This is a genomic window from Pseudomonas fluorescens (assembly GCF_002837185.1).
Classification (GTDB): domain Bacteria; phylum Pseudomonadota; class Gammaproteobacteria; order Pseudomonadales; family Pseudomonadaceae; genus Aquipseudomonas; species Aquipseudomonas fluorescens_AM.
In genome coordinates this window covers 1-57,671 of the sequence record NZ_KZ478012.1, presented here as the reverse complement: position 1 = coordinate 57,671, position 57,671 = coordinate 1, and the positions used below count along the sequence as shown (strand labels likewise).

At 59.6% G+C, this 57,671-nt stretch carries 50 protein-coding genes, 1 tRNA gene and 3 pseudogenes (1 of these 54 running past the window's edge); 21 read left to right on the top strand and 33 right to left on the bottom strand.

Features of this window, described 5'->3' with window-relative positions:
- From CIB54_RS21325 to tssB, 8 genes are all read right to left on the bottom strand, one after another.
- Positions 1-556, bottom strand: the start of a protein-coding gene (locus tag CIB54_RS21325; RefSeq protein ID WP_101220866.1) for a type VI secretion system Vgr family protein. It extends 1,823 nt beyond the left edge of the window; the window shows 556 of its 2,379 coding nt (coding positions 1-556); its start codon is at positions 554-556; its stop codon lies beyond the left edge, outside the window.
- 2 nt (positions 557-558) lie between these two features.
- Positions 559-3,228: a type VI secretion system ATPase TssH gene (tssH, locus tag CIB54_RS21320; protein ID WP_101220865.1), complete on the bottom strand. Its 2,670-nt coding sequence runs from the start codon at positions 3,226-3,228 to the stop codon at positions 559-561.
- A 155-nt stretch (positions 3,229-3,383) separates the two neighbouring features.
- Positions 3,384-3,875 carry an Hcp family type VI secretion system effector gene (locus CIB54_RS21315; RefSeq protein WP_065952232.1) on the bottom strand — a complete coding sequence of 164 codons (492 nt, stop codon included), beginning with the start codon at positions 3,873-3,875 and terminating at the stop codon, positions 3,384-3,386.
- A 23-nt stretch (positions 3,876-3,898) separates the two neighbouring features.
- Entirely contained in the window at positions 3,899-5,617 is a 1,719-nt protein-coding gene (locus tag CIB54_RS21310) for an OmpA family protein (RefSeq protein WP_101220864.1), read from the bottom strand.
- Between the two features lie 7 nt (positions 5,618-5,624).
- Positions 5,625-6,308: a type VI secretion system protein TssL, short form gene (tssL, locus tag CIB54_RS21305; protein ID WP_101220863.1), complete on the bottom strand. Its 684-nt coding sequence runs from the start codon at positions 6,306-6,308 to the stop codon at positions 5,625-5,627.
- Complete coding sequence (gene tssK / locus CIB54_RS21300) at positions 6,305-7,660, bottom strand: type VI secretion system baseplate subunit TssK (protein ID WP_101220862.1); 1,356 nt, start codon at positions 7,658-7,660, stop codon at positions 6,305-6,307. The genes tssL and tssK overlap by 4 nt, the downstream gene beginning before the upstream one ends.
- A gap of 23 nt (positions 7,661-7,683) precedes the next feature.
- Positions 7,684-9,222 carry a type VI secretion system contractile sheath large subunit gene (gene tssC, locus CIB54_RS21295; protein ID WP_101220861.1) on the bottom strand — a complete coding sequence of 513 codons (1,539 nt, stop codon included), beginning with the start codon at positions 9,220-9,222 and terminating at the stop codon, positions 7,684-7,686.
- A gap of 33 nt (positions 9,223-9,255) precedes the next feature.
- A complete protein-coding gene (tssB, locus tag CIB54_RS21290) occupies positions 9,256-9,759 on the bottom strand; it encodes a type VI secretion system contractile sheath small subunit (RefSeq protein WP_101220860.1) in 504 nt (167 codons plus the stop codon).
- 575 nt (positions 9,760-10,334) lie between these two features.
- On the opposite strand from tssB, the gene CIB54_RS21285 reads away from it, so the two are divergent.
- The gene (locus CIB54_RS21285) at positions 10,335-10,634 is read left to right on the top strand and encodes a hypothetical protein (RefSeq protein WP_232790586.1); all 300 of its coding nucleotides are present in this window, start codon (positions 10,335-10,337) and stop codon (positions 10,632-10,634) included.
- A 64-nt stretch (positions 10,635-10,698) separates the two neighbouring features.
- On the opposite strand, the gene CIB54_RS21280 is transcribed toward CIB54_RS21285, so the two are convergent.
- Positions 10,699-11,193: a DUF2165 family protein gene (locus CIB54_RS21280; protein ID WP_101220859.1), complete on the bottom strand. Its 495-nt coding sequence runs from the start codon at positions 11,191-11,193 to the stop codon at positions 10,699-10,701.
- 429 nt (positions 11,194-11,622) lie between these two features.
- Between CIB54_RS21280 and CIB54_RS21275 the strand changes: the two genes are divergently transcribed.
- Positions 11,623-11,814 carry a hypothetical protein gene (locus CIB54_RS21275; RefSeq protein WP_101220858.1) on the top strand — a complete coding sequence of 64 codons (192 nt, stop codon included), beginning with the start codon at positions 11,623-11,625 and terminating at the stop codon, positions 11,812-11,814.
- Between the two features lie 232 nt (positions 11,815-12,046).
- Positions 12,047-12,196, top strand: coding sequence for a hypothetical protein (locus CIB54_RS27400; RefSeq protein WP_157829749.1), 150 nt, complete (start codon positions 12,047-12,049; stop codon positions 12,194-12,196).
- A gap of 230 nt (positions 12,197-12,426) precedes the next feature.
- On the opposite strand, the gene CIB54_RS27860 is transcribed toward CIB54_RS27400, so the two are convergent.
- From CIB54_RS27860 to CIB54_RS21240, 6 genes are all read right to left on the bottom strand, one after another.
- Complete coding sequence (locus CIB54_RS27860) at positions 12,427-12,723, bottom strand: hypothetical protein (RefSeq protein ID WP_162515430.1); 297 nt, start codon at positions 12,721-12,723, stop codon at positions 12,427-12,429.
- A gap of 407 nt (positions 12,724-13,130) precedes the next feature.
- A tRNA-Gly gene (locus CIB54_RS21260) sits at positions 13,131-13,206 on the bottom strand.
- A 60-nt stretch (positions 13,207-13,266) separates the two neighbouring features.
- Positions 13,267-13,827, bottom strand: a complete 561-nt coding sequence (gene pgsA, locus CIB54_RS21255; RefSeq protein WP_034119069.1) for a CDP-diacylglycerol--glycerol-3-phosphate 3-phosphatidyltransferase — start codon at positions 13,825-13,827, stop codon at positions 13,267-13,269.
- A 32-nt stretch (positions 13,828-13,859) separates the two neighbouring features.
- A complete protein-coding gene (gene uvrC / locus CIB54_RS21250) occupies positions 13,860-15,683 on the bottom strand; it encodes an excinuclease ABC subunit UvrC (protein WP_065952242.1) in 1,824 nt (607 codons plus the stop codon).
- Between the two features lies 1 nt (position 15,684).
- The gene (gene uvrY / locus CIB54_RS21245; RefSeq protein ID WP_017530522.1) at positions 15,685-16,326 is read right to left on the bottom strand and encodes a response regulator transcription factor GacA; all 642 of its coding nucleotides are present in this window, start codon (positions 16,324-16,326) and stop codon (positions 15,685-15,687) included.
- 154 nt (positions 16,327-16,480) lie between these two features.
- A complete protein-coding gene (locus CIB54_RS21240; protein ID WP_101220855.1) occupies positions 16,481-16,846 on the bottom strand; it encodes a helix-turn-helix domain-containing protein in 366 nt (121 codons plus the stop codon).
- A gap of 120 nt (positions 16,847-16,966) precedes the next feature.
- Between CIB54_RS21240 and CIB54_RS27710 the strand changes: the two are divergent.
- Positions 16,967-17,205: pseudogene (locus CIB54_RS27710) on the top strand (DNA-binding protein).
- On the opposite strand, the gene CIB54_RS21230 reads toward CIB54_RS27710, so the two are convergent.
- Positions 17,202-17,633: a GNAT family N-acetyltransferase gene (locus tag CIB54_RS21230; protein WP_101220854.1), complete on the bottom strand. Its 432-nt coding sequence runs from the start codon at positions 17,631-17,633 to the stop codon at positions 17,202-17,204. The pseudogene CIB54_RS27710 and the gene CIB54_RS21230 overlap by 4 nt on opposite strands.
- A 659-nt stretch (positions 17,634-18,292) precedes the next feature.
- On the opposite strand from CIB54_RS21230, the gene CIB54_RS21225 reads away from it, so the two are divergent.
- Positions 18,293-19,369 (top strand): 3-deoxy-7-phosphoheptulonate synthase, encoded by a 1,077-nt coding sequence (locus CIB54_RS21225; protein ID WP_065952244.1) that lies wholly within the window; start codon positions 18,293-18,295, stop codon positions 19,367-19,369.
- Between the two features lie 104 nt (positions 19,370-19,473).
- On the opposite strand, the gene CIB54_RS21220 is transcribed toward CIB54_RS21225, so the two are convergent.
- The 8 genes from CIB54_RS21220 to CIB54_RS21185 all read right to left on the bottom strand — a co-directional run bounded on the left by CIB54_RS21220 (position 19,474) and on the right by CIB54_RS21185 (position 30,856).
- Positions 19,474-19,896 (bottom strand): ANTAR domain-containing protein, encoded by a 423-nt coding sequence (locus CIB54_RS21220; protein WP_101220853.1) that lies wholly within the window; start codon positions 19,894-19,896, stop codon positions 19,474-19,476.
- Positions 19,897-20,030: 134 nt separating this feature from the next.
- Positions 20,031-23,645 (bottom strand): transporter substrate-binding domain-containing protein, encoded by a 3,615-nt coding sequence (locus CIB54_RS21215; RefSeq protein WP_198557211.1) that lies wholly within the window; start codon positions 23,643-23,645, stop codon positions 20,031-20,033.
- Between the two features lie 5 nt (positions 23,646-23,650).
- On the bottom strand, positions 23,651-24,277 hold the full coding sequence (locus CIB54_RS21210; RefSeq protein ID WP_065952246.1) for a response regulator transcription factor: 627 nt from the start codon (positions 24,275-24,277) through the stop codon (positions 23,651-23,653).
- Between the two features lie 304 nt (positions 24,278-24,581).
- Entirely contained in the window at positions 24,582-25,298 is a 717-nt protein-coding gene (locus CIB54_RS21205) for an MgtC/SapB family protein (RefSeq protein ID WP_065888250.1), read from the bottom strand.
- 39 nt (positions 25,299-25,337) lie between these two features.
- Positions 25,338-28,043 (bottom strand): magnesium-translocating P-type ATPase, encoded by a 2,706-nt coding sequence (gene mgtA / locus CIB54_RS21200; RefSeq protein ID WP_101220852.1) that lies wholly within the window; start codon positions 28,041-28,043, stop codon positions 25,338-25,340.
- Positions 28,044-28,621: 578 nt separating this feature from the next.
- Positions 28,622-29,059 (bottom strand): T6SS immunity protein Tdi1 domain-containing protein, encoded by a 438-nt coding sequence (locus CIB54_RS21195; RefSeq protein ID WP_065952248.1) that lies wholly within the window; start codon positions 29,057-29,059, stop codon positions 28,622-28,624.
- A gap of 24 nt (positions 29,060-29,083) precedes the next feature.
- A complete protein-coding gene (locus tag CIB54_RS21190; RefSeq protein ID WP_065952249.1) occupies positions 29,084-29,428 on the bottom strand; it encodes an FKBP-type peptidyl-prolyl cis-trans isomerase in 345 nt (114 codons plus the stop codon).
- Between the two features lie 249 nt (positions 29,429-29,677).
- Positions 29,678-30,856, bottom strand: a complete 1,179-nt coding sequence (locus CIB54_RS21185) for a cytochrome P450 (RefSeq protein ID WP_101220851.1) — start codon at positions 30,854-30,856, stop codon at positions 29,678-29,680.
- A gap of 73 nt (positions 30,857-30,929) precedes the next feature.
- On the opposite strand from CIB54_RS21185, the gene CIB54_RS21180 reads away from it, so the two are divergent.
- On the top strand, positions 30,930-31,655 hold the full coding sequence (locus CIB54_RS21180; protein ID WP_101220850.1) for an ArsR/SmtB family transcription factor: 726 nt from the start codon (positions 30,930-30,932) through the stop codon (positions 31,653-31,655).
- Between the two features lie 12 nt (positions 31,656-31,667).
- On the opposite strand, the gene CIB54_RS21175 is transcribed toward CIB54_RS21180, so the two are convergent.
- The 4 genes and pseudogenes from CIB54_RS21175 to CIB54_RS21160 form a co-directional block, all read right to left on the bottom strand.
- Complete coding sequence (locus CIB54_RS21175) at positions 31,668-32,267, bottom strand: GNAT family N-acetyltransferase (protein WP_101220849.1); 600 nt, start codon at positions 32,265-32,267, stop codon at positions 31,668-31,670.
- Between the two features lie 11 nt (positions 32,268-32,278).
- Positions 32,279-32,410 (bottom strand): annotated as a pseudogene (locus CIB54_RS21170) (FKBP-type peptidyl-prolyl cis-trans isomerase); the annotation flags it as partial.
- Between the two features lie 490 nt (positions 32,411-32,900).
- The gene (locus tag CIB54_RS21165; RefSeq protein WP_065952253.1) at positions 32,901-33,521 is read right to left on the bottom strand and encodes a transglycosylase SLT domain-containing protein; all 621 of its coding nucleotides are present in this window, start codon (positions 33,519-33,521) and stop codon (positions 32,901-32,903) included.
- Positions 33,522-33,601: 80 nt separating this feature from the next.
- Complete coding sequence (locus tag CIB54_RS21160) at positions 33,602-34,570, bottom strand: hypothetical protein (protein WP_101220848.1); 969 nt, start codon at positions 34,568-34,570, stop codon at positions 33,602-33,604.
- A 196-nt stretch (positions 34,571-34,766) separates the two neighbouring features.
- Here CIB54_RS21160 and CIB54_RS21155 point away from each other — a divergent pair, with 196 nt between their 5' ends.
- Together CIB54_RS21155 and CIB54_RS21150 are read left to right on the top strand one after the other, a co-directional pair.
- Positions 34,767-36,263 carry a PAS domain S-box protein gene (locus CIB54_RS21155; RefSeq protein WP_065952255.1) on the top strand — a complete coding sequence of 499 codons (1,497 nt, stop codon included), beginning with the start codon at positions 34,767-34,769 and terminating at the stop codon, positions 36,261-36,263.
- Positions 36,264-36,365: 102 nt separating this feature from the next.
- Complete coding sequence (locus CIB54_RS21150; RefSeq protein WP_065952256.1) at positions 36,366-36,638, top strand: DUF1652 domain-containing protein; 273 nt, start codon at positions 36,366-36,368, stop codon at positions 36,636-36,638.
- Here the strand turns inward: CIB54_RS21150 and CIB54_RS21145 are convergent.
- Together CIB54_RS21145 and CIB54_RS21140 are read right to left on the bottom strand one after the other, a co-directional pair.
- On the bottom strand, positions 36,601-37,794 hold the full coding sequence (locus tag CIB54_RS21145; RefSeq protein WP_101220847.1) for an MFS transporter: 1,194 nt from the start codon (positions 37,792-37,794) through the stop codon (positions 36,601-36,603). The genes CIB54_RS21150 and CIB54_RS21145 overlap by 38 nt on opposite strands.
- Positions 37,795-37,882: 88 nt before the next feature.
- Positions 37,883-38,191 (bottom strand): RcnB family protein, encoded by a 309-nt coding sequence (locus tag CIB54_RS21140; RefSeq protein ID WP_101220846.1) that lies wholly within the window; start codon positions 38,189-38,191, stop codon positions 37,883-37,885.
- A 181-nt stretch (positions 38,192-38,372) separates the two neighbouring features.
- Here CIB54_RS21140 and CIB54_RS21135 point away from each other — a divergent pair, with 181 nt between their 5' ends.
- From CIB54_RS21135 to CIB54_RS21125, 3 genes are all read left to right on the top strand, one after another.
- Positions 38,373-38,930 (top strand): helix-turn-helix domain-containing protein, encoded by a 558-nt coding sequence (locus tag CIB54_RS21135; RefSeq protein WP_065952259.1) that lies wholly within the window; start codon positions 38,373-38,375, stop codon positions 38,928-38,930.
- An 11-nt stretch (positions 38,931-38,941) separates the two neighbouring features.
- Complete coding sequence (locus CIB54_RS21130; protein WP_065952260.1) at positions 38,942-40,288, top strand: glutamine synthetase family protein; 1,347 nt, start codon at positions 38,942-38,944, stop codon at positions 40,286-40,288.
- 179 nt (positions 40,289-40,467) lie between these two features.
- Complete coding sequence (locus CIB54_RS21125; RefSeq protein ID WP_101220845.1) at positions 40,468-42,327, top strand: DUF3857 domain-containing transglutaminase family protein; 1,860 nt, start codon at positions 40,468-40,470, stop codon at positions 42,325-42,327.
- 137 nt (positions 42,328-42,464) lie between these two features.
- On the opposite strand, the gene CIB54_RS21120 is transcribed toward CIB54_RS21125, so the two are convergent.
- Complete coding sequence (locus CIB54_RS21120; RefSeq protein WP_101220844.1) at positions 42,465-43,355, bottom strand: LysR family transcriptional regulator; 891 nt, start codon at positions 43,353-43,355, stop codon at positions 42,465-42,467.
- 129 nt (positions 43,356-43,484) lie between these two features.
- On the opposite strand from CIB54_RS21120, the gene CIB54_RS21115 reads away from it, so the two are divergent.
- The 6 genes from CIB54_RS21115 (at position 43,485) to CIB54_RS21085 (ending at position 51,331) form a co-directional block, all read left to right on the top strand.
- A complete protein-coding gene (locus CIB54_RS21115; protein WP_101220843.1) occupies positions 43,485-45,131 on the top strand; it encodes a GMC family oxidoreductase in 1,647 nt (548 codons plus the stop codon).
- A 65-nt stretch (positions 45,132-45,196) separates the two neighbouring features.
- Positions 45,197-46,819 (top strand): MFS transporter, encoded by a 1,623-nt coding sequence (locus tag CIB54_RS21110; protein WP_101220842.1) that lies wholly within the window; start codon positions 45,197-45,199, stop codon positions 46,817-46,819.
- Between the two features lie 276 nt (positions 46,820-47,095).
- Positions 47,096-49,045, top strand: a complete 1,950-nt coding sequence (locus CIB54_RS21105; protein WP_101220870.1) for a DNA topoisomerase III — start codon at positions 47,096-47,098, stop codon at positions 49,043-49,045.
- Between the two features lie 131 nt (positions 49,046-49,176).
- Positions 49,177-49,617, top strand: a complete 441-nt coding sequence (locus CIB54_RS21100; protein WP_065952265.1) for a CBS domain-containing protein — start codon at positions 49,177-49,179, stop codon at positions 49,615-49,617.
- An 8-nt stretch (positions 49,618-49,625) separates the two neighbouring features.
- Entirely contained in the window at positions 49,626-50,468 is an 843-nt protein-coding gene (locus tag CIB54_RS21095) for an NAD-dependent protein deacetylase (RefSeq protein ID WP_101220841.1), read from the top strand.
- Positions 50,469-51,001: 533 nt separating this feature from the next.
- Positions 51,002-51,331 carry a hypothetical protein gene (locus CIB54_RS21085; protein ID WP_065884399.1) on the top strand — a complete coding sequence of 110 codons (330 nt, stop codon included), beginning with the start codon at positions 51,002-51,004 and terminating at the stop codon, positions 51,329-51,331.
- Between the two features lie 61 nt (positions 51,332-51,392).
- On the opposite strand, the gene CIB54_RS21080 is transcribed toward CIB54_RS21085, so the two are convergent.
- Positions 51,393-52,295, bottom strand: coding sequence for a LysR family transcriptional regulator (locus CIB54_RS21080; RefSeq protein WP_101220839.1), 903 nt, complete (start codon positions 52,293-52,295; stop codon positions 51,393-51,395).
- Positions 52,296-52,483: 188 nt separating this feature from the next.
- Between CIB54_RS21080 and CIB54_RS21075 the strand changes: the two genes are divergently transcribed.
- From CIB54_RS21075 to CIB54_RS21065, 3 genes are read left to right on the top strand one after another with little or no spacing between them, the layout of a single operon-like run.
- A complete protein-coding gene (locus tag CIB54_RS21075; RefSeq protein ID WP_065952268.1) occupies positions 52,484-53,182 on the top strand; it encodes a CoA transferase subunit A in 699 nt (232 codons plus the stop codon).
- A 31-nt stretch (positions 53,183-53,213) separates the two neighbouring features.
- Positions 53,214-53,873, top strand: a complete 660-nt coding sequence (locus CIB54_RS21070) for a CoA transferase subunit B (RefSeq protein ID WP_058425580.1) — start codon at positions 53,214-53,216, stop codon at positions 53,871-53,873.
- Positions 53,874-53,884: 11 nt separating this feature from the next.
- Entirely contained in the window at positions 53,885-55,066 is a 1,182-nt protein-coding gene (locus CIB54_RS21065; protein ID WP_101220838.1) for an acetyl-CoA C-acetyltransferase, read from the top strand.
- 107 nt (positions 55,067-55,173) lie between these two features.
- Here CIB54_RS21065 and CIB54_RS21060 read toward each other — a convergent pair whose 3' ends face one another.
- Positions 55,174-56,247 (bottom strand): DUF1615 domain-containing protein, encoded by a 1,074-nt coding sequence (locus CIB54_RS21060; protein WP_101220837.1) that lies wholly within the window; start codon positions 56,245-56,247, stop codon positions 55,174-55,176.
- Positions 56,248-56,482: 235 nt separating this feature from the next.
- Here CIB54_RS21060 and CIB54_RS21055 point away from each other — a divergent pair.
- A pseudogene (locus CIB54_RS21055) lies at positions 56,483-57,671 on the top strand (type IV secretion protein Rhs); the annotation flags it as partial.

Below are 57,671 nucleotides of genomic sequence, written 5' to 3'. Positions count from 1 at the left end.
CCACCTCGGCGAGCAGCCGGGCGATAAAGTCCAGGTCGCTCTCGCCGTATTGCATGACCTGGTCGCGTTTGGGGTAGTCGCGTTTGACGCTGAACAGAAAGTCCTGGCCTTCCAAACCGTGGCGGCCGCGCAGAATGCTTTCGACGATTTCCGGCACTGATTGGTGCTGGTAGATACGGAACTGCCGGCCACGACCGAGCAGGGCCAAGCGCGGCTGCAAGGTGATCTCATAAGTAGCCTGGTCGTTGGAGCCGGACTGGCGCTTGAAACCGGTGACCACGCCATGCAGGGTGCGCAACGGTTCGACCTGTGGTGCGCCGACACCTACAACCGGCAGTTTTTGCGGCGCGGCGTGCAGGCTGAAACTGGCGTCCTGGCCGAGCAGCGCTTCCGCAGCCAGATCACGTTCGGTGCTGGTGAACTCCACGCGATAGGTGAAGGGTTGGCTCAGGTTTTCTTGGCCTTCAAAGGCCAGGACATCGAGCCGGGCCTCAACGTTGCGCACACTCAGGCTGTGCCGACTGTGGTCGAAGAAATTTTGCAATCCGCTGGACATGCTCACATCTCCAGGGCGACGGGCTGCGCCGTGTCTTGAACATCGGTGAAGTGCAGGCTGATGCCTTCATCGTCGCAGTAGCCGAGGCGCACGCCGTGGGTGCGTCGCTGCGCCGCGCGGCGCTCCAACAGCTGTTGACTGAGTACGGGCAGGATTTGCTCGTTGAGCAGGCTGTCGATATTGCGTGCACCGGAATCGGGCAGCAGGCAGGCGGCAACCAGCGCGTCAGTCAGGGCGTCTTCAATCTGGCACTCCAGGCCGTAATGGCGCTCCAGGCGCTTGGCGACCTGGGCCAGTTTGATCGCCACGATGCGCTTGAGTGCATCGGCTTGCAGTGGGCGATAGATCAGGGTTTGAAAGCGTGCCAGCAACGCAGGTTGGAAGTGTTCACGCAGGATGGGACGCAGCAATTCATGCAGCACGCTGTCCGGTGCATCCGGTTGTTCCTGCACACAGGTTTGCAGCAGGTCACTGCCGAGGTTGGAGGTCATGAGAATGACGGTGTTGCGAAAGTCGATCTCGCGCCCTTCACCATCGCGCATAAAGCCGCGATCAAAGACTTGGTAGAACAGATTCAGTACGTCGCGATGGGCCTTTTCCACCTCGTCGAGCAGCACGACGCTGTAAGGCCGTTGGCGCACGGCTTCAGTGAGCACACCGCCCTGGCCGTAACCGACGTAGCCGGGTGGCGAGCCTTTGAGTTGGCTGACGGTGTGGGCTTCCTGGTACTCGGAAAAGTTGAGGGTGATCAGCGATTTTTCGCCACCGAACAGGCTGTCGGCCAGGGCCAGGGCGGTTTCGGTCTTGCCCACGCCGCTGGTGCCGACCAACAGGAACACGCCCAGCGGCGCCTTGTCATCGGTGAGGCCTGTCTTGGCCGCCCGCAGGCGCTGGGCCATGGCGCTCAGGGCCGCCGCCTGCCCGATGACACGCTCGCCTAGCTGCTGCTCCAGCATCAGCAGATTGGCCTGTTCGTCCTTGAGCAAGCTGCCCAGTGGCACCCCGGTCCAATCGGCAATGACTTCGGCCACGCTACGCGCGTCGACATCCAGCGACAGCAGGGGTTGATTGCCCTGGACATCGCTCAACTGCCGTTGCAATTGCGCGCAGGTTTCCCGCTGCAGCGGCTGCGTTTGACGCGCATCAACCAGTTGCTGGGTCAGGTCAAGTTCTTGCCGATACTGCTGCTCCAGAGCGATGTATTGGCGTTGCAGCTCGGCGTGTTGTGCGGCGATCACCGCCAGGCGCTCATCGGCACCATACCCGCCAAGACGCTGATCCTGTTCCAGGGCTTGGCCCTCCAACTGCAGGGCCACTTGCTGGGCACTCAGGCGGATCAACGCCTGCGGTTCGCAGTCCAGGCTCATACGCACGCGGGCGCTGGCGGTGTCCAGCAGGTCGACGGCTTTGTCCGGCAGTTGGCGACCGGTCAGGTAGCGCCGCGACAGGCTGACCGCAGCCTGCACGGCCGCATCCTGAATGTGCACGCCATGGTGGGCGGCGTAGCGCCCTTTGAGGCCGCGCAACATCAGGCCGGCGTTGGCATCGTCCGGCTCATCGACCTTGACCATCTGGAAGCGCCTTTCCAAGGCCGCGTCGCGCTCGAAATACTGCTTGTACTCGCTCCAGGTGGTCGCAGCGATGGTGCGCAACTCACCTCGGGCCAAGGCGGGCTTGAGCAGGTTGGCTGCGTCGGCACCGCCAGCCTGGTTGCCGGCACCGATCAGGGTGTGGGCTTCGTCAATGAACAACAGCACCGGTTGCTCGGACTGTTGCACGGCGTCGATCACGTTTTTCAGACGTTGTTCAAACTCGCCTTTGACACCTGCGCCCGCTTGCAATAACCCCAGGTCAAGGGTGCGCACACTGACCGATTTGAGACTGTCCGGCACCGTGCCGTGGGCGATGCTCAACGCCAGGCCTTCAACCAATGCCGTTTTGCCAACGCCCGGCTCGCCCACCAGGAGTGGATTATTCTTGCGGCGACGACTGAGAATATCAACGACCTGGCGAATTTCGTCGTCACGGCCGAACACCGGGTCGATCTGCCCTTGCGCTGCCTTGGCAGTGAGGTCATGGGTGAACCTGTCCAGCACCGCCTGCAACGCCTCAACTTTTTTCGTTGCGCTGGGTGGGAGTATGACGGGCTCACCTGAAGACGTTGCGGGGCTGTCCGACGCGGCTGAAGCCTGCACCTCGGGCCGCTCCTCGGACGATTGATCCAACAGCACCAAAAGGCGCTGCAACTGAGCCTCACTGAGGCTGAGCAAAGGCCAGGCGGCTTCACACACCAGCAAGCTGGGTGTCTCCATCAACGCGCTCAGCAGGTGGACAGAGCGCAGGCTGTCGTTGTTGTCGTCCAGCGAGGCCCGCAACCAGGCGTTCTTGATCAATTGCTGCAACGGCTCCGACAGCTGCGGCTTGCTCTGTACGCTTCGTGGCAGACGGTCGATATGCTCCAGCAACCCGTACCACAGCGTCTCCATATTCCACTCGTAACGACGCGCAATCACGGCCAGGTCACCGTCTCCCTGCCCCAGCAACTTGAGCAGCCAGTGTTCAATGGTGATCTGTGCATGCGCACGGTTTTGGCACAGCGAGGCCGCTGCACTCAATGCCTGGGCGCAGTAAGGGTTGAGGCGGCGAAGCAAGCGAGTGGAATTGGGTGCCATACGGTTACATCCTTGTTCGGTGATCTGGGTGTGTCGTCGATAAAACCAGCCAGGGTTCTGCAACTCGATGTGTTTGGCTGAACGCCCGCGAGCGGACGCTCAACCCAGCACACCGGCAGCCAGCAGGCGAAAGCACGCCTGCGGCTCCGTGCTTATCACGCGCTTTGGCGTTCGTTCCACGAATCGGAGTGGATGATGTTGCCGTCCTTGTAGGTCCAGGTGACCTTCTCGTAACGCAACTCGACCTGCTCCAGGTGGTTGTGCTTCTCTTTGGCTGGGTCTTTGACGTCGTGCATTTTCGGCGCGACTTTCACCACCTTGACGTTTTCCAGTTTGGTGATGAAATACTCGACTTCCTCCCCGGCGTCGTCGATGCGATACCACTTGAACTCAGCACTCTTGAGGGTTTGCCCGGTGGTCACCGCCTTGTAAAGGTAAGGGCTGGACGAATCGATTTCCTTGGAAAACAGAAACGGGGTGTGTACGCGCGTCCCGGTCAACTTGCCGGTGTTGTTGTCGGTGGGGATGTACAGGCTGTGGTCCTGGGCAACCACTTCGATGCTGCCTTCGCGCTTTTGCACGTCCACCGAACCTTTGATGCTTGCGCCGCCGTCGTCTTGCAGCCAGAGGTAAACGGGAATTGCCATGTGAAGCTCCTTTTCTTGGAAATTTAACTGTCGCGGGATGCGACAGGGGGTTGCCTGTCCGGCTCCGCGGTAGAGAGCACACACGCCCCTGCCTCCGGTACCAGACGGATATCTACGCGGCGATTGGCTGCACGCCCCGCTTCGGTGTCGTTACTGGCGACCGGCTGGCTGGCGCCGAAGCCCTGCACCGCAAAACAGCTGTCGGGCATGCCGCCCATCCGCTGCATCCAGGCATGCACGGCGGCGGCGCGGGCGTGAGATAGCCGAAGGTTGTTATGCGAGTCGCCGGTAGCGTCGGTATGCCCGGCGATCACGATCAGCCAGCCTGGCTGCGCCTTGATGCCGACCAGCGCATTGATCAGGACTTTGGTCGAATCCGGCTTGAGCTGGGCACTGCCGGTCGCGAATAGCGACAGGCTGTCCAGCCGTACGGGGTTGGCAATTTGCGTGGGCGGTGTGGCCGACGGCGGCTCAACATGCGCGGCCAGCACTGCCAGCAGCGGCGCGCGCAGGCGTTCGCCGCGGTACAGGCCCAGGCCGAATGCCAGGGGGACGCCGTGCCGGTAGTAGGCGTCCAGGCGCTGGGCGTCCTGGCGAAGAACGGTCACGGCGTCGTCACGCCAAAGAAACTCGCGCTGGCTACGTTGAGTCGGCTGAGGGACGGCCGCGTAACGCCGCAGGTCGTCACTGACCTGGCGTACCAACAAGGTGTTCTGCCACGCTGAGCTTGCGAGTGCCACGGCACCGGCAAGGGCGAATAGCCACAGTGCCGCGACGCTTGCCCGCTGCACAGGAGCGCGCAGCGGGCCGAGCGGGAGCAGGTTGAGTAGAGGATCCGGGAAAGGCAAAACCGCATCCTTCGATGCCGATCGGCTGTCAGCCAGCGCTACTCTGCTGCGCAACCATTGCTGCCACAGATTGCCCTCCACGGCGCTGGGCAAAGCCGGTACCAGCCTGACCGCACAAACCGACGCCACCCCTGGAGCACGGCGAGTGGCAAGGTACGGCAGCACCGCGTCGTGCAACCAGGCAACGACATTGTTCAGTTGTACACCTGCGTGCATCCGCGCCGACTGTACGGACGAGTCTGCGGTGTGCTGCTGCCACTCATCCAAGCTGACACACGCACCCGCATCCCGCACAAGAACGTCAGACTGGCCATTGACCCAACTGAACCAAGGATCCTCGCCCTGCAAGGTTTGCACGTAGCTCACCAGCAATAACGGCAGGGCAATGCCGCGTTTACGTACCAGGGTCAATTGGTGGCTGAGGGCCCGCACCTGGCCGGCGAGTACAGCACCATCACTATGCGCACCGGGGTTAACGGTGAACATAACACTGAGTTGCGCGCGCCAGCTTGGACGTAGCGCCAAGAGTCCATCGGTGACGGCTACCAGTTGTTCCAGACTGGGAACACGGATATAGCAACCTTGTTCGGTTACGCGCAGGGCCATCTGTTCGGCGGGAGCCCCGCTGAACAGTCCATCCAGGCCATCACCGCAGACCAGCACGACAGGATGACGAAATGCTGCCGCAGGCAGGACCCTGTTATCGGCCAATGAAACCAATCCACGGTATTGAAGTGCACGATGCCCCAACAGCATCCAAGCCCACACAACGAAACCCACGGTAATCATCACACCCGACGCCCGCGCCCACATGCCGAGTGGAATAATGGCCAGCAACACGAAGGTCAGAGCGCCCGCCCACAGGCAAAGAACTCGATGCAGGTTCACGGTCATCTCGCCTTCACCCCTGATCCGGCAAGAGCGAGGCAACAGCGTCGCTCAGCAGATGATCCAATCCCCACCAAATGGCCGTAAGTGTCATCCCCACGGCCACTACATGGACCAGAGGTGAGCGCAGCCAAGCCAGGCCTGCGATCAGCTCACTGCCGTTCGCCTGCGTCATCAGGCTTTGACTGACCCGAAGTGGCGTAATCCGTGCACTGAGGTCAACCAGTAACTGTTCCCGCTCTGGATCACTCAGATCACGGTAGCGCCCACGAAACCCCAACATGAGTACGCGTTGAAAGGCCGTCAGCACATGCCGATCGGGCGCAGGCTCGCGCAAGACGTCGCGCATGTCTTCATACAGAAACTCGCCCGCCTGATTGCGATTGAAAAACTTGGTCTGCAACGGTTCGCTGGCCCAAAAGGCGTGCGCGTCATCTTTGGCGCAAGTGAGTACGGTTTCATCGAGCAACGCGCACTGCGCATGGCTGATGTGATCGATGCTGCGCTGGCTCAGGCCCGCCACTTTCAACTGCTGCCGAACGTGTTCAACCTGCTTAACACACAGCTGAGACAGGTCCTGGCTGCGCGGCACGGAGGCGCCCTGGCGCAACTCAACCACCAGCAGGTAGCTGTCCTGCAACAGCGCATCAATATCCACGGCCATTGCGGTACGTTCCTTGGAGGCAGTCAGGTTCATGAGCGCAGCACCGCAAACAGTTCAAGCTTCACATCGGCCAAGGTGCTTGGCACATAGAACGCGCATACCCCTTCGTCCAGCACCGCCTGCCCTTTGGAATGATCGAGGTCCAGCGCGAAATACTGGTTTTCCAGACGCAACGGAATCGCAGCCGGCACATGGCTGAGGGATTGCAGTGGAACGCCGTCGAGTGCGGCGTTGACCAGGTAATTGACCTCGTCGGGCGTGCCGATCTTGCACAGGCGTGGAAACTGGTCCTGCAACTGCGCGGCGGGCAATCGGCAACGCACCGACAGATAGAAATCAGCACCCTCACGCTCGCGCAGGCGAGGGTCGTTCAATGTGACCTGCCAACGATTGGCACCATGCTCTTCCAGTTCCAAGGCAAGCACCCGCGACGGCAGGCTGGCTTCCAGCAGCAGCGAAATGGTGTGCATCAGTGGTGGGAACACCGCCTCCAAAGACTCGTGCCGGTAGGCTGGAATCTTGTCGAGATCGTGCTCCAATGAGAACGTGAGCAGACTGCCGGCCAGCTTTATCAGCTGCTGATAGACCTGCTCGGGGGGTCGTGCGGGAAACGCCTGAAGGTCCGCCAAGACAGGCTGGTAGGTATTCAAGGCATTGAGCAACCAGAACAGCGACACATCGGCCACGGCAAAATCGGCCATACGTTGATTGCTTTCGCGGCGCATGCCCATCAGCCGTTGCCGCTTGGCCGACAGTTGCGTCAACAGGTTGTCCAACTGGTTCAACAACCCGGCATGGGCAGCGAAGCTCAGCAGCGGCGGCACATAGGCCGGGTCGAGGCTCCAGGCGCCCTGCCCGTCACGCACCAGTCGCGCGATCGGGCAGGTCATGTAATCGGCATTGTCATCGCGCTGCAGACGCAGGCTCAGTGCATGTTCCATCACACCGATTGTCTGAACTTCATCCGCATAGGTGTCTTGTACCTCGCGCCACGACTGGCGAAAGCGCAGCGGTCGATCAACTCTGCCGCCCTCAAACAGGCAGTTGTTGCCATTGGCCTGCTCCAGCGGCAAGGCCAAGTGCAACAACGCGTGCTGATCGTCGTCAGCCAGTAGCTGTGCCAGCTCCAAGGCCGGAGGCAGGTGGTCTGCCTGCTCAGTGTCGATCCAGGTGCCATCCGGCATTCGCGCACGCAGTTGGGTCGCCTTGAGCTTACCCAGCCGCAAAGCCTGCGGGTCAAACTCAACGACCTGGACCCCCCAAGGATGAACCAAGGTCAGACGGGAGAGCTGCTCGTTGGCCCAAGCCTCCCAGCGCGCCTGCTGCTGGAATTGCTGCGGGCACAGCAGCGCCCCGGCAGCCCATAGAGGGCGATCGATCTTCATGGCATCGTTTCCCTACGACTGAGTCAGGCTTTGGCCTTGGGCATCTGCGAAACCAACGACAGGTTCACGTCCATACCCTCGACCTGGAAGTGCGGCACGGCGTACAACTTGACTCGGAAGAATCCCGGGTTGTCCTCGATATCTTCCACTGTGACCTTCGCATCCCGTAGAGGGTGTGAGGCCTGCAAGTCATCGCCGGGGTCAGTCATCTCTGTTACCAGCCCACCGATCCATTTGTTCAGTTCAAGCTCCAGCAAACGACGGTCCTTGGTCGTGCCGATATTTTCGCGCTGGATCAATTTCAGATAATGGGCGATGCGTGAGAGCAGGAAAATGTAGGGCAGGCGGGCGTTGATTCGACTGTTGGCCGTGGCGTCGGCCGTATCGTAAAGCGCAGGCTTTTGCGCAGAGTTGGCCGAGAAGAAGCACGCATAGTCACGATTCTTGTAGTACGAAAGCGGAATAAAACCGAGATTGGCAAATTCAAACTCACGCGTTTCCGGGATCATCACTTCAGAAGGGATCTTGACCTGGCTGCCGGTGCCCAAGTCGTACAAGTGGATTGGCAACTCAGTGACGGCACCGCCGGACTGTGGCCCACGAATCTGTACGCACCAGCCATTGCTGATGAAACTTTTGACCATGTTGGCGGCAAACGCAAACGACGCATTGGTCCACAGGTACTTGTCGTGATCCGGCCCCTTGACGCTTTCAATGTAATTGAAACTGCGCACGGGAGCGGTATCAGGCCCATAGGGCAGTCGCCCCAGAACGCGCGGCATGGTCAGCCCGATGTAACGTGCATCATCGCTGTCGCGGAAAGCCTTCCACTTGATGTATTCGGCACGGTCAAAGTAGTTGCCGATGTCCTTGATCGCGGCGACCTCTTCCATCGACGCCTTGCCAAAGAAGGCCGGGCCCACGGAACCCACGAACGGCATATGCGCGGCAGCGGCGACCTTTGAGATGTTACGCAGCAGGGAAATGTCCTGCGGGCTGCGGTCAAATTCGTAGCTGGAAATGGCCGCGGCAATCGGCTCGCCACCCGGAGTATCGTATTCCTGAGTATAGGTATGCAGATACAAGCCACTCTGGGCGACTTCCGGGGCATCCTCGAAATCCTGCACCAAGTGATCCTTGCTGACGTCCAATAGCTCTATACGAACATTTTGACGGAAATCCGTTTGATCAATCAGCGATTTAACGCCGCGCCAAGTTGACTCGACGCGCTGAAAGTCCGGGTGATGCATGACGGCATCAAGTTGCCGACTGATTTGCATGTCCAACGAAGCGATATGCACATCCAGTAGAACCTTATCCAAACGTTCGACTTTTTGTGAAGATTGCTTGAGCAACTGTAAGAATACACTGACGGCGGCCGTTACTCGCTCATCGACCGACACCTCAGACAGCGCCTCGGAGCGCTGAAAAACTTCAATACCCCCCAACGTGGTGACGGGGCTCAAGTTGATTTTATTAAACAGATCACCATAAACGCCAGCAGACGCTTCAGACAATACTGTGGCGCCGCGCGATTGCACGCTAGAGTTCTCTACGGACATAATTTAACTTCCCTTTAAAACAACCGATATGAATTAACGTTCGTCTTTGGGTGCCAAAGCAGCCAACTCAACGCGCAGCTCCTCGCTGAGTGCGTCATCCTTGAGGATCCGCTCCAGCTCATGACGAAAAGTCACGTTGTCCAATAGGTTCGACTTAAGATCACGCAACAGGTTACGCATGGCCAGCAAGGCGCGCAGCTGTGGGATCTGACGGGCCACCTGCTCGGGTTCGAAGTCCTTTATGCTCTGAAACTTCAGCTCGACAGAGGTGTCGGACGCGTCATCAGCCAACGTATTATCAACGGCGAACTTGAGACTAGGTGAGAACTCGCCCAAGACGCTGTCAAAGTTATTTTTATTGATGTCTATCTTGCCTCGCTCAGAGAGCGGGCGCTGCTCCTTGCCATTGCTGTAGTCGCCCATCACCATCAGCTTGAGCGGTAATTCAACTTTCTTCTGAGCACCACCGGTATGCAGATCAAGTTTGATATTAACTCGTGCCTTGGGCACCTCATTCTGAAAACTGTTTGTAGCCATAACCCCTTCCTCCAGACACTTTTTCAACAGCTGATGCTGGTGCGAAAACTTAGACTGGAACCCATACCTTTAGCTGGCGAGCACGAGCGCCACCAACTGCAGCACATAATTCCCTTTCAGAGGTCATAAGCGCTTACAAGTGTTGCGCCTAGTTCCTTCATTTCAAGAATGAAGTATTTCAAGGATTTATTACTAGCCCCCACATAGCCGAAGAGAACTTTCGACAGAAAAACAAGGCAAATTCCTACATACCTTCTTGTCGCACCAAGCTTAAGCGAGGTCAAAAACAGCACTGTCCTCCCCATTTGAAGGTAATGAGCACTAGCTGCGCACTCGGAAGGCACGGCCCCTAACGATCCGGAACGATTCCTCAATCTGCGCGCTGTAGCCGATTTCTGTCATCCCCACGAACACTCTGCCGTGGGTTCCATCTCGATTCTTTCCGAGTGATTGTGGGGCCAACCACAGGCTCCTAGACTCGGCCGCCGTAGGGCAAATCTCTGTTCCCTCATGATTCTTTATAGGCGGCACGTCGCACACCACCCTGTCGCCGCCACTCGCAAGGAGCCACACCCGTGACCAGAACCTCAACCGCCCTTTTACTGCTTGCAATGACCAGCCTGCTGGCAGGCTGCGCCACGAATCCCAACGTTCTGCAGATACACAAAGTCACCGCCGAAACGATCGGCCTGGCCTCCACGGATGAACTGACCATGGGTCCGGTAACCAAGGGCAAGGAAGACTTCCTGGGCGGCGCTGAACTGACATTCAAAGCCACGACGGCGAAGGGACGCGTATTCAACTGCTCGACATTCATGACGCCGGGCATCCTGCTTGAGCCACCAACGTATTCGCGACTGACGTGTACGAAGTAAGCCCGCCATCCGGTGCGGGCAATGCGCGCACCGGCTATCCGCACCGATACAGGCATGAAGGGTTTCAATCGCAATCCGCATCCGGCTGGTTGAGAAACACCAGCACGCCCAAAATGGCTGCATAGAATTTGAATGCTGCGTTCTGACCATTCCACTCCTGGGATTGCCACATCAAAAACCACTCGCCGCCAATCACCATAAAGCCGAAGAACCACACCAACAGGCCCGTGGTTAGGCCCGCAACGGCGAAGGCCTTGGCATGGTTGAATTGCTGAGCGCAGTTGCGCCGGACGCGCCACAACATCAGCCCGCCAACAGCCAGCAACAGGGCCGTCAGCGCCTCGCCTGCAATGATCGCCCAATAGGCACCGTGCCATAACCACGGGGCGTTGATCGCGCGCGACATGGCAGCGTTGCCAGGGAAGGTGGTGTCCATGCTCAGTACGTGCCGGACGAAGTTGAAATTTGAGGCGTAGTCCGTGAGGTTATTGAACGCTGCCAGCGCGGCGAAGACCGCCAACATCGCGACCAGGACCAACTTTGCATAACGCGTGACCATGCTGATTCCCTGAAAATGCCTGAGACGCTCAGCACGTTACACCTGCATCGGCCCGCAGCATCCGCCAGGTGTCTATTGATGATGTAGGAATCCGCTGAATCGACTGTGGACGAAATAGGTGGGGAGCGAGAGACAGCTCAAGGCAGGCGATGCCTTTGTCAGCGTGCTCGATGTTTTGACAAGCCCACTCCCTCCCACCGGCAACCTGATGATTGATGCCAGTTGGCAGATTCTTCACTCAATCGTGCCTCTATTCAGTCGCTCTTGAAGGATCGCTCCTACACCTTTGCCAAGCACTTCCGACGGCCCCTTCTGAAAAACCCAATAGTCACGAAAAATGACGAGCCCATTTCCCCGATAAACGTTATGTATTTAGCTGTTATGGGCAAGCCGCCCATGCCTCCATTCACCTCATGAAGGGCTAGGATCATGCTAAATACTTCGTTTATTTCCTCACTGCGTAGCGCCGTCGGCACATCCCTGCGCGCCCGCCAACTCAACCGAGAGGAAGAGCGCCTGATCCGCTACTACCGTTTATTGTCGGAGCAGGATCGTGAAGCGGTGCGCTGTCTGATGTTTGCGGTCAAGGAAGCCAGCCGGTCCGAATACCCCAAGCAGTAGTAGGTGACCTATGTGACCGCGATCTCGTCGCTGAAACAGTTTGCCCTGCTAGAGCACGAAGCCCCATCGCCGTGGAGGATCCGCGTATCCCCATGCCCACCTTCGTCCTCCTCAAGCCACGATTCCCTTCGGCGGCCTGACGTTCTCCCGCTGCACAGACGGGCTGATCCGACAGGATCTGCTCGACTCGCTGCCCTACGTGCGCCGGCACATCTGCGGCGATTGGGGCAATGTGCGCTCAGAGCATCGACGCAACAACGAAGCGGCTTTGGAACTCGGCGGCTACCTGCTGTCGTACTGCGCCATCAGTGAGGACTTTACCCTCTGTATCTCCACTGAAGCGGACCGGAACCTTACTGCGGTGTTCCTGCTGGATGAGTAACGACCACCGGCCATAAACCGGCGTGTGCCTGAAGCGGCTTGACGGACCTCCACTACCAAGCATTCGACCACACTGCCCGCATGTTCGCTGGCGTCGTCGGCAACGTCCCAGACGGTCAAAGCCTTCAAGACCGCGGTGCGTCAACCGCGCATTGGCCGCGTCATACCTTCATCCCAGGGGCGCCTACCCTTGCGGTTGGGGAGCCCCGCTGTTGCAAGGAGACCACCCTGTCATTGTTCTTCAAAGGCAGCGATCTGAAGCCGGCGCTGGCAGAGACTATCGCCAATCAATGTCCCATCATTCTGGTCAAGGACCCAGGCGTCTACTGGCTCGCCGAGCGGGGCGATCTTGCCCTCGGCCAATAATGCGCGCAGATGCACGCTGAAATATTCCGCGCTGACGGCCCGAAGCGTCATCGATCGCCGCCCTGTAGTCGCTTCATTTCCTTGCTGATTGGCCATCCCACATCTGGATGGCTTCAGGATGCGCATCGGGTCCGATTCATGTCTGGTGGCGGTGTGGTTCAACGACAACTCTTCCAGGCGCTGTGCTGGGGATATCACCGAGCGCACGATGCAAAAGCACTCCGCAGCTGCACGCGGTCACATGGCTGGATTGACGTGGGGTTCCTGGTGATGGGTGCGGCTTACTTTATTTGCGGTGTAATACCGACGTTATTTACCCGTAGGCCGGGCATGCCGAATGGTGAATTCGGAGATAGGCAGGGTGGGCTGCGCACCCGATGCTCGTCTGGCGACCCGAGAGGATCCAGCAACAATACGAATTTGAGTCTTTCCGGAAAAAGTACTCAAAAAGGTACTCAAACGTAGCGGATCTCTTTGGAGTCCAGTGGTTATGCGCAGAAACGAAAAAAGACGCCTAAGCGTCTATTTCGTGGATCACAGGGTCGAGTGGACATCTGCGGATCAAATTTTGGAGCGGGAAACGAGACTCGAACTCGCGACCCCGACCTTGGCAAGGTCGTGCTCTACCAACTGAGCTATTCCCGCTTGGTGATGCGCATTCTATAGAATCCTCGGCAGCCGTCAACCCCTTGATTCAAAAAAGTTTTATTTCTTTTCAACGGTGGTGCGCAGGTGAGGCCAGGCGGCGCGCAGGTATTGGAGCATGGACCAGAGTGTCAGGCCCGCAGCGATGAGCAGCAAGGCGTAGCCGGTCAGGACCCAGAACGAGAAATCCGACGGGTTGGCCAGCAGTATGACCAGCGCAAGCATTTGCGCAGCGGTTTTCCATTTGCCCATGTTGGAGACGGCGACATGGGCGCGGGCGCCGATTTCGGCCATCCATTCGCGCAGGGCCGAGACGACGATTTCGCGGCCGATGATGACGGCGGCCGGCAGGGTCAGCCACAGGTTGCCGTGCTCCTGCACCAACAACACCAGGGCCACGGCGACCATGAGTTTGTCGGCCACAGGGTCGAGGAACGCGCCGAAGGGCGTGCTCTGTTCCAGGCGGCGGGCCAGGTAGCCGTCGAGCCAGTCGGTGGCGGCTGCAAAGGCGAATACCGAACTGGACGCGACGTAGCTCCATTCATAGGGCAAATAGAACAACAAAATGAAGATCGGGATAAGCAGGACGCGTAGAACGGTGATCAGATTAGGGATATTCATCGGCACAACTGGCTACGAGGTGAGAAGGCATTCTATTCGCTGTGCAGATTGGCATAAATCAATTCAGCGAGCTTTTTACTGATACCGGGTGCTTTGGCTATTTCGTCAATGCTGGCACGGGAGAGCTCCTGCAAGCCACCAAAATGTTTAAGCAAGTCGCGACGGCGCGTCGGGCCGACCCCCGCAACGCCTTCCAGGGTTGAGGTTCGGCGGGTTTTGCCGCGACGCGCCCGGTGACCGGTAATCGCGAAGCGGTGGGCTTCATCGCGGATCTGTTGAATCAGGTGCAGTGCCGGGGAGTCGCCCTTCAAGGTGAACTCATGGGCGGCATCATTCAAGTACAACGTCTCGAAACCGGCCTTGCGCGTGGCGCCCTTGGCCACGCCAAGCAGGATCAGGTCGGGCACGGCCAGTTCGTTGAGGACGTCGCGGGCCATGGATAACTGGCCCTTGCCACCGTCCACCAAGAGGATATCGGGCAACTTGCCCTCCCCGTCCTTCAACTTGCTGAAGCGCCGCGTGAGCGCCTGATGCATGGCGGCATAGTCATCGCCGGCGGTGACGCCTTCGATGTTGTAGCGCCGGTAGTCAGCCTTGATCGGGCCTTCAGGGCCGAACACCACGCAAGAGGCCACGGTGGCCTCACCGCTGGAGTGGCTGATGTCGTAACACTCCAGGCGCTGCGGTGGCTCGTCCAGGTTGAGCACCTCGGCCAGGGATTCGAAGCGTGCGGCAACGTGCTGTCGATTGGCCAGGCGTGCGCCCAGGGCCTGTTCGGCGTTGGTCACGGCCAGTTGCTGCCAACGGGCCCGGGTGCCGCGAACGCGGTGGCTGATGTCCAGCTCGCGACCGCGCAGTTCGTGGATCGCCTCGATCAGGGTGGGGAAATCTTCGTGGACCACGTTGACGATAAGCTCCGACGGCAGGTCGCGCTCGGGACTGCTCACATAGTATTGGCCGAGGAATGCCGCCATGACCTCGGAGACGTCTTCGTCGATCCCGGTCTGCGGGAAAAAATTCTTGCTGCCCAGCACTCGGCCGCCACGCACGCTGATCAAGTGCACACAGGCACCTCCCGGGTTCACGAACGCCGCGATCACGTCGACGTCGCCGGTGCCGCCTTCCATGCTTTGCTGGTCCTGGACGCGGCGCAGCAAGGAGATCTGATCGCGCAGCTCGGCGGCCTTCTCGAAATCCAGGGTACTGGCGGCCAGCTCCATGGCCCCGGACAGCTCATCGGTGAGCGCGTTACTGCGCCCTTCGAGGAACATCACCGAGTGACGCACGTCCTCGGCGTACTCGGCAGGCTCAACCAGCCCCACGCAGGGCGCCTTGCAGCGCTTGATCTGGTACTGCAGGCATGGCCGTGTACGGTTTTTGTAAAAGCTGTCCTCGCATTGGCGCACAAAAAACGTCTTCTGCAGCAGGCTCAGGCTCTCACGAATGGCACCCGCGCTGGGGTAAGGCCCGAAATACTTGCCCTTCTGCTTCTTCGCGCCACGGTGAATGCTCAGCCGCGGGAAGTCGCCGTCCGATAAAAACACGTAGGGATAGGATTTATCGTCACGCAGCAGGATGTTATACGGAGGCCGCCATTCCTTGATCAACGTCTGTTCAAGCAGCAGCGCTTCGGTTTCATTGGCGGTGATGGTGGTTTCGACCTGGGCGATGCGCGCGACCAGGGCGGCGGTTTTCGGCGCGAGACCGGTCTTGCGAAAGTAACTCGCCAGACGGTTTTTCAGGTTCTTGGCCTTGCCCACGTACAGCAGGCGCGCCTCGCTGTCGAACATGCGGTACACGCCAGGGCGGCCACTGCAGGTCGAGAGGAAGGCACTTGGATCAAACGGTGTGGTCATGTCAGGCGCTGGCGTCCACCATGCCGTGACGCACCGCGAGCAGGGTCAATTCAACATCACTGCTGATGGCGAGTTTCTCGAAGATGCGATAGCGGTAGGTGTTAACGGTCTTGGGCGACAAGCACAGTTTGTCGGAAATCGACTGCACCTTCTGGCAACCGACGATCATCAAGGCAATCTGAATTTCCCGCTCCGATAGCGCGTCGAACGGCGAATCGCTGGTGGGCTGGAAGGACTTGATCGCCAACTGCTGGGCAATCTGCGGGCTGATGTAGCGCTGCCCGGCAAATACCAGGCGAATGGCTTGCACCATCTCTGCAAGGCCGGCGCCTTTGGTGAGGTAACCGGCCGCCCCCGCCTGCAAGAGGCGTGTAGGGAACGGGTCTTCCTCGCACACGGTCACCACCACAACCTTGATATCCGGATGGCTGCGCAATAATTTGGTCGTGGCGCCAAGACCGCCGATACCCGGCATCTTGACGTCCATCAGCACCACATCGGGTTTCAACTCCCGGGCCTTGATCAGAGACTCCTCGCCCGACTCGGCCTGGCCGACTACTTGCAGGCCATCGATGTCAGCCAGCATTCGTGTAATGCCTGTACGAACGAGATCATGGTCATCGACTACTAGCACCCTAATCAAGCAGACACCTCGCGATATGGTCTTTATAGGTTGCTGAACACCTTAGCAAAAAACCGGGTCGCAGACCTAGCCGCTGGCATCATATATATATGGAGCTTGACCGCTCGGCACGCGCCCACTGGCGGTGGGACGGCCGTATTTGCTGGTTGAAAGGTCAGGAATCCTGCGGATGCGGCTTGATTTTTCCATTCCGGGAAAGGGAATACTCGGCCAAGGTCGACGTCAGGCGGCGGATTGCATCCTGATCCTCCTTGAACATCGCCCGGTAATCAATCAGGACTTTTTCTTCAAGCTGGCTCAGGTTTTCCAGCTGAATCGGTGTGGCAGTCCCGGTCAACACGTACAGGATATCCACGCCTCTCTGTGCCACACGAGACAAGTAGTCAGCCTTGGGCGCACGCCCACCACTCTCGCATTTACCCTGTGCGTTGGCTTCAACCCCTCCGATTTCACCAAAAAATTTTTGCGACAGGCCCAGTCGCTCTCTCTCTTGCCTTAAACGCGAACCGATTCCACTCATTTGGACGTATGATCCTGTTTGGCACACCTCAAGAGGTGACACACTCATCTCTTCGCCAGGCAAACTTGAACGATTTGAACTATGCCCGGAATCCATACTGCTGCACAAGCCAAGGCCTGACTGGAACATCCAGGAAAGTCAGTTGAGGGGCCGCCCGTGAACACGGCGTCGATCCGGCAACCACCGATCAAGTGCTCGCTGGGCGCAAAAAGGGATGGCGTGGGTAGACCGGCAAGGTAGCGATCCTTTTGGGCATGAAAGAGGCAATCATCCTTGCTGAGGCTGATGGCCAGCACACCGATCAGGAAGTCGGCTGCTGGACCAGTATGCGCTTATCAGGCTCCAGCGCAGGCTTTTAGCTTGAGCGACAGACGCGCTCCATTCGCCAGAAGCTGTCTTCTTCACCGACAACGCTGAATCCCATGCGCTCATAAAGCTTTTTGGCCGGATTGGTCTTGAATACGGTCAAACGCAACAGCCCCGGCGTGCGGGCCTTCAAAGCCATCTGTTGCAGCACCCAGCTACCGGCGCCGAGCCCACGGTGCTGCTCGAGCATATGCAATTCGCGGATATAGAGCGCGTTGCTGTCACAGCTCAGGCTGATGAACCCCAGCACCCGGTCATCCTGGCAAATGATCCAGTTTTCCCGACCGGCCCAGGCCGTGTCGAAGCCATCGTTGGACCACAGCAACTGGTTTTGCTCGTAATAGCGGTTCATCGCCTGGTGAGTCAGGTTTCGTGCAAAGGGCAGGTCCCGGTCCGTAGCAGCGCGCAGGTGGAAGGTCATTTACAGCGCCACCGCAGCGCAGTCGAGGTCAAGGTAGTCATGGTCGGGTTCCGGCAATCAGTGTTGGATGTCGTCAGCATATCGACACTTGCCCCATAGCCGTAAGTCCCGCTGCGCGATAGAAATTACTGATTGAATCCGCCCGCCCAGCTCTAGTAAGCTGCCCGACATCATTTGGAGACCTACCATGTTGCCACTCACCCACACCCAGGTTTGCCCTGCCGCCAGCGCCTCGCGCTCGGTGTCGGCTACCCGTGTGAACGGTTCGAGTGCACTGGTCAGCTTTTATTTTGGGTATTGGTTTAGCCACTGGCGCGCCTGATACCTGAAATCGGCGCCCACTACTCAAGGGGTCGCCTGCCAGAGAAATCTAACCCCCGGTCGGCTCCCCGACCGGGGGTTTTGTTTTTCCAGGCCCTGATAATTTGCTCAACCAAACACACTTGAAGGAATCACGACATGAACTACGCCACCTATTACCGCTACGACACTTGCGCTGCATGGCGATTTAGCCAGCTCCGTTCGGGACAGCCTGCCGCCTCCGATCGGTCACCTCTTGGTGGCAAGCCAACACACGTAGCCGATACGGCCAATTGTCGAACACCCCAGTAGGCCAAGCGTGCGGGAATTGCCCGCCGCTTGCCCAGGAAACCTTGAATATGAACGCCTCTGTCGCAGCTTTACCCGCCTCTACGCTGAACAGCGCCAATGAAGCCCTGACCCAGCGCCTGCCCAGCGCCCATGAGCTCAAGCATCAACTGCCCCTCAGTCCGTTCCTCAATGAACAGGTGCATGCCCATCGTCAAGCCGTGCGCGCCATCCTCGATGGCCAGGACTCACGCTTGCTGGTGATTGTCGGCCCGTGCTCGATACACGACCCGCAGTCGGCCATGGAGTACGCGCGCAACCTGAAGAAGCTGGCGCTTGAAGTCAGCGACCAGATGCTGCTGGTTATCCGCGCCTACGTCGAAAAACCCCGCACCACCATTGGCTGGAAGGGCCTGGCTTACGACCCGCACCTCGACGGCAGCGACGACATGGCCGCAGGCCTGGCCCTGTCCCGGGAACTGATGCGCGAAATGCTGCGCCTGGGCCTGCCGGTCGCCACCGAGCTGTTGCAACCCATGGCCGCCGGCTACTTCGACGACCTGCTCAGCTGGGTCGCGATTGGCGCGCGCACCACCGAATCGCAGATCCACCGCGAAATGGCCAGCGGCCTGGGCATGCCCGTGGGTTTCAAAAACGGGACTGACGGCGGCGTCGCGATTGCCTGTGACGCGATGCGCTCGGCCTCGCACCCGCACCGCCACTTCGGCGTCGACAGCCAGGGGCACCCGGCGATCATCCAGACGCCGGGCAACCCGGACACCCACCTGGTGCTGCGCGGCGGTCACCGTGGGCCGAACTACGATGCGCAGAGTGTGTCCCAGGTGAAACACGACCTGGCCAAGTCCAGGGTCGCTGCGCGCATCATGGTCGATTGCAGCCATGCCAACAGCGGCAAGGACCCGCTGCGCCAGCCGGCGGTGTTCAACGAGGTGCTGGAGCAGCGCTTGCAGGGCGACACGTCGTTGATCGGCATGATGCTCGAAAGCCACCTCTTCGAAGGATGCCAGCCTCTGGGGCCGTCAATGAAATACGGCGTGTCGGTGACGGATGGTTGCCTGGGCTGGGCGGGCACCGAACAGTTGCTACGCAATGCCGCGGTACGCCTTCGTGAACATGGCGACGGTTGACTGGCAACCTTCAAACTGTGGGAGGAGGCTCGGCACACCGGTATCGTGTGCGACGCCCCCACAGTTTTATTGACCGGCCCTGATAACGCTGCACAAGCGCCGGATCAGACCCCGACCACCGATTGGCGCGACAGCGCCCTTAACCAGGGCAAAACCCGCAAGCCGGTCATGGCGTGGGGCGGGTCGATGATTTCCATGAAATGTTCGAGATCGACGTTGTCCGGCAGGCCCGGCAGGCGTACCGATACGGTCGGCATGGCGTCGGCGGGTACGCTCAGGTCCAGGTTGTCATATACCAGCACATGGCGTGCCTGAGGGTTGGACCCGCTTGCATGGGCCGCCAGTACCGCATTGATGATCAGCACATCGAAGGGTTCGGCCGGAATGGCGGTAAGGATCTGGACTTCTTCAAAGGTCTGCACCGGCACAATTCGGTGATACCCCAACTGGTTGAGCATTTTTTCGATGTACAACCGTTGCAAGTGCAAGTCATCGGCGATGAGGATAGTCAGTGCTTTGTTTGGCATGGCAAACCCCTGGGCAGGCAGCGCTCGTCATTGAGCGTCGCCCATTTTCCAGACAAATGCCGAACACAAAATCAGGCATATTCCCCCTTCATGTAGGACTTCTCCCAAAAGCTCCCAATGGCCATTAATCGGCATCACGGCTGATTGCAATAAAGGCTCAGCCCTCCATGCAAAGCGCCGATCGCTTCCTCTACCGCATCGGTCGTCGCCGCCAGGGCGTTGCGGTCTTGCCTTTCACAAACGGCCTCCAGCGCTTCACAGCGAGCGATCAGAACCTGTGCCTTGACCATTCGTGCACCACCCTTGGCGCGATGTGCGAGGTCGTGCAACTTGGCGAAGTCAGCCTTGCGCTGCATCGCCGGCAATAGCGCCCGGTCCGCCTCCAGGCTGTCGAGCAAGGGCATCAGCAGCTCTGCGAGCGCGTGGTGGTCCTCCCCTGTCAACGCGATCAGGGTACTCAAATCAAACGTCGCTGCCTCAGGGCTGGGGGCATAAGTGGAGCGTGACGCCAACGCCACGCGCAAATCGTCAATCCCGGTGGGTTTGAACAGGCAACCATCCATACCGGCTTGCCGGCAGCGCTCGGCCTCCTCGGGCTGGGCATTGGCGGTGAAGCCCAGGAGCAGGCACGGCGCCAGACCTGATTCACGCTCCAGTACGCGGATGTCCCGCGCCAACTGGTAGCCGTTCTTGAACGGCATATTGCAATCGGTAATGACGCCATCGAACTGCCCCGCGCGCCAGTACTCAAGCCCTTGAATGCCGTCTTCGGCCGTGGTGATGCGGTGGCCCAGGAAACTCAACTGCCGAGCCAGCAGCAAACGGTTGGCCGGGTAGTCGTCCACCACCAGAATATTCAAGGCATGAGGCGGCGTGACTGGAGCGCTCGTCGCCGTCCCTTCCTGCGGCACTACAGCGGTCATGACCAGGGCCAGTGTCACATCCAGCCGGGTGCCCTGCCCCAGTACACTGCTCAAGTGCAACCGCCCGCCCATCATTTCGCACAGGTTACGGCTGATCACCAGCCCCAGGCCGGAGCCGCTACGCGCCGATTGCTCACCATTGCTGCCCTGGATAAAGGGGCTGAACAGACGCAACTGGTCCTGTGCACTGATGCCAATGCCGGTGTCCTGCACCCACAATTGCAGTTTCAGGTGCTCCCCTTCGAACGCCCCATGAGCACCGAGCGTGACCTGGCCGTCGTGGGTAAACTTGATGGCATTGCTCAGCAGATTCGATACCACTTGCTTGAAACGCAGTGGGTCAACCAGAACCACGCGATCGATCGATGGATCAAGTTCAACTTGCAGCGCCAACCCCTTGGCCCGCGCCAAACCTTCGAACACGCGTGCCACCGACGTCAGTAATTCGTGCAGATTGGCCGATTCCAGGACCAACGACAGATGACCGGATTCGATCCGTGCGATATCCAGAATATCGCCGATCAACTCCAGCATGCCGCGCGAAGCTTCAGAAGCCACCTCCAGGGCATCCCGGTCCGCCAAGCCCTGTTCGGCGTTCTTCAGGGCCAGCTCAATCATGCCGATCACGGCATTCATTGGCGTGCGGATCTCGTGGCTCATGGTCGCCAGAAAGGTAGTCTTCGCCCGGTTGGCGGCGTCGGCATCGTCCTTGGCTTCCTGCAACTGACCCAACAACTGTTGGCGCTCGCTGACATCTACCCACCCGGCAATCATGCCCACCACTTTCTCGTCACCGTCGCGGTACGGCAACATCCATTGGTAGATGGTCAAGGCCTCGCCACTGGGCAACTTGAGTATACGGTCATGAATCTGTGGCTCACCTTCGGCCATCAAGCGCAGGTAATCCTGATGGAACGACTGGGCCTGTGGCAGGTTGCCGGCGTCGGTTTCAACCACGGTTTTACCAATCACGTCTTCAAGCTTGTAGCCAAATACGTCCAGATAAGCGTTATTGCATGCCATCAAACGCCCTTGGCGGTCACGCACATAAATCGGGTGGGGGGTGCCGTCGATCAATACGCTCATAAAGCGCATCTGGTCGCTCAAGGCGCGTTCGGCCTGGACGCGCTTGCGAATCAGACTGCGCAGATAGATGGCCCAGCTCAGCGTGACGATCAATAACAGCGCGGCCAGCCCGAACCCCTGAATGATCACGTTGCGGTGACGCAGCCAATAACTGTCTTCGATAATCACCTCGCTGCGCCACTGGGCGATCATCTCGTCCATTTCCTGCGGGGTGATGCTCAGCAGCGCCTTGTCGAGGATCGAATAAAGCTCCAGCTGACTGCGGTTGACCCCGAACGTTATACGCGCCGGTTCCGAGCCGACCGTGCTGGTGATGCGTAACCGATCGCGGTAATACCGGGCGATCATATAGCGCGCGCTGATCAGTGAATTGACTGCCGCCTCCGCTTCGCCTCTGGCCACCATCGCCATCGCTTGCTCCGCGCTGTCGACATCGATGAACACGACGCCGGGGAAGTCCCGCGAGATGGTATCGCGCAATCCGTTGCCGCTGATCATCGCCAGGCGCTTACCCACCATATCTTCCAATGCGACAGGACTGTGTTCATCCCCTCGGGTTACCAGCACCAGGGCATTGGTCAGGTAGGGCCGGGTAAACCGCACTTTTTCGGCGCGTTCGACGCTGGGGGTCACGACTGCCAGCATATCCACCGCGCCCGTGCTGACCTGATCGATCTGACCCGGTATCGAGTTGCCCGGCACCGCATCGAATTTCAAGCCGGTGCGCAGGCTGATACGTGACAGCACCTCGGCGCTCAGCCCCTCGAACTGCCCCTGATCATCGAAGACTGACAGCGGCAGCAGTTTGTCGAGCACCGCTACCTTGACCCGAGGATGCTTGAGGACCCAGCGTTGTTCACTGGCGCTCAGGTGCAACCGGCCAGCGCCGACAATACCGAGGTTGCCGCCACTCCAACGGCGTAATATTTCCATCTGCTCACCGGCGGGAATCGCCTCCAGCGCCGCATTGATGATCGGCTGCAGCCGCGTATTCTGCCGGGTGAACGCAAAAGCGAACGGGTTGACTTCGAGGGTGGAGAAATCCGCCATGCGCACGATATTGAGTTGGTTTCGGTTGATCAGGTAATTAGTACTGATGGCATCGCCCAGATACACATCGGCGCGACCAAAAGCCACTGCGCCGATCGCCTCGAAGGCCGAAGAAAACAATTCCACTCGGGCATGGGGGTAGAAAGCCCGTACCACCTCGGGCTGCAGATAGTGATAAAGCATCGCCACGCGCTTGCCCGCCAAATCATCGCTCAGCGCCTGGCTATCATTGGAACGGGTCACCAGAGTGGGTTGGTCATTGGCGTAGGAGCGAGACAAGATCAGTTGCGGGTCGGCCGCCTCGTAACCATTGGCCGAACCGAGGAAGTCCACGTCGCCTCGCTTGAGGGCTTCGATCACTTCATCGCGAGTTTCGTAGCACCGAACCTCAATGGGGATATTCAGGGCCTGGCTGATCAGCGCAGCAAAATCGGCGGTAATCCCTTCGAGCTCTTCACGGTTATTGGTCAGGTCGAAGGGTGCGTAATCGGGAGCGGACACCCCCATCAGCAATCTGCGCCGTTCGCGCAACCAGCGCCAGTCGGTCTCTGGCAGCGTGACGACGGGAGGGTCAATACGAGAATGACCCAACAGTCGTAACACGTTTGGCTCATCAAGGGCCATCGCGACCATGGGCAACAAGCCCACCCAGAGGATCATAGCGAACCGCTTGAGCGCGATGGCAGTCATTTCAATCAGATCAGATGATTGCGCTGGGCAAATTTGGACAGGTGCACCACTGAGGACATCCGTAACTTCTCCTTGAGACGTGTTTTGTAAGTGCTGATTGTCTTGTGGCTCAACAGCATGTCTTCAGCAATTTCCTTATTGCCCAGCCCCAGGGCCAGCTTCTGCAAGACGGTCAATTCACGGTCCGACAGGCACTCGATCATCTGGCGCTCGGTTTCCTGCAGGTCGTCACGGCGTACCGAGCTGGTGGGCAGGCTCGGGAAACAGCTGTAGCCCGACTGGATCGCTCGGATGGCCTTTTGCAGTTCATCCAGCTCGCCGGTCTTTGCCACGAACCCCATGGCCCCGGCGCGCATGCAACGGGTAGAAAAAAACACCGCCAGGTAGGAGGTCAGCACCAGGACCCGGCACGGCAGGCCCAGGGCCTTGACCCGGCTGATAACCTCCAGCCCGCCCAGCTTGGGCATCGCCAGGTCAAGGATGATCAGCTCGGGACGTTGCTCCCGCGCCAATTGCATTGCATCTGCACCGTCACCCGCCTGATAAATCTCATCGAATCCTTCCTCTTTCAGCAGATATTTGACCGTCGCACGTATAAAAGGATGGTCATCCACGATTAATGCTTTGCTCATACTCACCCCTAGGCGGTCACAGTACCCTTACATATCAAATGGGACCGAGGTACCTGTGAGAAATGACAGTTCCGACAAACGGTACTGCACCCTCCTCAGGACGATAACCACTCGTAGCCTGGTCCCTTCCATTGAAACATCACGAGCAATCACGGCTGGACCCCAACGAGCGACCAGCTGTAAGCGCCCAACCTTAACAATGCAATGACGTTTTGATTGAAGGGATAGTCCTGACTACTTGTAGGATTTTTCCTCACGAAAAGCCTAGTCGATGCTGGCTCGCAGGGCCGTTCATGCACACGGATCAGTCGGTGGTACTGGGGCTCCAGAATGCCTGCACCACCAGGCTGGAGGTGGAAATACGCGCCACCAACGCGTCCAACTCGTCACCGTCGACCGACGTCGCGGCGAGGGTGGCCTCGATTTCGACTTCTTCGCTGCCGAAGGGTCGTACATCCACATCGCTGGCCGGGTAGTTGCATCGCGCCAACTCAGCCTCCAGTAACACCATGACCGCCTGTTGCTGGCTACGCCGTGCGATGACATACAGAATGTTGGTCACCTCGGCCGAGACTACGTCCAACGGCTGACGGTTGATGTTATTGACGATCGGGCGCAGCAACGTATTGGCCGCCAGGACGAACAGCGTTCCCAGCAATGCCTCCAGGATCAGGTCGGCCCCCGCACAGGCGCCGACTGCAGCCGATGCCCACAGGGTCGCGGCCGTGTTGAGCCCGCGCACATTGCCCTCCTCGCGCATGATCACACCGGCCCCCAGAAAACCGATACCCGACACCACGTACGCGACCACGCGCACCGCGCCTTCGGCACCGCCCAGCCGATTGGCCATGTCGACAAAAATCGCCGCGCCGACCGCCACCAGCACGTTAGTACGCAAACCGGCGGTGCGTTGGCGATATTGGCGTTCGAAGCCGATCAGACCGCCGAGAATAAACGCGGCGGTGAGGCTGACAACGGTGTCGACCAGGGAGTCGAGGTTGATGTTGTTGATGGCCTGCATAAAAAAATCTCCATGACTGCTGCGGCAACTGAAACCCTGTTACTGCCAGCCAAATTTGCGGATGTAGTAGCCCTTCACCGCCTGGGTCAGTGCCATGTACGCCAGCAGAATCACGGGCAGGAACACAAAGTACAGCGACGGCAGCGCCTGCAGTTTGAAGTAATGCGCCAGTGGCCCCATCGGCAGAAAGATCCCGACGGCCATGATCACGCCCGTCATCACCATCAGTGGCATCGCCGCACGGCTTTGCAGGAACGGGATTTTCGGGGTGCGGATCATGTGCACGATCAACGTCTGGGTGAGCAACCCCACCACGAACCAGCCCGACTGGAACAGGGTCTGGTGGTCCGGGGTGTTGGCATCGAACACATACCACATGAGTGCGAACGTGGTGATGTCAAAGATCGAGCTGATCGGCCCGAAGAACAGCATGAAGCGGCCCACATCCGCCGGCTGCCAGCGTTGTGGCTTGGCGAGCATGTCTTCGTCGACATTGTCGAATGGAATCGCGATCTGCGAGATGTCATACAGCAGGTTCTGCACCAGCAGGTGCATCGGCAGCATCGGCAGGAACGGAATAAACGCACTGGCCACCAGCACCGAGAACACATTGCCGAAGTTGGAACTGGCGGTCATCTTGATGTACTTGAGCATGTTGGCGAAGGTGCGGCGACCTTCCAGCACGCCCTCTTCCAGGACCATCAGGCTCTTTTCCAGCAGGATGATGTCGGCGGCCTCCTTGGCGATGTCCACCGCGCTGTCCACCGAAATGCCGATATCCGCGGTACGCAGCGCCGGCGCGTCGTTGATGCCGTCACCCATGAAACCCACCACATGCCCGTTGGCCTTGAGCAGACGCACGATGCGTTCCTTGTGGCTGGGCGTGAGCCTGGCGAATACGTTGGTGGTTTCCACCGCCTGCGCCAGCTCGGCATCGGTCATGTCTTCGATATCGTTGCCCATCAGCAGCCCTTGTTGCTCCAGGCCCACTTCACGGCAGATCTTCGCTGTGACCAGTTCGTTGTCGCCGGTCAGCACTTTCACCGCCACGCCATGCGCCTTCAAAGCCTTGAGGGCGGGCGCGGTGCTTTCCTTGGGCGGGTCGAGAAACGCCACATAGCCGATCAGCGTCAGGTTGTTTTCATCCGCCAGAGTGTAGGTGTCACGCCCGGCCGGCATCGGCTGCGCCGCGACGGCCACCACGCGTAGGCCTTCTTCGTTGAAGGCCGCGGTGACCTGGCGAATGCGCGCCAGCAGCTCTGGCGTCAGTGCTTCATTGACGTCGCCATGGCGCACGCTGGTGCACACCGACAAAATCTCTTCCACCGCGCCCTTGCAGATCAACAGGTGCGGCTGGCCCTGCTCAGCCACCACCACCGACATGCGACGACGGTTGAAATCGAATGGAATCTCGTCAACCTTCTCAAACGCGGTACCGACTTTCAATTCACGATGGATCTCGACATGCTCGAGCACGGCCACATCCAGCAGGTTTTTCAATCCGGTCTGGTAATAGCTGTTGAGGTAGGCCATTTCCAGCACGTCGTCAGACTCCCGGCCCCACACATCCACGTGGCGCGCCAGGAAAATCCTGTCCTGGGTGAGCGTGCCGGTCTTGTCGGTGCACAACACATCCATGGCGCCGAAGTTCTGGATCGCGTCCAGGCGCTTGACGATGACCTTCTTGCGCGACAGGAACACCGCGCCCTTGGCCAACGTCGAGGTAACGATCATCGGCAGCATTTCGGGGGTAAGGCCCACGGCAATCGACAGCGCGAACAGTAACGCTTCGGTCCAGTCACCCTTGGTGAATCCATTGATAAACAACACCAGCGGTGCCATCACGAACATGAAGCGGATCAGCAGCCAGCTGACCTTGTTGACCCCATGCTGGAACGAGGTAGTGGCGCGGTCGGTTGCCGTGACGCGTTGCGCCAACGCACCGAAGTAGGTGGCGTTGCCCGTGGCAAGAATCACCGCTGTGGCGGCGCCGGACACCACATTGGTGCCCATGAACAGGATGTTTTCCAGGTCGAGCGGGTTGCGGGTATGGGCATCCTGCTGCTGGGCGAACTTCTCCACCGGCATGGATTCACCGGTCATCGCCGCCTGGCTGACGAACAGGTCCTTGGCACTGAGTACGCGGCAATCGGCGGGAATCATGTCGCCGGCCGACAACACGATCAGATCGCCCGGCACCAATTGCCTGATCGGCAGTTCAAGGCGCTTGGCCGCGTCCCGGCGCAGCACCGTGGCCGTATTGCTGACCATCGCCTTCAACGCATCGGCGGCCTTGTTCGACTTGGCCTCCTGCCAGAAGCGCAACAGAGTCGACAGCACCACCATGGAGAAAATCACCGTGGCCGCCTTCATGTCCTCGGTCAGCCAGGAGATCACCGCCAGCAAGGTGAGCAGCAGATTGAACGGGTTTTTATAGCAGTGCCACAGGTGCACCCACCAAGGCAGCGGCTGCTCGTGCTCGACCTCATTGAGCCCGTATTGCCCGCGCAGCGCGTCGGCCTCCTGGGTGTTCAGACCCTCGGCGTGGCTGCCCAGCCTGCCCAGCAGTTGCACGGCACTGGCGTTGGCCGCAGCCACCAGGGTGTGCGCCAGGCTGGGCGGCACTTCGCGGCTGACACTGGCGTCGGTCACGGTGTCCAGCATCGCCAGGCGGCGGAAATGCCGGGCGATATGCCGGGTCCGCAGGAAGCCGGCGAAGAACTCTTTAAGCAGCGTGAGGTTCATGGTGTAACTCCTGCGCGAGGAAACCCCGTCGTGCAGGCACTGCCCATCCGCGCTGCACCCATCAAACAGGCACAGCCGAACCTGGCCCGCCCGCCGTAAAAGACAGGCGCGTCCGTAGCCTCCCGAGTCAACTCAGGTGCTGGTCAGCGTCGATGAGAGAGGATCAGGCAGACGCCAGGACTGGCCACTGCCGGGATGCCGCTTCTCGCTTTTGTGGCGAGATAACGGCATCTGAAACATGCGCGTTACCTTGCCAAGTATGTGCCGGTTACCGAAACCGGCCGACGACTGTCACTCGAACAAGTACCCACTGAGGGTCTCCGCTATTGATGAAAACGCGCGAAGCTTACGCCGCGATGTTGGCAGAGTAAACCGTAGGAAAGTGCCTGAATGGGGAATAAGAAATTTCTTCAGGATGGGTTCAGGAACGCCCTCCTCAACCACACCGGCGAACACATGTGGGAGGGGGCTTGCTCCCAAAGACGGTGCGTCAGCTGCGAACTCATTGCCTGATACACCGCATTCGCAATGCAGGCCGCGTACACGGACCGATTGTAAATCCACGGTGATGGAGCCCCTCAATCAACCACCCTGAGCCGTACTGTGGCGCCGTCTGGCAAATCCCTGATCTGCAGTGCCAAATCACCGCAAAACCGAATTTGCTCGACATGATTGATACAACGCACATTGCTCATGTCGTATTCTCCCCCCAATACCGGTGAAATCACGAAATGATAAACTTCGCCCGGCGCCAACGGGCCCAGCATCTTCTCGGCCTGTTCTGCCATCGGTTGCAAATACCAGCCGCGCAGAAACGCCTGGTCCTTGGAAATTTCATCGAGTGCTTCACGTGTCTGCGCAATCATTTCGCAAGAGAGAGTCTCCGGACATAACCGCCAATAACGCGCCTGCCCGTCCTTGATCATCAAATTGCCAAACCCGGTAAAGCCCACAACTTCAATGGGGTCGATGCCAACCCACCCCCAGCTTTCGCGTATTGCTTGAATCACGTCCATGCCGCTTCCTCGCAAATCAACATTTCAATCATCGCGCGTCAGCACTTCCAGCAATTCAATTTCGAAACACAGACTGCTGTTGGGCTTGATATGCGCGCCCATCGAGCGCTCGCCATAGGCCAGGTGCGCCGGTACATACAACGTGCGCACACCGCCAACCTGCATGCCCATCAATCCCTGGTCCCAGCCCTTGATCACGCGGCCGGTGCCGATCACACACTGGAATGGCTTGCCGCGCTGCCATGACGAATCGAACACCGTGCCATCTTCCAGGGTGCCGGTGTATTGAGTGGTGATCAGCGCGCCCTTGACCACGGTTTTGCCGGCGCCCAGGCGGATGTCGGTGACCTGCAGTTCGTCGTTGCTCATGGGAGTCTCATTGAAAGCGTGAAAGGCTGGGGTTTTCCCAGAATCGGCGGGGTTTGGCAAGCGTAGGAACAGTCATCTGGTGGAAATGGCCAGCGTGATGGTGGTTCGCTGGAATACATGCTGCCGCGCTGATGCAAAACCAAATGTGGGAGGGGGCTTGCCCCCGAAGACGGTGCATCAGCTACGAACTCATTGCCTGATGCACCGCATTCCCAGGCAAGCCCTACCTATAAGCCAGGTGTCGTGCTTTCACTCATGAGCCTGCCTGCTATCTTGAATCTCCCCATCGCGGCAGAACTGCGGGATACGGCCATTAAGGGAAGGCAAATAACTCCACCGATAAGCACCAGCAGATGAGGCTGGCTGTCGCTGCAAAAACGCGAAAACCACCTCTGAAGCAATAGCCAATGCTAATTGCTGGCCTGGACATTGATGTCTTCCCGAGCCAAAGCTGAAGGTTCGTCGTTGCGTTCGCTTGAGCAAGAAGCTGTCGGGGTCCGGGTTGGCGCAGGGGTCTCGGTTGGCAGCGGCGAGCAATAATAAAATGGCATCGCCCGCCTCTAAAACGCTGCCATCAATCGTGCATCGCTTGGCAACAAACCGCCGAGTATTTTGTACCGGTGAATCGTAGCGGGCTACCTCTGCCACCCACTCAGCGACGAGCGTCGGTGTGGCCTGCATGTCTTCGAACAGGTCAGGATTACGCTGGAGCGCTATGAGGGTGTTGCCGATCAGCCCAGCGGTGGCTTCGCAGGTCTGTGAAAACAGTCCGATCATATTCGCTACCAACGCGTCATCGTCTTTCCAGGCTGAGGCTTCGTAATCGCGATAAAGACGGCCCAATACGCCGCTACCCTTATCGTCGTGACTCAATAGCTCCCCGACCATCTGGTTCAGCCGAGCCGCCCCGCAATGGGCCCTACTGAGTTGAGCCTCGTCACTTAACGGCGAAAGACAGGCGACAAAATCCCGTGTCAGTTGCGCGACTTCTTGTAGCTGGCTGGATGTGAAGCCTATCAAGGTCGCCATGACCGACACCGGTAACCTGAACATCCACTCATTCGGGTTATCGCCCGAGACATCAAGTGTCTCAACACCCTGCGCCACAATGTCTGCGATGTTTTCCGTGCCCATCAAGGCCAGGGTGGGTTCGATGACCCTCCGGGGGCACTGGTGTTGCGTCCCCTCGTTCATGCGCATCAAACGACCGAAAATATCGCCTGCGGCGCCTTGTGCAATGGCCGCTGGAATCGGCTCGTGCAATGGACGTACAAGGCAGTCGGGATGTTCCAGAATGGCCTCGATAACGCAGGCGCCACTGGCAACCCATAACCCAAGATTGGCATCAAATGACAGGCCCCTTTGATGTCTGATGCGTGCGTAATAACCGTAGGGGTCGATATGGGTAGCGGCTTCAAACGGCGTCATTTGGCGGTCCTTTTCACAAAGAACGGCTACTATCGAACAATCGTCACACCGACAATTCGCTCAGGAACGAAATATGGATTCCCAAAGCAATGACACCGCCATTTCTCGTGTCGCAGGCGCCATTGCGGAACCCGCAAGGACAAAAATGCTTTGCTCGTTGATGGACGGTCACGCCCGTACCAGTACCGAAATGGCCGTCATCGCCGACATCAGTGCATCCACGGCGAGCGCACACTTGGCAAGGCTTAAAGAGGACGGTTTGGTCAAGCTGCACACGCAGGGCAGGCACCGCTACTTCAGCCTGGCAGACGCGCACGTGGCCCGAGCTATTGAAGCCCTCATGGTGATCAGCCGAAACGCGCAGACCCGGTTTGTTTCGACGACCCCCCATCGATTGCAGTTGGCGCGGACCTGCTATGACCACATGGCAGGATCCCTGGCGGTACAACTGCACGACTATTTCATCGACTCAGGCTGGTTGACCCTGCCGGATGCTGGCGACGGTACGTATCAGCTCACCGTGGAGGGCGAAAAAGGGATGACAGGGCTCGGTATCGAGATAGAAACCGTAAGGGCACAGCGACGTCGTTTCGCTTGCTCATGCCTGGATTGGAGCATGCGCCGCCCTCACCTCGCCGGCGCCTTGGGGGCCGCTGTTCTGCAGGCCGTTACCAGCCGCAAATGGGTTATCCAGGACCTCGATAGTCGGGCGTTGGCATTGACGCCCAAGGGGCGAAAGGAGCTGTACGGCAGATTTGGAATCAAGGTTGAGGAGAAATCAGGCGCCGCGCCCTCATGAGACCGGTACAGGCTACGGAGTGCTGGGTCGGTCCCGCTCAACCCGCGCCAGGTGGCCGTCAATGGTCCCGTTGCCGAGTGGCTTGATCTGGATAGAGACCCTGTTCACCTGACGCCCCATCGCGATGCCCTCTCGGGTTCGCACCTGTACATACCCAAGCCTGGGCCAAAAGCGCTCGGCCCTGGTATTGCCCACCACCACCGTCAACCGCAGCCACCGGGCGCCCTTCGCCGCCGCCCATGCCTCAAGGTCCGTGTGCAAGCGCTGCGCCAGCCCGCTGCCGTGCCAGCGCGTATGCACCAGCAGCAAGCCGATATGCCATACCCCGGCGGCAAGCAAATCCGCAGCGATATTCACCACAGCGACCAGTTGATCCTGCGCATCGCGGTAGCCCAGCCAGTACATGCGGCTGCAATGCCAACCTGCGGGTAATTGGCCGCGCAATTCGTCCCGCGCTTCGGTCGGGGTAGCCGGTTCACCATTCACCGCGATGAAATAATCCGGCGCCTGTTCAAAAAATTCTTGCAGCTCAGCCTCATCGCCGCCAAGCAGCTCGACCACCTGAATGTTTTCGAGGGAGCAGCCAGGTAACACATGTGGATCAATATCCATTTTCAATCCCTTCAATCATCGCGCGTCAGCACTTCCAGCAATTCAATTTCGAAACGCAGGTTGCTGTTTGGCTTGAAATGCGCGCCCATCGAGCGCTCACCATAGGGCAGATGCGCCGGTACATACAACGTGCGTACACCGCCGTACCACAATTTACTGTGGGAGGGGAATTGCCCCCGATAGCGGTGCATCAGTCACCACATCATTGACTGACACGCTGCTATCGGGAGCAAGCCCCCTCCCACTTTTGGATCGCAGCGCATCAGTCAGATAGCAGTCGGCTGTGAGGCTGTCATCGGCTTCGCCTCAGGTCACAGCGCCGTACCACAATTTACTGTGGGAGGGGGCTTGCCCCCGATAGCGGTGCATCAGTCACCACATCGTTGACGGACACTCCGCCATCGGGAGCAAGCCCCCTCCCACCTTTGGATCGCAGCGCGTCAGTCAGATAGCCGTCGGCTGTGAGGCTGTCATCGGCTTCGCCACAGGTCACAGCGCCGTACCACAATTTACTGTGGGAGGGGGCTTGCCCCCGATAGCGATGCATCAGTCACCACATCAGTGACGGACACGCTGCTATCGGGAGCAAGCCCCCTCCCACCTTTTGATCGGCGTGCATCCAGCGGTCAGGCGTTACAACCAATGCCAGAACCGGCTCCAGAACCCTCGTCCCAACTCATCCTTGCACCCGGCGTATTGCCGCGCATACAGCTGCGAACGCGCCTGTACCTTGCTTGCCACCGGCAGTAGCCAGGCTTTGCTGGCGTAGGTGCGCTGGCGGTAGCCGCCCCAGCCTTCGTGGTAATTGAGGTACTGGCCGTAAGCGTCGTATTTGTAGACGCCGTTGATGGTGTAGGTCTTGTCCATGTACCAACCGATGAAGTCGATGGCGTCGTCGAAATCCTCGCGATCGGCGCCGCTGCGGCCGGTGCTTTTGCGGTAGTCATTCCATACCTCATCCTTGGCCTGGGCATAGCCGGAAGCCGTGGACACGCGGCCCCAGGGGATGATCCACAGCAGGTATTTACGCGGGGTCTTGGCGTCGTAGCGAAAGCCCGACTCCTGATACATGATTGCGAACGGTACCTGGATCGGTACGCCCCAGCGCTTTTGCGTGACCTTGGCGGCGTCGTACCAGTCGTCCTTTTCGCGGAAGATACCGCAGATGTCGTTGGGCGTGCGTGGCGGCGAGGTGCCGCACGCCGCCAACAGAGAGGTGAGTAATAACAGTCCGACGGCTTTGCCTGCGCTCAAGGGGCACCTTTGCGTGATACGCGTAAAATGTCGGGCATTTTACGCGTTCACCGAGGCGGCGTCCTTGCCGCAGACAGTTTTTAAGCCAATGGCACGCGACGGGTTGTCAGCGCGATACGACCGACAAAGAAGCTCAAGGCAGCACCCAACAGCAGCATCGCCAAGGTGCTCCAGGCTGCACGGGACAGTTGCTTGACCGCCACTTCACCGGCTTCACGGGCTTTCTGTTCAGCCTGTTGCTTGAGCTCTTCGACTTTCTGCATGGCCTGCTGATAAGCCTGGGCATAGTTATCGACGATCTGTGTAGCTTCTTCCTTGCTCTTGCCGGTACGCGCCGCGACGATGTTGACCAGGGCTTCTTTATCCGCAGCATTGAGTGCAGGCTCGCCGGACGCTTTAACGCGCTCGAACCACTGCTTGAGTTCATCGCCCGCCTGGGCAGGGTTGGTCGCTGCATCAGTCGCCGTTTGCTTGCCATCGGCGGCAGCCTGGTCGGTTTTCTGCTCGACGTTGGCTGGGTCCAGCTCAGGCTTGCCTGTTTGCTTGAGCAAGGTATCGAGTTGGCCTTGCAGGCTGTTCCAGTCCAGCTGGATACCCTGCTCATTCAACTGCTGCTTGATGCTGTTGCCGATCCCCGGTGCGGCGGCGGCAATACCACTGCCGGCAGCCGACAGACCTTTACCCACCACGTTGCCTGCGGTGCCCACTACGCTGGAGGCCAATCCTGCCAGCAGCCAGGTGGTCAGCAAGGTGGTCAGGGTCCAGGTCAGCACCCCGTGCAGGCCGCCACGGTCCGGCGCGGTGCGGCCGGCCACGAACGCGCCCAGTGCCACGGCTATCAGCGTCGAAACGAACAGCCAGACCCCCGCCCCCGTGCCGAAGCCGCTTAGCGGATTACCCGCCTCCATTGGCTCGACGGCACTGGCGCCAATGGCCGTACCCAGCACGCTCAAGACCAGATAGGTCACCAGTGCAATTGCACTACCGGCCAATACCGAGCTCCACGACACCCGAAACAGCGATCGATTGGTCTCATAGACAGTCGTCATACAAAGGTCCTTTTCAAATTATCGGAGCAAGGCCAAGTGCCTTGTTGGGTGTGAGTGTGGCGAAACGACATACGTTCAGTCGTGGCCCAAATGCACTATCTGGCCTGGTGCATTCGCACTCCCGCGGGGACAATTTCTCTGCACTATCCAGAACCTGGAATGTCGTAATTCAATGCGTCCAGCCCTCGGAGAATCTATGACACAGGATGTTCTTGCCAAAGAAACCAACCGCCGCCAACTGCAACAGATCATCTCCGGGTTATCCGACGGTGTGATCCTGGCGGAGGTCGACCAGACCATTCTCTGGGCGAACGAGGCCGCACTGGCCATGCATGGCGTAGGTGACGTCATGGGGCTGGGCGCCAACACCCAGCAATACGCCGAGCGCTTCGGTTTGCGCTATCGCAACAACCACCCTTTGCAACTGGACAGCTACCCCCTGGCCCGCGCGGCGGCAGGAGAAGAATTCAGCGACGTGATCGTGGAGGTCATTCCTACCGCCGACCAGGAAAAGACCTGGGTGCACCGCCTGCGCAGCCTGATCATCACTGACGCGCAGGGTGAGCCGGAACTGCTGGTGCTGATCCTCAGCGATGCCACCGAATGGGCCAGCGCCGAGCAGCGCTTCGAAAAAACTTTCAACGCCAACCCCGCACCTGCCGTGATCTGCCGCCTGAGCGACCTGCGCTACATCAAGGTCAATCAGGGTTTTCTGGAGATGACCGGCTACAACCGCGACCAGGTCATCGGCAAATCCGTGTACGAACTGGACGTGCTCGAACACGCCGAGCGCAAGGACCTGGCGATCGAACGCCTGGGGCAAGGCGCGACCATTCCGCAGATGCAGGCCGAATTGAGGTTGCCCGAAGGCGGCAGCAAGCTGGTTGTGGTGGCCGGCCAACCCCTGGACATGAATGAAGAAGACTGCATGCTGTTCTCGTTCATGGACCTGGAGCCGCGTCGCAAGGCGGAAATCGCCCTGCGCCAGAGCGAAGAGCGATTCGCCAAATCCTTCCGCCTGACGCCGGTGCCGACCCTGGTGTGCAACGCTGCCAATCGTCAGGTTGTGGACGTCAACGAAGCATTCATGAGCATCACGGGTTACATCAGTGAAGAACTGATCGGTAAGTCCATCGAAGAAATCAACTTCATCGACAGCCCGCCTACCAGCGCGCAATTGTTCGCCACGCTGGAAAAGGCCGGAAACCTCGACGGCCACGACCTCAAGGTACGCAAGAAAGGCAATGAACTGATCGATTGCGTGGTGTCCGCAGACACCGTAGTGATCCAGGATGTGCCGTGCTACCTGCTGGTGTTCATGAACATTACCGAACGCAAGCGCTCGGAGCTGGAGCTGGTGGCGGCCATCGAAGAAGTGATGCAGGACGCCTCCTGGTTCAGCCAGACCTTGATCGAGAAACTGGCCAATGCCAAAAGCGTTAACAGCCCTAACCTGCCGAATGTATCCTTCACCGACCTCACGGCCCGTGAACGGGACGTGCTGGGCTTGATCTGCGAGGGCCTGGCCGACAAGGAAATCGCTTCGCGCTTGAAGCTGGCACCCAATACCGTGCGCAATCATGTGGCGACGGTGTACTCCAAACTGGGCGTCCACAGCCGCAGTTCGGCGATTGTCTGGGCCCGTGAACGCGGGCTGTTTGCTGGCGAACTGCGGGTAAAAAACAAGCGCTGAGAGTGCAAATGCACTAGTTCATCTAGTGCGAATTCGCCTTATTAGCTGGCGGCGCAATCAATAACCTTCAAGGCATCGTATCTGTGCCTTGAAGGAACCTGCATGTTTACCCTCTCTCAACTGCGAAATTGCATCGAAGAAGGCCTGTCGCCGCTGACGTGCGAATTCACCCTGTGCCGGGATGCGTCCTTGACCCTCAAAGTATTCGACGCCGAAACCGGCCGAGTCGACCTGGTGGTCACCGGCATCAGCACCAAACGGCTGCAGACGCCGGAAGAAGTGGCCAAGATGGTCGATGAATTGCGCTACGAACTGCAGAGCAATACCGTCGGCAAACTCAACCTGGATGACTTGCCTTCAGCTTCGCCCCAATAAAATAGAACACCCCGCCCCCTACGATAAATGCCCCGAGCATATAAAACATGTAATGCGCCGGCAGGCTGGCCAGCACCAGCCCGCATAACACCGGCCCCAATGCGGCACCGAGATTGGCCAGGTTCTGTGCGCCGTAATACATGCCGCGCAAAGGGTCAGGCGCAATCCGGTCGATAAACATGTACTCGGCCGGAAACACGATGATTTCCCCCACGGTAAACACCGCCATCGCCAGCACCCACCACAGCAGGCTGGTCGACAACGCAAAGCCAATCAACCCCAGCATGAACATACTCAAGCCCGCGATCAGCCACTGGCTCAAGTGGCGGTGCGAGATGCGCCGGCCAATCAGGTATTGCAAGGCAATCACCAGCACGGCATTGGTGGTGAGTATTGTGCTGATTACCGTGTAGGTGTATTCGGCGGTGGTGGTAGTCACCAGATATTGCGATAGATAGGCCACGAACTGACCGAACACCACGGCACTGAGCAGCCCACCAACGGTGAAACACACCAAGCGGTGATCCTTGAGGAGCACACGACCTACGGCGAGGAATGACACCGGTTTTTGCGTGGCGTCGACGGTGGTCAGCGAGCGGTCGCCCAGACGCCAATACAGCAGGAAAAAACCCGCGCCCAACAGCGCCGACAGAATAAACGGCAGGCTGATATCCAGCTTGGCCACCATCGCGCCAAAAAACGGCCCCACGGCATAGCCGATATTGGTCAGGGTGTATTTGATGGAGAACACTTCGCTGCGCCCATCCTCGGGCAGCACGCTGGCGAAACCGGCCTTGATCGCGATATCGATGACCGCATAGGCCAGGTTGATCAGAATCAGGCAGCTGTAGAACGTCCAGACAGTCTGCGCCAGGACCGTACCGATGAAACCCAGCACAAACACCAGGCTCAAACCGAGCAACAAGCGGTAACTGTTGACGCGATCGACGAGGAAACCGCCATAGACGCTGAGCAGCGAGCCGACGATCAGCGAACTGCCGATCACCAGGCCGACCTGGCTGATGTCGAGGGCAAAATGATCGGTGAGATAGATCACCAGGTACGGAAACGTGATCGCCTTGGCCAACGTCAGCAGTAACGTGGCGGACAACAACAAGTTTACCGTGCGGGGATAGTTTCTTATTGTGGCAAGCATCCTGCTCTCTTTCTTTGAAGGTAACGCGACCATTGCGGTCGGTTACCTTAACGCAAGAAAGGTGACACGAGCAGGTGGCCCGGCAGGATTATTTCTTGACGGGCGTAATCTCAAGGATGGTGCCGTTGGTGGTCTTGAGCAAAACGTACTTGTCGCCTACACGCGCCCATTGACTCTCCTCTTCGGGCTGCTTGAGGCCGCGTTTTTTCCAGTCTTTGACCGCTGATTCCTCGCGCATCAGCATGTCCGGGGCACGGTCACCTTCTTTCAAGTCACGGGCATTGATGTTTGAAGGTTGCACAGTTTCCTGAGGGGTATCGCCGGCCTGCGCCACAAAACTGGCAGTGGACAGGCTTGCGGCAACGAGAACACAGGCAAATAGGGATTTGGACTTCATGGGTGCTCCTTCAATTCAGGGGACGTACCCACACTCCGACCGCGGCGGTGCGCAATCATTCAGGTCAAAACACCAATCGGCGCTGTGGCGAGGGAACTTGCTCCCTCGCCACACCCCCTGCCCCATTGCCGCGATGAAATTAATCCTGTAATTTTTCATGAAATTACTCGAATCAAATTTCATGACACCCCAAGACGAACTCGCCGCCCTCGCCGCCCTGATCCACGACCTGCGCAAACACAAGAAACTCACCCTGGCCCAACTTGCGCAGAAAATCGAGCGGTCGGTTGGTTTTCTGTCCCAGGTCGAGCGCGGCCTGTCGCGCCCGACCGTGGCCGACCTCACCGCCATCAGCCACGCTCTCGACGTCCCTACTACTTACTTCTACAGCCTCCCCAAGCCCAAGGCGGTGGACTGGGTCACGCGGCCCAACGAACGGCGCACGCTGTACTACGCCAATGGCATCACCGACATCCTCGTCTCACCGAGCATGAACGGCGCGTTCTCGATGCTCGACAGCCTGTTGGCCCCCGGTGCCAACAGCGGGGAACAAAGCATGAGCGACCGCGCCGAGCAGGCCGGTTTTGTGCTTGAGGGCGAGCTGACCCTGTGGGTGGAAGGTGAGACCGATGCGGTCACCCTCTACGCCGGCGACAGCTTCCATCTCGCCAGCTTCGCCCACTGCCGCTACGCCAACCTGACCGACCTGCCCGCCCGCGTGCTGTGGGTTTACAACTAGGAGCTGCACCCGTGAAAAGCCCATCTGCAACCTTGCTGGCCGAAGTACGGACCTTCCGCCAGAACCACCCCGAGGTGCGCTACGTCGACCTGATCGCCCTGGACATTGCGGGGCATTTCTACGGCAAGCGCTACCCGGTGGACATGCTCGAGAAAGTCGCCGCCGGCAGCCCCTTGAAGCTGCCGCAGAACGCCGTATTGCTGGGGGCCCAGGGCGGGTTGTTCAAGATTGGCGACTACTGCTTCAACGACGGTGACCCGGACGCCAATCGGCGCCTGGTGCCGGGCACGCTTAAGCCGGTGAGCTGGGAGTCGCAGCCGCTGGGGCAGATGCTGATCACCTCCGACGGCACCGAAGCGCCGATCGAATTCGAACCCCGCGAAGTCCTGGCCAACGTGCTGGAGCGCCTGCATCTCAAAGGCATTCACCCGGTCGTGGCGTTTGAGCTGGAGTTCTACCTGTTCGACAAAAAACTCGACAACGGCCTGCCGCAATTCCCCCGCGACCCACGTTGCGACGATGCCGACGACCAGCCCACCCTGCATATCGAACGGCTGTCGCGCTTTGGCGACGTGCTGGATGACATGGCACAAACCGCCAAGACCCAGGGCATCGATATCACGGTCATCACCGCCGAAATCGGCCCGGGCCAGTTCGAAATCAATTTCGGCCATTCGGACGACAGCCTGCGCGCCGCCGACTGGGCCGCCCTGTTCTGCCGCAGCACGCGCGGCGTGGCACTCAAGCACGGCTACCGCGCCAGCTTCATGGCCAAGCCTTACCTGCAATTTCCCGGCAGCGGCATGCATGTGCACGTCAGCCTGTATGACGGCGCGGGCAACAATCTGCTGGCGGCGCACCAGCAGCAACCGCTGCGCCACGCCGTGGCCGGTTGCCTGGCGTTGCTGCCCCATTGCATGCCGATCTTCGCGCCCAACCACAACGCTTTGCGCCGCCTCGGTGGTACGGTCAACGCCGCCACCCGCGCCAGCTGGGGTTTCGAAGACCGGGATGCGTGCGTGCGCATCCCCGAGTCAGACCCGCGCAACCTGCGTATCGAGCATCGCCTGGCCAGCGCCGACGCCAACCCCTACCTGGTGCTGGCGGCGATCCTCGCCGGTTTGGAGCATGGCCTCGAAGCCAGGCAGGACCCTATCGCGCCGCTGAACGAAGACCGCAGCAGTGGCACCGATTTCCCCGTGGAAATGCTCGACGCCGTGCGCGCCATGCAACATCAGCAGGTTGTGCGCGACAAGCTGGGCGCGGAATTTGTCGATGTATATTGCGAGAACAAGCGTCAGGATCACCTGGCGTTCCAGCAGGAGATTCATGCGCGAGAGTATCGTTGGTTCCTCTAGTCAAAGACCACGGGCAACAGGCGAAAGACCTGACATACGTCAAAGAAAGGCTCTAGGACGGGCCTTTCAGGCAAAAATATTGTCGAACAATCCTGGCCTTGTCCGTTGAGAGCGATTATCATCCGGCGCCTTCTCACTACCCGTCGGGTAGTTGTTTCAATGTGTCACCCGAGGCGCCCATGTACCGTTTTTCGTTTCACCGCCCTTTGATTGCCATGAGTCTGGGGCTGGTTTCCCATACCGTCTGCGCAGCCCTGCAACCCATCGCCGAAGCCCCGCTGGCCAGCGATACCGAATTGCACTGCCACTTCAATCGCGATGCCAGCACCGATTGCACCACCACCTACCACTACACGATCCTCACACCCAACGGCCGCGAAATGCTCTCGCGCATCGACTTCAATTATTCCGAAGGCGACAGGTTTGAAGTGATCAGCGCGCAAACCACCCAACCTGGCGCCAAACCGGTCGCCCTCGCCGCCACGCAAATCGACACGCGTACGGCGCCCAATCCGGATCAGGGCTTCAGCCGTGACCAGCAAACCTCCCTGGCTTTTCCGAACCTGCGGGTGGGCACGCACATCCGTTACACCGTACGCGAGCACTATGCCGCCAAGCCGCTGATGTCCCAGTTCCACTACGTGCTCAAGTTCGGCGTCAGCGCGGCCCGCCGTGACCGCTTCAAGGCACGCTTCACCGCCGAGCGGCCGATCCAGTGGCGCAGTGAGCTGTTCGATGATTTCAACGTGACGCTTTCGGCCAATGGCAAGACGCTGGACGTGATGCAAAAGCAACCGGTGTACCTCAACTACATCAATGAACCGTCCAACGCAGCACTGCTGGGCATCCCGCGCCTGGAGCTGGGCAGCGCCCTGGAGCGCCAGGCCTATTTCGGCGACCTGGCCCAGCGCTACAACCAGATACTCGGCGCCCGCCTGCCGGCACACGCCGCTGCCGCCGTGGCCGCTGCCAGTCGGTTGGCCCCGGCGGAGCGAGTCGCCGCGCTGATGCAGCACATCAACGATCACTACCGTTACCTGGGCGATTGGCGCGCCACCGAGCGCGGCTATGTGCCGTTCAACCTGATGGAAATCGAGGAACATGGTTATGGCGATTGCAAGGACCTGGCGATCCTGCTGACAGCGATGCTCAAGGCAACCGGCATCAAGGCCGAAACGGCATGGGTCAGCCGCGGCGATGCGGCGCAAACCTTGCTGATTCCGGGCACCCAGGCGCCCAATCACGCCATCGTGCGCGCCGAAGTGAACGGCCAGGTGTGGTGGCTCGACCCGACCAACCCCGTCTTTGCGCCGGGCCAGACCATGCCCGATATCCAGGATCGCTGGGTGCTGGTCATCGATGCCCAGAGCCAGGTGCGCGAAGAACATATTGCGCTGGAACGCCCCGAAGTTGCGGTGCGCCTGGACAAACACGTGCAGTTCGGCAAGCAAGGCGATGGCGCGGTCGAGGCCACCATCACCTTCAGCCGCCTGCCGCTGATGCAACTGAGCGTCGCCGACCGTCAGCAAGGCAGCACCGCGACCGACCAGAACATCTGCGCCAACTTCGGCAACGACATCAGCGACTGCCGGATCACCCGCCCACCCAGCGCATTTGTGGTGCACGACGGCTACAGCGTCAGCGCACGGATGAACGATCAGCGCGCCCTGGAAAAGCTGGGCAATGATTACGTCTACACCGATCCGTCATTGCAAGATCGCTGGGAGGGTTACATCAATTACCGTCGTCAGGGACAACAGGCCGACCTCTATCTGGGCAACCCTGAAACCTATGACTACACCTATACCCTGACAGGCGCGAAGATGGAAAAAGCTATCCCCGGCTGCGCAGTACGCTCGCCTTGGTACGACCTGGACCTGGACGGAAAACTGGAGGATGGCACGCTGCGCTATCATTATCGCCTCAGCCAGAAAAAGCGTTGGTTGACCCATGATGAAGTGGCCAGCGATGCGTTCGGCAAGATGATTGATGAAGCACGCGCCTGTGCCGAGCAGGTGCATCAGGTGGTGAAGCTCTAAATTTCTGCCTGACACAGCAGGGTTAAAATGTGTGAGGGGGCTTGCCCCCGATAGCTTTGTATCAGTCAATGCAACTATGACTGGACTACTGCTATCGGGGGCAAGCCCCCTCCCACAGTTTGATTCGGTTTCGTCAGTCAGCTTTCGCCCAGCAGCAGGCTCTGCTCCCGCGCGCACAACTCCACCACATAATCCCACAACACCCGCAACCGCACCGACTTGTGCAACTCCCGCCGCGAACTGATCCAATAACTGCGCTGGATGCTCTCCCCCGGCAACAACGGCACCAACTGCGCATCGCCCGCCGCCATGAAACAGGGTAATACCGCAATCCCCAAGCCAGACCGCGCGGCCTGGTGCTGGGCAATCACGCTGGTGCTGTGAAAGACCACCTTGGGACTGCGACAAAAGCTGCTGAGCAATTTCAGCTCCTGGCTGAACAGCAGGTCGTCGACGTAATCGATCCACGCATGGGCCGCGAGGTCTTCGCGTTTTTCAATCGGCGGATGACGCGCAAGATAAGTGCGGCTGGCATACAGCGCCAGGCGGTAATCGGTGAGTTTACGGGTGACCAACTGATCGACGCTGGGGCGTTCCAGGTGAATGCTGATTTCCGCTTCGCGGTTGAGGATGCTGACAAAGCGCGGCACCGCGACCAATTCCACTTCCAGGCCGGGATAACGTTCAAACAGCTCGCCCATGTGCCCGGCGAGGAACATCACCCCCAGGCCCTCCGCCACACCGAGACGAATCTTGCCCAGGGGCGCCGCCGCGTGTGTGAGTTCGTCTTCAGCCAACAGCGCCACGTTTTCCATGGCTTCGGCATGTTTGAGCAGGGCTTCGCCGGACGGCGTCAGCTCGTAACCGTGGGCGTGCTGCACGAACAGCGCCGTACCAAGGCTTTTTTCGATGGCCTCGATATGCCGGGCCACCGTGGCATGCGTGGTTTTCAACCGTTGCGCGGCGGTGAGCAGGCGGCCGCTGCGCTGCAACTCGAGAAAAAACCGCAGGTCATTCCAGTCAAACATATCGCCTCCATTGCGCACGCGCAGGCAGCGCTGTTTAAAAACGCACAGCAGCTGGGCAAAAACTAACATTTTTAAGACGAAAACTAACAACTAGGATGGAACCAATAAGAAAAACAAGCGAGGCCCCAGATGCCCATTGCAACTGCTGAATACGATTATGTGATCGTCGGCGCCGGCCCCGCCGGCTGCTTGCTGGCCAATCGCCTGTCCGCCAACCCGGCCCATCGCGTCCTGCTGCTGGAAGCCGGTGGTCGCGATAACTACGCCTGGATTCATATTCCGGTCGGCTACCTGTTCTGCATCGGCAACCCACGCACCGACTGGTGCTTCAAGACCCAAGCCCAGGCCGGTCTGCAAGGTCGCGCCCTGAGCTACCCGCGCGGCAAGGTACTGGGCGGTTGCTCGTCCATCAACGGCATGATCTATATGCGCGGCCAGGCCCGGGACTATGATGGCTGGGCGGCGCAAGGCAACCCGGGCTGGGCCTGGAAAGACGTATTGCCGCTGTTCAAGCACAGCGAAAACCATTTCGCCGGCGATTCGCCGTTCCACAGCGACGGCGGCGAATGGCGCGTCGAGCAGCAGCGCCTGCACTGGCCCATCCTGGATGCGTTTCGCGACGCAGCACAGCAGAGCGGCATCGCCAACGTCAGCGATTTCAATCAGGGCGATAACGAAGGTTGCGGTTATTTCCAGGTCAACCAGAAGGCCGGGGTGCGCTGGAATGCGGCCAAGGCGTTTCTCAAACCGGTCCGCCAACGGCCCAACCTGACCGTATTGACCGAGGTGGAGGTCGACCGCGTGGTGCTGGAAAACGGCCGCGCCTCCCAAGTGATCGGGCGCCGGCACGGCCAGCAACTGAGCTGGAAAGCCTGCAGGGAAATCGTGCTGTGCGCCGGTGCCGTCGGCTCGCCAGGCATCCTGCAACGCTCAGGCATCGGCCCGGCCCATGTGCTCAAACCGGCGGGCATCGACGTGGTGCATGAACTGCCGGGCGTGGGGGGCAACCTGCAGGACCACCTGCAACTGCGCCTGATCTACAAGCTGGAAAACGCGCGCACCCTGAACCAGATCGCCGGCACCGTATGGGGCAAGATGGGCATGGGCCTGCGCTACCTGTATGACCGCAGCGGGCCGCTGTCGATGGCGCCCAGCCAGCTTGGCGCGTTTGCCCGCTCCGGCCCGGAGCAGACCTCGGCCAACCTTCAATACCATGTGCAGCCGTTGTCCCTGGAGCGCTTTGGCGAACCGTTGCATGCGTTCCCGGCCTTTACCGCCTCGGTCTGCGACCTGCGCCCACACAGCCGCGGGCGAATCGATATCCGCTCGGCCAACCCGGCAGACGCACCGCTGATCCAGCCCAACTACCTCAGCCACCCCGAAGACCTGCGCGTGGCCGCCGACGCCATTCGCCTGACAAGGCGAATCGTGGCCGCTCCAGCCCTGAGCCGGTTCAAGCCGGTTGAATACCTGCCCGGTGACGCTCTGCAAACCGAAGAGCAACTGCACGAAGCCGCGGCGCGTATCGGCACCACCATCTTCCATCCGGTAGGCACCTGCCGTATGGGCGATGACAGGGACGCCGTGGTCGACGCACAGCTGCGCGTGCATGGCGTGCCGGGCCTGCGCATCGCCGATGCCTCGATCATGCCGCGCATTACCTCGGGCAACACTTGTTCACCGACGCTGATGATCGCCGAGAAGGCCGCGCAGTTGATCCTTTCACCGAACACAAGGAGCCTCGCCCCGGAGAGAGAACTGGTTCACGCAATCTGAACAGCGGCGCCGCACCTGGCGCCGACAGTGGAACAACAATAAATAATCACTGTGAGGGTTACCCGATGTCAGAACATGCTCAACCTCTGGGCTCGGCGATGGATGCGAGCACCGGCAACGACTCGAAGAAAGTCATTTTTGCCTCGTCCCTCGGGACGGTTTTCGAATGGTATGACTTCTTCCTCTACGGCGCTCTCGCCGCGGTGATCAGCAAACAGTTCTTTGCCGGGGTCAACGACACCACGGCGTTTATCTTCGCGCTGATGGCGTTCGCCGCAGGCTTCGTGGTGCGGCCGTTCGGCGCGCTGGTATTCGGCCGCCTGGGCGACATGATCGGGCGTAAGTACACTTTCCTCGTCACCATCATTCTGATGGGCGTAGCAACCTTTTGCGTGGGCCTGTTGCCGACCTACGCCAGCATCGGCATCGCTGCGCCGATCATTCTGATCGTGCTGCGCATGCTGCAAGGCCTGGCGCTGGGCGGTGAATACGGTGGCGCCGCCACGTATGTGGCCGAGCATGCGCCTGCCGGCAAACGTGGCTTGCACACCAGCTGGATTCAATCCACCGCCACCCTCGGCCTGTTGCTGTCGTTGCTGGTGGTATTGGCCTGCCGTTACTTCACCGGCGACCAGTTCGAGGTGTGGGGCTGGCGCATTCCGTTCCTGTTCTCCATCGTGTTGCTGGGCATCTCCACCTGGATTCGCATGAGCCTGCACGAATCGCCAGCGTTCCTGAAAATGAAAGAGGAAGGCAAGGTCAGCAAGGCGCCGATCCGCGAGTCGTTCGGTAAGTGGGAAAACCTCAAGGTCGTACTGATCGCGCTGTTCAGCATCAACGGTGGGCAGGCGGTGACCTTTTATGCGGCGCAGTTTTACGTGCTGTTCTTCCTCACTCAGTTCCTGAAGATGGACCCGGCCCTGGCCAACATGTTGCTGATCATCAGCGTGGTGATTGGCGCGCCGTTCTTCATCCTGTTTGGTTGGCTGTCGGACAAGGTCGGGCGCAAGCCGGTGCTGATGCTTGGCCTGCTGCTGGCGACCGTGTTGTATTTCCCGATTTTCAAGGGCCTGGCGCACTACACCAACCCGGCGATGGACCAGGCCAGTCGGCAAGCACCGATTACCGTGCAAGCCGACCCGGCCACCTGCACCTTCCAATTCGACCCGGTGGGCAAAGCGCGCTTTGACAGCCCGTGCGACAAGGTCAAGACCTTTCTGGTCAAGCAAGGCCTGCCCTACAGCAGCGTCGCCGCCCCAGCCGGCGCGCCGGTGCAAGTCAGCGTGGGCGACGTACGTATCGATGGCTTTGACGAAGCGGCATTGCGCGGCGCGGTGACGTTGGCCGGCTACCCGAGCTCGGCGGACATGGCCCAGGTCAACAAGGTGATGGTGGTGGTGCTGATCGTGGCACTGATCCTGATCGCAGCCATGTGCTACGGCCCCTTGGCGGCACTGATGGTGGAGCTGTTCCCGACCCGCATCCGCTACACCTCGATGTCGTTGCCCTACCACATCGGTAACGGCTGGTTCGGCGGGTTCCTGCCGACCGTGTCGTTTGCCCTGGTGGTGTACACCGGGGATATCTTCTATGGTTTGTGGTACCCGGTGGTGGTGACCGGTGTGAGCCTGATCGTCGGGCTGTTCTGTCTTAAAGAAACGCGGCATGTGGATATTGATAGGGGTTGAGTGAGCGGTGGGCTGCAAGCGGTGAGCTGCAAGCTGTGAGCTGCAAGCTGCAAGTAAAAGCTGATCAGCTTGGCTTGCAGCTTGAAGCTTGAAGCTTGAAGCTTGAAGCTTGAAGCTTGAAGCTTGAAGCTTGAAGCTCGCAGCTTGAAGCTTGAAGCTTGAAGCTTGAAGCTTCCAGCCTGAAACTTTCAGCTGTACATCCATACAGATAACAGTTGCTCATTTCTCTCCGACTAAGCATCCTGCAAGGCATCAACCCGATACGATGTGATGACCATGCAGCTGTACCTCTGTGAAAAACCCTCCCAGGCCAAGGACATCGCGGCCGTGCTCGGCGCCAGTCGCCGGGGCGATGGATGCTGGCTGGGCAACGGGGTCACAGTCACCTGGTGCATCGGCCACCTGCTGGAAACCGCCCCGCCTGACGCTTATGACGCCAAGTACAAACGCTGGGTGCTCACCGACCTGCCGATCGTCCCGGAAAAATGGAAGATGCAGGTCAAGCCCAGAACTGCCAGCCAGTTCAAGGTGGTCAAGCGCCTGCTGGGAGAAGCCGGGGAACTGGTGATCGCGACCGATGCCGACCGCGAGGGTGAAATGATCGCCCGTGAACTGGTGGAACATTGCCGTTATCGAGGGCCGATCCAGCGGTTGTGGCTGTCTGCGCTGGATGATGCCTCCATCCGCAAGGCGCTGGCCGCACTCAAGCCCGGGGCGCAAACCTTCAACCTGTACCACTCGGCCCTGGGCCGCTCACGTGCCGACTGGCTGATCGGCATGAACATGAGCCGCTTGTTTACGTTGCTCGGACGTCAATCCGGCTATCAGGGGGTATTGCCGGTAGGCCGCGTGCAAACCCCAACCCTGCGCCTGGTGGTCGACCGTGACCGCAGCATCGCCGATTTCATCCCGGTGGCGTATTGGGCTATCGATGTGGACCTGCGCCACGAACGCATGACTTTCACCGCCCAATGGCGCGCCGCCGACGATGCCTGCGATGACCAGGGCCGTTGCCTCAACCCGCAACTGGCCCGGGACGCCGCCGACGCCATGAGCCTGGCGGCCGACGCGCGACTGGCAAAGCTGCGCACCGAGCGCATGCGTGAGGTCGCCCCCCTGCCCTTCGACCTCGGCACCCTGCAGGAAATCTGCTCCAAAAAGCTCGGCCTCGGCGCCCAGGAAACGCTCGATATCGCCCAATCGCTCTACGAAACCCACAAGGTCATCACCTACCCGCGCAGCGATTGCGGCTACCTGCCGCTGAGCCAGCACAGTGAAGCGCCGAAGATTCTCGCCGCACTCGGCCGCGCGGATCCGGCCGTAGGCGATCTGATGGTCTACATAGACCCCAATCGACGCTCACGCGCCTGGAACGACGCCAAGGTCAGCGCCCACCACGGCATTATCCCCACCGGGGCCGGCAAGGACGTCGGGCAACTCACCGGCAAGCACCGCGCGGTCTACACGCTGATACGCGCACGCTACCTGGCGCAATTTCTGCCCAACCATGAATACGACCGTACCCAGGCGGACTTCGACTGTGCAGGCCAGGCGTTACGTGCAGTGGGCAAAGTCATCATCGAACCGGGCTGGAAACGCGCATTGCCCGAAGCCCTTGCCCCCGCCAAAGGCCGGGACACCCCTGCTCCTCAAGCCTTGCCGATGCTGGTGCAAGGCCAGGACTGCGCGGTGGCCAAGGTCAACCTGAAGGACCTGTGGACCCAACCTCCCAAGCCTTTCACTGAAGGCGACCTGATCAAAGCGATGAAAAACGTCGCCAAGCTGGTGGAGGATCCGCTGCTCAAGCAGAAGCTCAAGGACACCACCGGCATTGGTACCGAAGCCACCCGCGCGGGGATTATCCAGGGCCTGCTGGACCGCGGTTACCTGGTGAAGAACGGCAAGGCACTGTCAGCCACCGCAGCGGCTTTCAGCCTGATTGACGCAGTGCCTCGCGCCATTGCCGACCCCGGCACCACCGCCATCTGGGAGCAGGCGCTGGATATGGTGCAAAGTGGCGAAATGAGTCTGGAAGAGTTCGTCGCCAAACAAGCGGCGTGGATGAGCAAGCAGGTGGCTCGCTGCAATGGCATGCGCATGACCATTACCGCCCCCGCCAGCCCGGCAAGCAAAGGCGCGGCGGCGTGGAAAACCAAACGCAAGAGCGCGCCACGCAAGACGGCGGCCAACCCCAAGCGGGCAAAAAAGCCGGCAAATGCCGGGTAGAGTGCAAAATAATCCGGCGAATGACGCTTTTCGACGGGTTTAACGCCGCTTTGGACCTTGCTGCAACGTAGTGCGTCTAGGATTCTGTAGGGGATAGCTGACTACCTAACAACAACACCGGAGTGGCCGCCATGAAAACCGTCGCAGAATTGCTCAAAGCCAAGGACCAGAAGAACCAGGACGTCCACACCATCCAGTGGGACCACACCGTGTTTGAAGCGCTGGTGCGCATGTCCGAGAAAAACGTCGGGGCTTTGCCAGTGGTCAGGGACGGCGCAGTGGTGGGGATCATCAGCGAGCGCGATTACGCACGTAAACTCATCCTCAAGGGGCTGTCGTCGGTGACCACCCGCGTTGACGACGTGATGAGCTCCCCGGTCATCACCGTAGATACCCACAAAACGGTCGAGGCGTGCATGAACATCATGACCGACAGTCACCTGCGCCACCTTCCGGTCGTCGAAGACGGCAAACTGCTCGGCCTGTTGTCCATCGGCGACCTGGTCAAGGAAGCCATTGCTGAACAAGACGCCTTGATCAAACAGCTGGAGCAGTACATCCGCGGCGAATAGGAGATCCCATGCTCGACACGCTGGAACATCAAGCAGACCACCTCGACACGCTGCATCGGGCGATGGCCGAAAAGCGCTTCCTGGTGCTGACCGGTGCGGGCATCAGCACCTCGTCGGGCATCCCCGACTACCGTGACAGCGACGGAGTGCGCCGGGGCAAAGCGCCGATGATGTACCAGGACTTCCTCGCCACCGCGCAAGCACGCCGCCGTTATTGGGCCAGGGCTATGCTGGGTTGGCCACGGGTGCGCCTTGCCCGGCCGAACAAGGCGCATCAGGCCCTGGCGACCCTACAGCAAAGGGGGATCATCAGTGGCCTGATCACGCAAAACGTCGACACGCTGCACGATCAGGCCGGCAGCCACGATGTGATCGAGTTGCATGGCAGCTTGCACCGGGTGCTGTGCCTGGATTGCCAGCAGCGTAGCGGACGCGACGTGATCCAGCGGCAGATGGAAATCGACAACCCACACTTCGCGCACGTCCATGCGGTGCAAGCGCCTGACGGCGATACCTTGCTCGACCCTGTTTTCGAGGAGCGCTTCCAGGTCCCATGCTGCCCCCATTGCGAGGGGCAACGGCTGAAACCGGACGTGGTGTTTTTTGGTGAAAACGTGGCACCTGCTACCGCAGCCAGCGCCATGGCTGCTGTGCACGATGCCGAGGGGCTGCTGGTCGTGGGTTCATCGCTGATGGCTTATTCGGCCTTTCGCCTGTGCAAGGCAATGGTGGAACAGGGCAAGCCGGTGATTGCCATCAACCTGGGCAAGACCCGCGGGGATGAGCTGCTGCAGGTAAAGATCGAAGCGCAGTGTGAGCAATTGCTACCTCTGCTGGTCGAGCGGCTGTAGGAGCGAGCTTGCTCGCGAAAAACCCACAGGCGCCGCGTGCAACTTATCCACTTCACTAAACGCTATCACGCGACCCACCGCACGAAAAATGACGCCCAAGTCACGTTTTTCCTGCATCTTCCCGCCCCCACAGCGTTTTATGTAGTGCCTTAAAATAATCACTACATAATCGTTGACGTAAGCTTTTTGTCCTTGCATTATCGAGACGTCTCCCGGATCGGGAGTGTTGGTAACACGCGTTTTGAACAGGCTCGTCTGACCGCCGAGCTGTTTTCCCGGATGTGCACTGCCCACAAGGCAGATTGATGAAGCTGACTGGCCCGGAAAGGGAACGGTACAAGGAGCTAAAGCGCTGCTTGTCTTCGTTATGAATGCATTGCGTAGCGGTTCATCAGCAAAACTACATGCTTCGGTTCACGACCCTGCCCGTATTTGGCAGACCGTCACTGACGCCCGGTTTTCTGAGCCGGAGACAACTTTGAAGTTTTCAACGAATCAATTGATAGATCGCCAACTGGTCAAGGGGCTTACACATGAATCTGAACAACCAACCCACTATCGATGAATTGGCTGAGATGTTCGCCGCGCAGAAAGACACACTCGACGACCATATCCTGTGGATTGGCAAATCGGGTGAAGTTCAACTTGACTGCGTGGCGCCCCACACCGAAGAAGCCGAATTCGACCGCAATCACCGTGAACTGGCGGCGCGCCTGAAGATGTACCGTCGCGGCCAGGGTTATGTCGGCAAGAAAGCGGCGGCCGATCGCAACTTTATCGAGCAGGTGTTCGACACACTTAACAATGCCTGGGCTTCTTTCAAAGACAGCTCGCAAGTTAAAGTGATTGATCGTTACTACTGAGTCGTTGTTGTTCTAAAGTGGGGGCTGGCTTGCCGGCCCCCACTTTTTGTTCGTGGCGTATTCAGAAAGTTGGAAACCGCCCCTTCCCCGCTTCATCTTTAAAGATATCGAACAGCACCTGCGCCGCTGCCGAAAGCTCATGCCCCGGTTTGGTCAGTACGCCAATGGGCCGCTCGATTACCGGGCCGGTCAAGGTGATGCAATGGGCGCCCGCCTCCTCCATCTGCCGTGCGCATAACGCCGGCACAGCGCTGACGCCCAAGCCGCTGGCAACCATCTTGCCCACCGTAGCCAATTGATGGCTTTCCAACGCCACGGGCAGGTTCATCTGCAACGCGCCCAAGTGCTCTTCGAGCATGACCCGGACCGTCGATGGACGCTGGAGAGTAATGAAGGGTTGCTCCAGCAGGCTTTTCCAGTCGACCTCAGCCAATCGCGCCAAAGGCGAATCTCCCGGCACCACTGCGATAAACCGGTCCAGGTACAACGGCGTGAACGCCAGTGACGAACCGTCGGACGGCTGGAACGCCACGCCCAGTTCCACCTGGCGGTCGCGCACCATCTCCAGCACGTGCTCGTTGATCAGGTCATGCACCGTCACGTTCACCTGAGGGTAACGCGCGCGGAATATCTTCAGAATCGGTGGCAGCAGGTTGCCGGCAAATGACGGCATCGCCGCCACCGTCACACGCCCGCGTTGCAGGGTGAAGCGTTGGCGCAGCTCGTCCTCGGCGTTGTCCCAGTCGGCAATCAATCGACGCGCCAGCGGCAACAGTGATTCGCCTTCGGGCGTCAGCGCGACATTGCGTGTATTACGGCTGAACAGGCGCCCGCCCAACCCTTCTTCCAGGCCTTTGATCGTCAGGCTCAGCGCCGACTGGGACAGGTGCAGACGCTCACATGCAGCGGCAAAACTCAGGCTCTGGGCCACGGCCAGGAAGGCACGCATTTGTTTAATGGTCATAGGAAGCTCCAAGCGACAAGTTGAAAGCTGCAAGTCAAAGCAGTGGCCGACTAGGCTTGAAGCTTGCGGCTTGAGGCTGATTATGCTGTTTTCCAAACCAATCAACCTTAAAAAACAACTTAACAAATCAATCCTTCAGCGCAACACTCAATCCATTGGCTGGCCCACTAACAATAAAAGAGGTGCATATGGCAGGTTTCGATAAGCGCGTGGCGTCCTACGAAGAAGCGCTGGCAGGCCTGAAAGACGGCATGACCATACTCTCCGGCGGGTTTGGCCTGTGCGGCATTCCAGAAAACCTCATCGCCGAGATCAAGCGCAAAGGCACCCGTGACCTGACCGTAGTGTCCAACAACTGCGGCGTCGACGGTTTCGGCCTGGGCGTGCTGCTGGAAGAAAAGCAGATCCGCAAAGTGATCGCTTCCTACGTGGGCGAAAATGCCCTGTTCGAAAAGCAGTTGCTCAGCGGCGAAATCGAAGTGGTACTGACCCCCCAGGGCACCCTCGCGGAAAAAATGCGTGCAGGCGGTGCCGGCATCCCGGCCTTCTTCACTGCCACCGGCGTCGGTACCCCTGTCGCCGAAGGCAAGGAAACCCGCGAGTTCAACGGTCGCCCCTACCTGATGGAAGAGTCCATCACCGGTGACTTCGCTATCGTCAAAGGCTGGAAAGCCGACCACTTCGGCAACGTCATCTATCGTCACACCGCCCAGAACTTCAACCCGCTGGCCGCCACCGCCGGCAAAATCACCGTAGTCGAAGTCGAGGAAATCGTCGAACCGGGCGAACTGGACCCGGCGCAGATCCACACCCCTGGCATCTACGTCGACCGGATCATCTGCGGCACCTTCGAGAAGCGCATCGAACAGCGCACTGTCCGCAAATAATCCACGTCCAGAACAATAAGAGGAATCAACCATGGCTCTTACCCGCGAACAAATGGCTCAACGCGTCGCCCGCGAAATGCAGGACGGTTTCTACGTCAACCTCGGCATCGGCATTCCAACCCTGGTGGCCAACTACATTCCCGAAGGCATGGAAGTGATGCTGCAATCGGAGAATGGCCTGCTCGGCATGGGACCGTTCCCGACTGAAGACACCATTGACGCCGACATGATCAACGCCGGCAAACAAACCGTCACCGCGCGCATCGGCGCCTCGATTTTCTCCTCCGCCGAGTCCTTCGCGATGATTCGCGGCGGCCACGTCGACCTCACTGTACTCGGCGCCTTCGAAGTCGACGTACAAGGCAACATCGCCTCGTGGATGATCCCCGGCAAGTTGGTCAAGGGTATGGGCGGCGCGATGGACCTGGTGGCCGGTGCGGAAAATATCATCGTGATCATGACCCATGCGTCCAAGGACGGTGAGTCGAAATTGCTCAGCCAGTGCAGCCTGCCGCTGACCGGCGCCCACTGCATCAAGCGTGTGCTGACGGACCTGGCCTACCTGGAAATCGAAAATGGCGCTTTTGTCCTCAAGGAACGCGCACCTGGCGTCAGCGTTGAAGAGATTGTCAGCAAGACCGCCGGTAAACTGATCGTCCCGGACCACGTTCCAGAAATGCATTTCCAGTGAGGACAGATTCCATGCAAGACGTCGTGATTGTTGCTGCCACCCGCACCGCCGTGGGCAGCTTCCAGGGTTCGCTGGCCACTATCCCGGCCCCTGAACTGGGCGCTGCGGTGATTCGCCGCCTGCTGGAGCAGACCGGCCTCGACCCGGCCGAAGTGGATGAAGTCATCCTGGGCCAGGTACTCACCGCAGGCAGCGGCCAGAACCCGGCGCGCCAGGCTTCGATTCTCGCCGGCCTGCCCCACGCCGTGCCGAGCCTGACCCTGAACAAGGTGTGCGGCTCGGGCCTCAAGGCCCTGCATCTGGGTGCACAGGCGATCCGTTGCGGCGACGCGGACGTGATCATCGCCGGCGGCATGGAAAACATGAGCCTGGCGCCATACGTATTGCCCGCCGCGCGCACCGGTTTGCGCATGGGCCACGCCAAGATGATCGACAGCATGATCACCGACGGCCTGTGGGATGCGTTCAACGACTACCACATGGGCATCACCGCCGAAAACCTGGTGGACAAGTACGGCATCAGCCGTGAGGCACAGGACGCCTTTGCCGCTGCCTCCCAGCAAAAAGCGATCGCCGCCATCGAAGCCGGACGGTTTGCCGATGAGATCACGCCGATCCTGATTCCCCAGCGCAAAGGCGACCCGCTGGTCTTTGACGTGGACGAACAGCCGCGTGCCGGTACCACCGCCGAGTCCCTGGCCAAGCTCAAACCCGCCTTTAAAAAGGACGGCAGCGTCACCGCCGGCAACGCCTCCAGCCTTAACGACGGCGCCGCAGCGGTGCTGTTGATGAGCGCCACCAAAGCCAAGGCCCTCGGCCTGCCCGTGCTGGCACGCATCGCCAGCTATGCCAACGCCGGGGTCGACCCGGCGATCATGGGCATCGGCCCGGTTTCAGCCACCCGCCGCTGCCTGGACAAGGCCGGTTGGCAATTGGGCGACCTGGATTTGATCGAAGCCAACGAAGCCTTCGCCGCGCAATCCCTGGCAGTGGGCAAAGAGCTGGAATGGGACGCCGACAAGGTCAACGTCAACGGCGGCGCCATCGCCATCGGCCACCCGATTGGTGCTTCAGGCTGCCGCGTGCTGGTGACCCTGCTGCATGAAATGATCAAGCGCGACGCCCGGAAAGGCTTGGCGACGCTGTGCATCGGTGGTGGCCAAGGCGTAGCCCTGGCCCTCGAACGCGGCTGATGATCCAAGAGCAACACGGAAAAGGCCCGGTTCCACGAAAACCGGGCCTTTTCTTTATCCGAGATTGATAGTGCCCTTGCGTGGGAACGATCAAACGCCGCAAGAAATCAGCGCTTCATACAACGCTGATACCGCTCATCCACCCGCTTTGCAAACCACGCCGTGGTCAGGTTTCGGGTGATCTTCGGGCTCTTGAGCACGATGCCCGGCAGGATCGCCCGCGGCAGCGGCTTGCCGGCCAGGGCGAACACGCGCTTGTAGAGGGTGGTGTCCTCGAAGTCCAACGCATCGCCTTGCTCCAGTTGGCTGCGAATGCTCGGGTTGCGCATATCCAATTTCGCCCCCAGCGAACGCACCGCCAGCTCAGTGGTGCCGGGCAGCAACGAACCATAGCGAATCAAATCCCCATCCAGCGCCAGTTCGGTGCCTGAAGCACGGCTGACAGCGGCCTGGAACGCGGCATTGCGGCTGGCGTACCAACCCGCATTGAAATCGGCGAAGCGATACAGCGGCTGGTCATAGCTGACCGGGTAACCCAGCAGATGGGCGATACCAAAGTACATGCCGCCACGTCGAGTGAACACTTCGCGGCGAATCGTACCGTCCACCGGATAGGGATAACCCCGCGCCTGTTTCTGCGCAAAGTCGATGCTGACCTGCATCGGGCCGGCGGTGTGCACCGGGTTGAAGCCGCCGAACAGTGTGTTGCCCAGCGGCACGACGCTGATGAAATCGTCGAAGATCCCGCTCAGGTCCTTCTCGGTGCGCGCGGCATTCAAACGCTCGGCGTAGGTTTTGCCGCTGGGCGAACGCAATTGCAAAGCGCTGCGCACGACAAACGCCGGCACATGAACCTTCCCGGCACGCCGCAGGATTTCATCCTGGGCGATCTTGCCCATGCCCGGCACCGGTGGGTCGACCTGAAAAGTAGACTCCTGCTCGGTCACCGCCAGTACGGCGCAGATGTTTTCGGTGCTGGGGTAGATCTTCTGGGTGTCGAACGCGGTGTAGATATCCTGGGCCCAACCTTCGCGGTCCGCGACCTTGGCCGGCAGCAGGCGCACGATCTGCGTCTTCACCTCGGCCTCGCTGCGCTCGGGTTGCTGCGGGCCGCGTGAGGTGGAGCAACCGGCCAGCACCAGCAACGTTGCGAGGCAGAGAATCAGGCGGCTTGAATACATAAGGCTTCCTTGGTAGACGGCGGGTCGGGCGATGGGGATATCGACAGGCAAGTCTAACCGGGGTTCGCGGGTATGCCGAACTGGATGCGGCTCTGGCTGAAACTTCCCACATAAGTGTCGGATAAGCTCTACTCCGCCGCCCCGAGAACCGCTGCAAAGTCCCTCGCCTGATCAAACAGTGCGAGGGATTGCAGATGGTTTTTCCGGTTAAAGCCCTGATCGACAGGGCTCACCCATGATCGACGCAACCAGCCAAGCCATTGGCTTCCTGGTGTTGGCCGCGATGGATGCAAAGACGCGGGACGTCGAATCCATCCTCAGCGATTTCCGGGGATGCCTGCACCCATACGACACCTGGGCTGAAAGCTTTTTCAGCTTCTCGGCACTGAATGTCGAGCAAGTGTTCAAGGTGGGAGAAGAAGTGGCGCTCGTAGCGCCGATCAATCGGTCCCTCTTTCCCAGCAGCACGGTCGCCACGTGTACAGCCAACGGCACGTTGACCCTGGTGCATATGTTCCAGAGTTCGCGGTTCGTGCCGATCGGCAACACACCGGTCGTGGTGCAGCGCATCGATCCAGACGGCGGTCCGCTGGGGGCCCCTATCCATAAGACCATCGGTCCCAGCGGCATTCTGGAAATCACCGAGTGTGATCGCAACCAGAAGTACCGAGTCAGTTTCTACCCCGACGTTTCTTCGCAGCATTTCAAGGCGCTGTACGCCTCTTATCAGTCGGTCATTGCGTCACTGGAAGGCTGGTTGCGCAGTGAGTGGGGGACCACTTTCGAACCCCTGTGGAAGGGGTACTCCGAGGCAAACTTCCTCGAACGCTACCTTTCGCTGTACGGCGCCTATGCCCGAGGTTTCAGCGACTCCCTTTACTCAATCTGGGACGACGTAGAGCAGTTATTTCAGTGGCTGTCAGCCCCCCTGGCCAATGCTGAAAAGCTGCTGCACTACTTTTCCCAAGACGAGTTTGAAAAATTACTGACGTTAAGTGCCGAGACGCTCGCCAAGGGTCTGCTGGTGCTGAGCGACGAGCCTTTGCTGTTCATTCACCTGGCGGCGCTGGTCAGCTGGATGCGGATGCTGCCACCGCCCTATATGAACGAAATGCTGGGCGAGATTGGCGCCGAGGTCGTCATCAATCTGTTACTGGGCCTGGCGACGGGCGGCATGGGTATTGTGGTGCGCATGAGCACGAAAGTGCTGGCTGGCATCAAGTCGCGCCGGGTGCGCAGGTGGCTGGAGCAGATAGCCGAGCAGTTCGGGAACGTTCGCCTGGTGGGGCATGGCGAAGCGCTCAAGCCGGTGCTGCTGAGCAGTGCGGCGACGCCGATCAAGGCAGTGCCGGTGGCGCCGTTGCAGGCTGGCGAGCATCTGGTTTCGAACCCGGTGCCGATGGTGCGTAACAAGACGCAGCGTA

What these genes read in the sequence shown, in the direction of transcription:
- tssH (WP_101220865.1), bottom strand. Translation starts at nt 3,228, where the DNA reads ATGGCACCCAATTCCACTCGCTTGCTTCGCCGCCTCAACCCTTACTGC.
- CIB54_RS21110 (WP_101220842.1), top strand. Translation starts at nt 45,197, where the DNA reads ATGTCAGAACATGCTCAACCTCTGGGCTCGGCGATGGATGCGAGCACC.
- CIB54_RS21190 (WP_065952249.1), bottom strand. Translation starts at nt 29,428, where the DNA reads ATGAGCAACGACGAACTGCAGGTCACCGACATCCGCCTGGGCGCCGGC.
- uvrC (WP_065952242.1), bottom strand. Translation starts at nt 15,683, where the DNA reads ATGACCACACCGTTTGATCCAAGTGCCTTCCTCTCGACCTGCAGTGGC.
- CIB54_RS21060 (WP_101220837.1), bottom strand. Translation starts at nt 56,247, where the DNA reads ATGTATTCAAGCCGCCTGATTCTCTGCCTCGCAACGTTGCTGGTGCTG.
- CIB54_RS21160 (WP_101220848.1), bottom strand. Translation starts at nt 34,570, where the DNA reads ATGACGACTGTCTATGAGACCAATCGATCGCTGTTTCGGGTGTCGTGG.
- CIB54_RS21225 (WP_065952244.1), top strand. Translation starts at nt 18,293, where the DNA reads ATGAACGCCTCTGTCGCAGCTTTACCCGCCTCTACGCTGAACAGCGCC.
- CIB54_RS21075 (WP_065952268.1), top strand. Translation starts at nt 52,484, where the DNA reads ATGGCAGGTTTCGATAAGCGCGTGGCGTCCTACGAAGAAGCGCTGGCA.
- CIB54_RS21125 (WP_101220845.1), top strand. Translation starts at nt 40,468, where the DNA reads ATGTACCGTTTTTCGTTTCACCGCCCTTTGATTGCCATGAGTCTGGGG.
- mgtA (WP_101220852.1), bottom strand. Translation starts at nt 28,043, where the DNA reads ATGAACCTCACGCTGCTTAAAGAGTTCTTCGCCGGCTTCCTGCGGACC.
- CIB54_RS21155 (WP_065952255.1), top strand. Translation starts at nt 34,767, where the DNA reads ATGACACAGGATGTTCTTGCCAAAGAAACCAACCGCCGCCAACTGCAA.
- CIB54_RS21105 (WP_101220870.1), top strand. Translation starts at nt 47,096, where the DNA reads ATGCAGCTGTACCTCTGTGAAAAACCCTCCCAGGCCAAGGACATCGCG.
- CIB54_RS21310 (WP_101220864.1), bottom strand. Translation starts at nt 5,617, where the DNA reads ATGACCGTGAACCTGCATCGAGTTCTTTGCCTGTGGGCGGGCGCTCTG.
- CIB54_RS21120 (WP_101220844.1), bottom strand. Translation starts at nt 43,355, where the DNA reads ATGTTTGACTGGAATGACCTGCGGTTTTTTCTCGAGTTGCAGCGCAGC.
- tssL (WP_101220863.1), bottom strand. Translation starts at nt 6,308, where the DNA reads ATGAACCTGACTGCCTCCAAGGAACGTACCGCAATGGCCGTGGATATT.
- CIB54_RS21275 (WP_101220858.1), top strand. Translation starts at nt 11,623, where the DNA reads ATGCTAAATACTTCGTTTATTTCCTCACTGCGTAGCGCCGTCGGCACA.
- CIB54_RS21175 (WP_101220849.1), bottom strand. Translation starts at nt 32,267, where the DNA reads ATGGATATTGATCCACATGTGTTACCTGGCTGCTCCCTCGAAAACATT.
- CIB54_RS21230 (WP_101220854.1), bottom strand. Translation starts at nt 17,633, where the DNA reads ATGACCTTCCACCTGCGCGCTGCTACGGACCGGGACCTGCCCTTTGCA.
- CIB54_RS21215 (WP_198557211.1), bottom strand. Translation starts at nt 23,645, where the DNA reads ATGACTGCCATCGCGCTCAAGCGGTTCGCTATGATCCTCTGGGTGGGC.
- CIB54_RS21115 (WP_101220843.1), top strand. Translation starts at nt 43,485, where the DNA reads ATGCCCATTGCAACTGCTGAATACGATTATGTGATCGTCGGCGCCGGC.
- CIB54_RS21195 (WP_065952248.1), bottom strand. Translation starts at nt 29,059, where the DNA reads ATGGACGTGATTCAAGCAATACGCGAAAGCTGGGGGTGGGTTGGCATC.
- CIB54_RS21065 (WP_101220838.1), top strand. Translation starts at nt 53,885, where the DNA reads ATGCAAGACGTCGTGATTGTTGCTGCCACCCGCACCGCCGTGGGCAGC.
- CIB54_RS21220 (WP_101220853.1), bottom strand. Translation starts at nt 19,896, where the DNA reads ATGCCAAACAAAGCACTGACTATCCTCATCGCCGATGACTTGCACTTG.
- CIB54_RS21145 (WP_101220847.1), bottom strand. Translation starts at nt 37,794, where the DNA reads ATGCTTGCCACAATAAGAAACTATCCCCGCACGGTAAACTTGTTGTTG.
- CIB54_RS21100 (WP_065952265.1), top strand. Translation starts at nt 49,177, where the DNA reads ATGAAAACCGTCGCAGAATTGCTCAAAGCCAAGGACCAGAAGAACCAG.
- CIB54_RS21315 (WP_065952232.1), bottom strand. Translation starts at nt 3,875, where the DNA reads ATGGCAATTCCCGTTTACCTCTGGCTGCAAGACGACGGCGGCGCAAGC.
- CIB54_RS21135 (WP_065952259.1), top strand. Translation starts at nt 38,373, where the DNA reads ATGACACCCCAAGACGAACTCGCCGCCCTCGCCGCCCTGATCCACGAC.
- CIB54_RS21070 (WP_058425580.1), top strand. Translation starts at nt 53,214, where the DNA reads ATGGCTCTTACCCGCGAACAAATGGCTCAACGCGTCGCCCGCGAAATG.
- CIB54_RS21180 (WP_101220850.1), top strand. Translation starts at nt 30,930, where the DNA reads ATGGATTCCCAAAGCAATGACACCGCCATTTCTCGTGTCGCAGGCGCC.
- CIB54_RS21085 (WP_065884399.1), top strand. Translation starts at nt 51,002, where the DNA reads ATGAATCTGAACAACCAACCCACTATCGATGAATTGGCTGAGATGTTC.
- CIB54_RS21140 (WP_101220846.1), bottom strand. Translation starts at nt 38,191, where the DNA reads ATGAAGTCCAAATCCCTATTTGCCTGTGTTCTCGTTGCCGCAAGCCTG.
- CIB54_RS21280 (WP_101220859.1), bottom strand. Translation starts at nt 11,193, where the DNA reads ATGGTCACGCGTTATGCAAAGTTGGTCCTGGTCGCGATGTTGGCGGTC.
- CIB54_RS21205 (WP_065888250.1), bottom strand. Translation starts at nt 25,298, where the DNA reads ATGCAGGCCATCAACAACATCAACCTCGACTCCCTGGTCGACACCGTT.
- CIB54_RS21240 (WP_101220855.1), bottom strand. Translation starts at nt 16,846, where the DNA reads ATGAGTGGAATCGGTTCGCGTTTAAGGCAAGAGAGAGAGCGACTGGGC.
- CIB54_RS21095 (WP_101220841.1), top strand. Translation starts at nt 49,626, where the DNA reads ATGCTCGACACGCTGGAACATCAAGCAGACCACCTCGACACGCTGCAT.
- pgsA (WP_034119069.1), bottom strand. Translation starts at nt 13,827, where the DNA reads ATGAATATCCCTAATCTGATCACCGTTCTACGCGTCCTGCTTATCCCG.
- CIB54_RS21210 (WP_065952246.1), bottom strand. Translation starts at nt 24,277, where the DNA reads ATGAGCAAAGCATTAATCGTGGATGACCATCCTTTTATACGTGCGACG.
- tssK (WP_101220862.1), bottom strand. Translation starts at nt 7,660, where the DNA reads ATGAAGATCGATCGCCCTCTATGGGCTGCCGGGGCGCTGCTGTGCCCG.
- tssB (WP_101220860.1), bottom strand. Translation starts at nt 9,759, where the DNA reads ATGGCTACAAACAGTTTTCAGAATGAGGTGCCCAAGGCACGAGTTAAT.
- CIB54_RS21080 (WP_101220839.1), bottom strand. Translation starts at nt 52,295, where the DNA reads ATGACCATTAAACAAATGCGTGCCTTCCTGGCCGTGGCCCAGAGCCTG.
- CIB54_RS21185 (WP_101220851.1), bottom strand. Translation starts at nt 30,856, where the DNA reads ATGACGCCGTTTGAAGCCGCTACCCATATCGACCCCTACGGTTATTAC.
- CIB54_RS21150 (WP_065952256.1), top strand. Translation starts at nt 36,366, where the DNA reads ATGTTTACCCTCTCTCAACTGCGAAATTGCATCGAAGAAGGCCTGTCG.
- tssC (WP_101220861.1), bottom strand. Translation starts at nt 9,222, where the DNA reads ATGTCCGTAGAGAACTCTAGCGTGCAATCGCGCGGCGCCACAGTATTG.